The organism is Sphingomonas sp. (assembly GCF_003248515.1).
Taxonomy (GTDB): Bacteria; Pseudomonadota; Alphaproteobacteria; order Sphingomonadales; family Sphingomonadaceae; genus Sphingomonas_I.
This window is the reverse complement of the sequence record NZ_QFOB01000014.1, coordinates 1-56336: the sequence shown is the minus strand read 5'-3', so window position 1 is coordinate 56336 and position 56336 is coordinate 1. Positions and strand designations below refer to the sequence as shown.

The window sequence follows — 56336 nt, the reverse complement described above, 5'->3', positions numbered from 1 at the left end:
GGAATGAGGCGATACGGCCGCCCGCTGCAGGGCCGCCTCCAGGTCGGCAATGCCGCTCACTTTTTCGCTTCCGGCGCCGAGCGACCTCGCGTGGAGCGCGAAGTCGATGGCGGGCATCGCCTCGTGGCGGCTGTCTGCAAGCAGGTTGTTGAACGGTCGCCCACCGGTCCCCTGCTGGAGACGATTGATGCAGCCATAGCCGCGATTGTCGAGAAGAATGACGGTGATCTTGCACCCTAGCATCACCGACGTCGCGAGTTCGGAATTCAGCATCAGGTAGCTGCCATCGCCGATCATGACGAAGACGTCGCGTTCCGGCCGGGCCATCTTGACGCCGAGCCCGCCCGCAAGCTCATAGCCCATGCAGGAGAAGCCATACTCGACGTGATACCCTCCCGGTCGTCTGGTCCGCCACAGCTTGTGGAGTTCGCCCGGCAAGCCGCCCGCGGCACAGACGACGACCGCGTCTTCGCGCGCTGTCCGCAGCACCGCTCCTATGACCTGCGCATCGGACGGAAGCGCGTCGCCGGGGTCGATCGCGGCATCGACGACCGCATTCCATTCCCGAACCGCCTGATCGTTGGCGACGACCCACGGGTCGGGCGCCCGCCAGCCGGCCAGCGAATGATCGAGTGCATCTATCACCATGAGCGCGTCGCCGAGGACCGGTTCCGCTCCGTGCTTGGAAGCATCGGTCGTCGCGACGTTGACCTGGAAGAGACTGCCGCCGAACAGGGTTCGCGAGCCTGTCGTGAAGTCCTGCAGCCGGGTGCCGATCGCGACCACGACGTCGGCGTCGGCGGCGGCACGATTGGCGGAAGAGCTGCCCGTCACGCCGATCGATCCCAATGCCTGCGGATGATCCCAGCGCAGGCTACCCTTGCCCGCTTGGGTCTCGGCCACCGGTATGCGCGTCGCCAATGCAAGATCGGCGAGCGCCGCTTCGGCTCTCGAATAGAGAACTCCGCCGCCGGCGACGATCAGCGGGCGTTTGGCGCCTCGCAAGGCCGAGACCAGTGCTGAGAGCTCATGCGCGTCGGGCACGGGTCGTCGCTGACGCCACACGCGTTGGGTGAAGAAGCTCTCGGGATAGTCGAACGCCTCGGCCTGGACATCCTGGCACAAGGCCAGCGTCACCGGCCCGCACAAAGCCGGGTCCGTCAGGACCACCATCGCGCGCGGGAGCGCGTCCACGATCTGCTCGGGCCGCATGATGCGGTCGAACAGACGGGACACCGGGCGGAAGCAATCGTTCGCGCTGACCGTCGCATCCGCGAAGTCCTCGATCTGCTGCAGGACCGGATCGGGTCGCCGGCTCGCATAGACGTCGCCCGGGAGGAAGAGGACGGGTAGCCGGTTGACGTGCGCGAGGGCGGCTGCCGTCACCATGTTCGTCGCACCAGGGCCGATCGAGGTCGTGCAGGCCATGGCCCGGCCTCGGCGGGACGCCTTGGCAAACGCGATCGCTGCATGAGCCATGCCCTGCTCGTTATGGCCGCGCCAGGTCGGCATCGCGTCTCCTGCCGCGGCGAGAGCCTCGCCCATGCCCGCAACATTGCCGTGACCGAAGATGGCCCAGACACCCGCGAAATAGGGAAGCGTCTGCCCCTCGAATTCGACCATCTGTGCGCTCATCCACCGCACCAGCGCCTGGGCCATGGTCAGCCGGATCGTCGCGCTCATGCGGCCACCTTTCCGGCGCGCGCGGCCTGCCAGCCGTCCACCAGCACACGAAAGTTTGCCGCCAGGAGTTCGATCGCCTGGCTATCGTCGATCTCGCCCTTCAGCCACTGCGACGCCGGCTCCTGCCAGATCGTCCGGCCGACCGCGAATCCCTTGACGATCGGCGCCCCCGCCGTGCTCGCGAAACTCGCCAGCAGTTCATCGGTCGGCGCGGACAGGCCGAGAAGCACGACGCCACGACATTGCGGATCCCGCGCCTCGATGACGCGCTCGATCTCGCCCCAGGTCACGACGTTCGCGTCGGGCTCCAGCTTCCACCAGTCGGGATAGATGCCGAGATCGTAGACATGCGAGATGACGCGCGCGATCGTATCCTGGGCAATCGGGCCGTTCTTCGACGCGATCACCTCGAGCAACAGCTCGTGGCCGGTCTTTCGACAGGCATCGAACAGGCGGAGAAGCTGACGATCCTGGCGCGCACGCAGATCCTCCGGGTCGTCGGGATGATAGAATGCCAGGCATTTGACGATATGGTCGGCCGGCCATTCGGCAAGCGTCGCTGCCACGTCCGCCCCGCCCTCGAATTCGAGCGGACAGGACCCCGGCAATTCGATCGGCCGACCGATCCAGAGCCCCGTGCCTGCCGCAGCTTCGAGCGCGCGCATCCCGAAATGGCCATCGGCGAGAATACCAAACCGTTCGGACGATCCACCCGACACACGATCGATCGCCTGCATCGCCAGATTCTTGAAGGCCGGCACCCGGTCCAGATTGTCGGTGCCGAGGGACGATACCAGATCGCGAAACTGGCTGCGATGATCGATCGCCAGAACCGTCAATGCGTCATACTCGGGATGACGGTTGCTCGACCAATGGATCTGCTCGAGCATGGCGCTTTCGCGGAGGCGATACGGCCAATCCTGTCGGTCCAGGAAGAGCTGCAGTTCCTGCCAGCTCGGCTCCGCCGGCGCGCAACCGTGGCGCGATACGACGATCGCCCCGCATGCATTCGCGAAGGTACAGCAGCGATCGACCGGCTCGCCGCGGAGCCAACCCCGCAGAAAGCCCGCCATGAAGGCGTCGCCCGCACCGAGGACGTTGAACACCTCGATCGGGAATCCCCTACCGACGATGCCGCCCGCCCAGTCCTCGCCGATCGCACCGGAAAAGGCGACGCATCCCAGCGGGCCGCGCTTGCACACGATGAGGGCCTCGCTCCTCGCCCGAACCGCCCGCATCGCGGCCAGCGTGTCGGTCGTGCCGCCCAGGATGTGCAGCTCTTCCTCCGTGCCGACGATCAGGTCGCACAAGGCCAGAACTTGCTGCAGCTCGTTGGTGACATAGTCGTTCGCGACGAAGCGGTCCTCGCCATTGTCGCGCGCCGCGAGGCCCCACAGGACCGGCCGGTAGTCGATGTCGAACACGACCCTGCCGCCGCTCTCCTTCATGATCCGCGCAGCCTTGAGGCTGGCGGCCAGCACGCCCGGACGCGACAGATGCGTCCCGTTGATCAGGACCGCACCGGCCGACCGGACGAAGGCTGGATCCACGTCGTCCTCGCAGAGCGCCATGTCGGCGCAATTCTCGCGGTAAAAGATCAGGGGGAAGTCGACGGGGTTGCGGATTCCGAGAATGACGAGCGCCGTCAACCGCTCGGGATCGGTTGCGACACCGGCGACGTCGACGCCCTCCCGGACCAGTTCCTCGCGAATGAAGCGCCCCATGTGATCGGCGCCTACCCGCGTGAGCAACCCCGCCTTGAGACCCAGTCGCGCCGCACCGACAGCGGTGTTCGTCGGACTGCCACCGATATACTTGGCGAAACTCGCCATGTCCTCGAGCCGCCCGCCGATCTGCTGACCGTAAAGATCGACACCGGCCCGTCCGACCGTGATCAGATCGAGCGCTCGCTCCGCTTCAGCCACCCCTGCCATATCGCTCCTGGACCATTCTGCGTTGGTACGGAACGACTATTCTATTTTCTATTTCATTGCAATCGGCGTTTCACAACGCGGCGTTTCGGCTTCGCCGCCGGCTCGGTGGCATCCGCCACGGCGAAGTTGATCGCAAGCGCCTGGGCAAGGCACATCGAAGCCGTCAGTGAACGGAAACCGCGCACTTCCGATTCGCGGACCTGCAGCGCGATGGTCGCCGTCTTGGCGATCGGACTGACGAGCGTGTCGGTGATGGCCAGCAGCGGTCCGCGTCCATCCGCCGCATCGACTACCGCCAGCGTCTCCTCCGCATAAGGCTGGAAACTGATGGCGATGAGCAGATCGCCCTCTCCCATCGCCTGAGCCTGCCGGACTCCGAGTCCGCCGACTCCATCGATCAGGACAGCCCGCTTGCCGGCCTGCAGTAGCGAATAAGCCAGATAGGCGGCGACCGGAAAGGATCGACGAAAGCCGACGATGTAGACGGTCTGTGCATCGACGATCGCCCGTACAGCAGCGTCGACGTCGGTAGAGGGCACCGTCTCCAGCATATGTTCCAGTGCCAACGTGCTGCCCTCGACGAACTCGGCCAGGAGGTCGGCAGGAGCCGACTTGCTGCTGCGCGTGGCCTCGTCCAGGCGGCGCACACGCTCGGCATAACCCAGCGCCGAATTGGTGGTCAGAAGACTGTCTCGCAGCAGCTTCTGCATCTGGCTGGCACCCTCGAACCCGAAGGTCTTGGCGAAGCGGACGATGGCCGAAGGCTGCACCGCGCATCGCGAAGCGATCACCGCCAGGGTTTCCAGCGCCACCTCGTTGGGATGATCCAGAACGTAGCGCCCGATCTGCTGCAGCCTCTTGCTGAGCTGCTCGTGCCGATCGACGATTGCCGCCCGCAGCTCCTCCACCGTCTGAGGTGTCATCCCCGATCTCCTTTGCCCGCGGAATATCCGTTCCACGATGGAACACAAGTTCCCTCAGAATGCCGCTTCGCAACCACTGCTACACGCAGAACATATTTTCTATTGCGCATTTTTCAGAAAAAGCGTTTCATGTTGGGAAGTGCCGTCGTGAATGGCGATGCACGGGGAGGATGGAATGAAGCGTTTCGATGTCCGTGTAGGTCTTGTGTGCGGTGCCGCGGTCGGCGCGCTCGGCGCGGCGCCCGGCTGGTCTCAAGCCGCTCCCGCCAGCGTCGGCGCCGAGCAGCCCGCCAAGGCGTCCGGCGATACTGCCGAAGATGTCGGCGCGATCGTGGTCACGGCGCGCCGCAGCGCAGAAAAGCTGCGTGACGTTCCGTCCACCGTCAATGTCGTGACGGGTGCCGCGATCACGGCGATAGGCCCGATCCAGACCACCGGGGACATCCTCAGTCGCTCACCGGGCGTCCGCTTCAACAATCTCCAGAACCCCCTGCTTTCCGAAGTGACCATACGCGGGTCCGGAAGCGGGCGCGCGAGCGGGGCGGATCCGTCCGTCGGTCTCTTCGCAAACGGCGTATATGTGGGCGGCGGCGGCTTTTTCGGGCGTAACTTTTCGCTCGTCGACAGCTTCGACCTGGAGCGCGCCGAAGTTCTCTCGGGCCCCCAGGGTGCCCTTTACGGGCGCAACGCCGAATATGGCGTGGTCAATCTCGTCTCGGCCAAGCCGACGCAGAAGGTCGAAGGCTCGATCGCGAATGCCTACACGTTCGAAACCAACAGCAATCGCCTGACCGCCATCCTGAATTACCCGATCGCCAACGATCTCTCGATCCGCGTCGGCGCCCAGTATCTCAACCAAGACAAGGGCTTCGTCTATAATCCGGTCCGCAAGGAATATTACGACGTCACCGAAGGGTGGATGGGTCGTGCACAGGTCCGTTACAATCCCGGCAAGCTCGACCTCAACTTCGCTGCGACGTTCGAGCACCTTGATCTACCTGCCTACCAGCAGGTCGGTTATATCCTGCCCGGCACGATCGCACAGTTCCCCAACGGCTTTTTCCAGGATCGCTATTCGATCCCGATCGACGCAGCCAACAAGAGCCACGAGAATATCGGCTCCTATGTTCTCTCCGGAAGCTACGACCTCGATTGGGCAGAGCTCTCCTCCACGACCAGCTATCGCCGCCGCTACGACAGCGCGGTCCGTGGCTTCACACAGAACACGATCGACCTCGCCACGCTCCGGCAGCTGTGGGCGACGGGCGCTGCCGGGGCCTATCCCTTGAGCGGCACCGACCAGACCACCGTCACCAAGATGTGGTACCAAGACGTTCACCTGGCGGGGAAGCTGATGGACGATCGGCTGAGCTGGACCGCAGGCGGTGAGTATCTTCATTACGATACGAACTTCGACAATCAGCAGCGCCAGGATCCCTGCGCAACGGCGGCACGTCCGAACCTGACGATCAATCAGGGCGTGTGCGGTGGTACGGCAGCAGCCCCCGTCTGCTACCAGCTAACCTCGACCTCGGGTTCCTGTCCGGCGAACTATCCGAGCCCCTTTGGCTTTCGGACGATCACCGACACACGCTACAAGAGCTGGGCGATCTACGGATCCCTGTCCTTCAAGCTCACCGAGCGACTGACGGTGACGGGCGACGGGCGCTATACGCATGACGACAAGCATCAGGACGCCCAGTATCTGAACCTGTATACGAACGCGCAACGCACCTTCGCCACGGGCGGGACAATTCCGAGCACCAGCTACGACTACAAGAAGAATATCGCGACCTGGACCGCGACGGCCAATTATCGGTTTCCAGGGCAAGCCGGCTTGCTGCTCTACGGCAAGGTTGGGACCGGCTACCGTGCTGGCGACTTCAACTCGAACGTCACCCCGCCGCTCGTGAACGGACTGCTTGGCGGTCGCCCCGCGCCAGCCGGCTACGCGCCCGTCACCCCTACATATGGGGCGGAAAAGATCATCAGCTACGAAGCGGGCATCAAGGGCAACATCCTTCCGCAAGTTTTCGGCACGCTGACGGGTTACGTATCGCGCCAGAAGGATGCGTTGGCCGTCGTCGGCGACGGCTGCGCCCAGAACAATGCGTGCGTGACCAACGCCGCCAACTATGTCGTGAACGCGGGCGACGTTCATGCCGAAGGCATCGAGGCGACGCTGGACGCGCGCGCGGATTTCGCCGGCGGCAAGCTGAACGCGCAGATCAACGCCTCGCGCCAATGGGCCAAATATGTGAACGTGCCGATCACGCGGCCCGGGCTCGCTGCCGGGCAGGCGACGGGTCTGCCCCTGGAAGATACGCCGGTCTCGCAGAATCCGGAGTGGTTGCTGTCGGTCTCTGTCAACTATCGCCATCCGGTCACCGACGACATCGACGTGTTCGCCAACGTCCTGTCCACATCGCAGTGGGGTGGCATCCAGGATCCTGCGACGGCGGCGATCCCCGGCATCCGTCTCGACAATTTCACCAATGTGAACCTGCGCGCAGGCATGTCGTACAAGGCGCTCGAGCTATCGCTGATCGTCAACAACCTGACGAGCCAGACCCACACCCTGCTCATCGCGGCGCAGCGCTCCACGGTCGCCGGCCTTCCCTACATTCCGACGTCGTATCGCTATGCCTATCCCCGCACGTTCGGCCTGGAACTGCGCTACCACTTCTGACATCCCCGAACGACAGGCGACGCATTCCCGGCCGTGGCCCGTCGGCGCCCGCTCCCGGTCAAGATCGGGGCGGGCGCATAACGCATCGAAAACCGATATGCCCCGTCGAGCTGTCGATCGCTTGCGGGATCCGCGCAGCGGGGCGGTAACGCTGGCAATAATTGGCTGCGCAGAGGTGAGACCCTCCCTTGAGCACCCTGCGCCCGGTCCCTTTGCGCACGCCCGGCTCGAAGCTGTCGTGCCGGCGGCCGCCACGTGGATTGTCGACCGAACAACAGCTCCGTGCAATCTGCTGCGGTAGCGCCCACCAGTCCGCCGTCCATTCCCACACATTGCCGATCATGTCGAAAATGCCGTAGCCATTCGGTGGAAAGCTGCCGACGGGAGAGGTTCGCTCCCAACCATCGGTCAGGAGGTTTGAGAACGGGAAGAGCCCCTGCCAATAATTGGCGAGCATCCGGCCGCCCGGCGCGAGTTCATCGCCCCAGGCGTAATCTGATCCGTCGAGACCGCCGCGCGCGGCCAGTTCCCACTCCGCCTCGGTCGGAAGCTTATTTCCAGCCCAGGTTGCATAGGCCTCGGCATCCGAGCTGGTCACATGAACCACCGGATGATCTTCGCGGCCGTCGACCGAGCTCCCCATGCCCTCGGGGCGACGCCAGTTGGCATCCGGATCGATCGCCCACCAGCGCCGCGGATCGTCGCACGGAACGGGTTCGCGCGTTCGATGAAACACCGCCGATCCAACGACGCCATCATCCGAGCTTCGCTCAGCCGAGGTGACGTATCCGGTCGCCGCGACGAACGCTGCGAAATCGGCATTGGTCACAGGGTATTCATCGATCAGGAACGTGTCGATCTTCACTCTTCTGACGGGCTGTTCTTCGGGGTAGAAGCTGTCCGATCCCATCCGATACTCGGAACCCGGCACCGTTATCATCAATTCCGCCCGTGAAATTCCGCAGAGCATCGCTCCATCGATACTCTTCGGGTCAGCGTCAATCTTTGCTGGCAATATTGGACGGGCGCCCGACCGAGGATTCGTCTGCACGCACACCGCCTGCCGGGGTCTGCTGCCGGACGAGCGAACCACCGGCACCGGATATGGCTCGCCGGCATGATTGCACCCAGAGTCCGGCAAGCCCGCCGATAGTAGCGCCGTCGGCTGTCGTCCCGAAGGCCGCGAAACAGTCCGAAGACCGCGGTCAGGCTCGGACGTAGATTTCGCAACAATATTCTTGCTGAGGCCCCACGAAAATTCCCGGTTTTCTGCAAGAAATTTCGAAGCTTCGACGAATTTGTGTTTCGAGAACGATCGCGATTGAGAAAGATTAAACCTGATGATTGGATAAGGCGCCATCCGCTGGGGACTGGCACCTTGTACCGCATACATGCTGATATCCGGCTCGGCCGGCTCTACGCCGAAGGGCGGGGCTTCTGGGGGAACGACGTCTCCCGCGATTATCGCCAGGGCGTGAGCGAGGCGTTCAGGTCGCTGGCACGGTATCATTCGCGGATCGAGATATTCGCGGACTTCGGCGCCTTCGCCCCGCAGGGCCAGTCGCAGATCGATTTCCACCTGGACCATTCCGAGGAGCGATCCCTGCTCACCGTCACAAGGCATGCGCTCGTGACGTCGAGCGCGCTGGTCCGGCTCCAGTTGAAGCGCGCCCTCAACGACTTCGGCGCAACCCATTTCGACGACGTCCCCTCTGCGCTCGCCTGGCTCGGCTGGGACAGCACGGAACTGGACCGCCTGCGCGATCAGTGCCCGTGGCTTCCAGCGTCCTGCCCCGAGGCGCAGGATTGGCGGCGACTGCGCGAATAAGCGTCCGACCTGCCGACGGCGGCGTCGTACAGCATGATGCTGAACGTCCGCCCGCGGGCATGACCAGACTTAACGCCCGCCATCAGACCCGCTGGACGGCCGCCCTGCAGCGGACGGACGGCAGCAGCCGGGTCACCTGCTCCGTCGCATAAAAGACGGCGAGGAGGCGTGCACGGCCTCTCAGGATGATGCGATCGCCCATGTCATCGAAGCTCACATAATTGGGCTGGCCATCGATCTCGACGAGATAGCCCTGCGGTCGATCGATCGGTCGTGCCACCGGCTGCGATTCGTTCACCCCTCAGCTGCCCGCCACAGGCACCAGGGCGACCTCGTCCTTCCCGAACGCGGTGCGGACTGCGGGTCGCGCACTGGTCCGGGCGGTCAGAGCGGTCCACGACGGATAGGGAGACATGTTGACGCCGATGGCATCGCCCCACCTGTAGAAGACGATCAGGAACGCGTCGGCGATCGTGAAGGCATCCGGGACGGCCCAGCGCCTGCCATCGGCCAGAATATGCTCGATCGCCGCGAAGGCTTCGAGGATGTTGTCGCGCCCCTTGTCGATGACACCGTCATGGCCTGCCTCGTCCGCGATGAAGCGCTCGGGTCGCCAGATCTGTGCGAAGGCGACCGAGTGAAGCCAGCCCGAGAGCCAGTTCATCCATTCGAACGTCCGCGCCTCGCGCGCGGGATCGGCGGGCATCACGGCAGGGGCCGAGTTCGGGACGACCCGCGTCGACGGCTGGATCGCGGAATTCCTGCACAAGTGGCCCAAGGTCACCGTGGAGGCGGAATATACGAACCGGCTCGTCGACATCGTCCATGAGGGTGTCGACGTCGCCATCCGCATCGGCCCGCTCCAGGATTCCGAGCTTTCGGCGCGCAAGCTCGGGGAGCTGACCTACGGCCTCTACGCTGCCCCGGAATATCTCCGGTCTGCACCGCCGCTCGAGGAGGTCGGTGATCTCGAGCGCCACGACATCATCGTGCACGCTCCCCGGGGCCGCCCCGTATGGACGTTGGTGAGCGGCGAGCAGACCGAGAAGATATCGCGGATCCCCCGCTGCGCGGTGAACAACACGATGGCTGCGCGCAACCTGGCGCTGTCCGGCCTCGGGATCGTCCAGCTTCCGCGCTACATGGCGGAGCATCTCGTCGCCGACGGCACGCTCACCCGCGTCCTGCCGGACTGGGCCCGCATCCCGGTGCCCGTCCACGCCGTCTTCGCATCCACGCGCTACATGGACCCGAAGGTGCGGGGTTTCGTCGACGTCTGCCGCGCCGGATTCAGCGACGTCGCCGACGCGTGACCTGATCGGCCGGGCCTGACGCTCTCTCGCGGCAGAGCCCAGCCTGTCGCCTTTTCGGCATCACTGGCGCGGCGCTCGCATTGCGCCTTGATCCGATTGTCAGTTCGGGAGGCAACGGTGTGTTGCCGGCGGTCCGACTGTTTGCAGTTTAGTCAAAAGCCTATCTCCGGGTCGTGCCGCTCGCCACGAGCACCCTCCCGCTCCTGATGGCGTGCGGGTCACTCGGCGCGGGCTCGCCGTACATCTCGGAAGGAAGACATCCCCATGCCAGAAACCATCGGCATCATCGGCGCCGGCCTCGTCGGAAAGGCCGTCGCGCGTCTCGCGATCGCGGCCGGATACGATGTCGTGATCGCCAACTCACGCGGTCCGGAGACCCTGTCCGGGCTCGTCGAGACCCTGGGGCCGTCGGCGCGCGCCGCAACGGTGGAGGAAACGATCGCCGCCGCGGGTATCGTCACCGTCTCGATCCCGCTGGCAGCGTTCGAGACCTTGCCGGCCGACACGCTCGCCGGGAAGATCGTCCTCGACCAGACCAATTATTATCCGGGGCTCGGGGAATTCCGCCGACCCGATCTCGACGATGGCGAACTGACCTCGAGCGAACTGGTACAGCGCCACCTGCCGGGGTCGAAAGTGGTGAAGGGCCTCCACAATCTCAGCTGGATCCACATGGAGGCCAACGCCCGGCCGAGCGGCGATGCCGACCGGACGACATTGCCGGTGGCCGGTGACGATGCCGCAGCGAAGATCGCCGTCACCGAGTTCCTCGAGACGATCGGCTACGATGTCATCGATGCGGGCTCGCTCGCCGACAGCTGGCGGATCGACGCTGCCGAAGCGCAGCCGCGTCTCGGCGCCCGCGAAGTGCCGCCGGAGCAGGATGTTGACGACACCCCCGACCGCATCCGAGCCATAGATCGCCGACGCGCCGTCGAGCAGCACCTCCGCGCGGTCGAATGCGCCCGTCGGGATCATCGACACGTCGCCGAAGGCACCCTCCGCGCCCGACCCGCCCAGCCGCTGCCCATTGACCAGCACCAGGGTCGCACCGGCGCCGAGCCCGCGCAGGTTGACGCCGGTCGCCAGCGACGCGTTGGTCCCCGTCGTATCAGTCGCGGACAGGGCGCTCTGCTCGGTCGCGGTCCCGCCGAAATTGCCGGGCAGTGCCTGCAAGGCGCGCCCGACCGTCGCATGACCGTTGCGCGTGAGATCGTCCCGATCGATGCGGGTGACGGGGGCCGTCCCCGGGCTCGGCCCACGAATATGCGTGCCCGTGACGACGATCTCGGAGGGGTTCGCCGCGAGTTCCTGCGACCGCATCGTCCCCTCGCTCGCTTCCGTCGCGATCGGATCGGGTGCCGGCAGAGGGTCGACCGCCCCGACCCGGATGCCGGCCTCCCGCGGTGCGTTCGCGGGCACCGGCGCCGCCTCCAGCACGAAGACGCGCTCGCCGACCTTCCGCGCGACGAGTCCCGTTCCCCGGAGGAGGTGCGCGAGTGCCGCATCGGGCGTGAAGCGACCGATCAGGCGCGGTGCGGTGCGTCCGGCGACGACCTCGCTCGCATAGAGAAGCTGGACGCCCGTGGCCGCCGCCCACGCGACCAGCCCCTGCTGGAGGGGGCCCGCCTCGATCGCGAACGTACGCGGCCGCGCCGCTTCCGGTGCATCCGCGCTCCTGGCTGGCGACATCGCCGCCAGCGACGCCGCGGTCAGCCAGCCGATCGCCCACCCGCGCCCCGGCCTCGTCCTCATCGTCATTCGCCTGCCCCCCATGTGCCCGCCGGGAGGCCCCGGCGGGGATGGACACCGCGAACGTGCGGGTCCTGGGCAGGGAAGACGCGCCGGCACGGGCACGACCCTAACCGGCTTTGCGCGAATTATTCGGGTGTTTTCCGCTCCGCATCGGTCAGGCGGATGCGGCCGTCGGCCTCGCGCGTGGCGGCGACCGGGAGCAGCGCGGTCGCCGCCGCGACGAACCCGGCGACATCGCCCGTGTCGAACGAGCCGCTCAGCCGGCTGTCGGCATGGCCGGGCGCATCCAGCCGCACGGGCTTCGTCGTGTAGCGGTTCACCTCGGTAACCGCGTCGGCGAGCCTGGTCTCGTCCAACACGATCCGGCCGCGCGTCCAGGCGCTCGCCGCCGCGGTGTCGACCGGGCGGAGGAGCGGCGGCCGCGCGGTCCTGAACTGCAGTTGCTGCCCGGGCGCGAGCGGGAGCGGACGTGCCTCGCCGGGCGCACTGACCAGCACGCGTCCCTCCAGCAGGGTGACGCGCGTCCCGCCGTCGAGGCGGACCTCGAAGCGCGTGCCGGTCGCCCGCACCTCGGCCTCGCCCGCCGATACCGTGAACGGACGGTCCGTCGCATGGGCGACGGTGAACGAGGCCTGGCCCCGGTCGAGTCGGACGTGGCGCGCCTGCGCATCGTACCGGACCGTGACGCGCGTGCCCGTGTCGAGCGTCATCCGCGAACCGTCCTCCAGCGTGACGACGCTCTGCTGGCCGACCTGCGTCTCGTAAGCCTGGCCGCGATCGTGGAACGCCCAGGTCGTGGCGACCCCGCCGATCGCCAGCACCGCGCAAGTCGCCGCGATCGCGCGACGCCGCATGCCGAGCCGGCCGCGCCTGCGCCGGCCACGCTCGAGCGCGGCCTCGGTCGCGGACCGGATGCCCGGGCGATCCGCGGCCAGCGCGCTCGCACCCCAGAAGCGCTCGACGGCCTCGAAGGCCTCGTTGTTGCCGTCGATCCGGCGCCAGGCGAAGAATTCCTCGAGCGTGCCGCGCGAGACCGGGACCGTCTTCAGGCGCGCGAACCACTCCGCCGCCTCGGCGCGCACCTCCTCCGCCTGGTCCCCGTCGTCACACATGGATGCGCCGCCACTCAATCCCGCAACGTGCGGAGGCAATAGTCGAGCGCCTTTCCCATACGCCATTCCACGGTCTTTATCGACACGCCAAGATGGCTGGCGATCTCGTGGTTCGTCAGGTGCCGGAAGCGGCTGAGCACGAACACGTCGCGCCATTTCTCCGGCATGTCCGTGACCAGCCGCTCGATCGCGAGCGCCGCCTCCTGCTCGGACATCGCGTCGGGCGCCTGCTCCGGCTGCGGGACCAGGCGGAGCTCGGCGCGATAGCCGGCCCGCACCGTCTCGCGGCGGCGGCGGTCGCGGAACAGGTTGAGCGCGATCCGCGAGAGGAGCGCGCGGGGGCGCTCGACCTCTTCGGCAGGCGCACGCGCGAGGCGCAACCAGGTCTCCTGGACGATGTCGTCGGCCTCGGCCGGCTGGACCCGCAGGCGACGGCCGACGAGCCGGCGCAGCCAGTCGCCATGCTCGCGATAGATGTCGTCGAGGGAGGAGCCGGGGGTCCGGTCTCCGTCCGCGGCGATCCTGGCAGGCTTGTTGGCGTTCACGTGGCTGCCCTCCGGGCCCCGGGGGCGAGGCGGCGGTCGAACCCGGAATGTAGCAGTTTCACGAACGAATAGGAACTATCGTTCCTGGCACGATCGTTCCAGTCCGGGCGAAGCTCGCCGGGATGGATCTCAAGGATATCCTGGCCGCGAACCTGCGCCGCGTGCGGCAGCAGGCGGGGTTGAGCCAGGAGGATCTCGCCGACCGTGCGGGGTTGAGCGTCCGCTATGTCGGTTCGATCGAGCGCGCGCGGGTTTCTGCCAGCGTGACGGTGCTCGGCCGGATCGCCGCGGCGCTGAAGGTGGAGCCGACGGCGCTGATCACCCGGGGCTAGGGTGGAGGCGGCACGCCTAAGCAACCTATCAGTGCTGCTGACCGGTCGAGGTTCACTCGCAGTGTCTTTCGAGAAAGCTCCATAAGTCCGCGTCAACTCGGTGTTGAACGCCAGCGACGCTCCTACCTCAGAACTCGCCCACAAAGTCGCAATCTCGACAGCCACGTGTCGCATGCCGCCTCCATATGGAAAAACGGCATATGACATATTGGCATCTACGCCAAGTGCGATGCCGAAGACGATTTTCACGGACGCCAATCAGGCGGTTGTCGAAGTCGTCAAAGGTGCCCGGCTTTCTGCCAATCTGAGGCAGGTCGATCTGGCAGCGCGTATGGGGAAAGATCAAAGCTGGATGAGCTTGGTCGAAGGCTCGCAGCGTCGGCTTGATGTCGTCGAGTTCATCAGGATCGCGCAGGCGCTGGGTGTCGAGCCGACGGCGTTGCTGGCCGAAGTGGTCAAGAAGCTGCCCTAGGCGGCAAGCAGGCCGCTTTGCGGCTTGAAGTGCGTGCCTTCCGGACCTGTCATTAGCGCCTCGCGCCTTCGCGCGACCGCGCTCTACGGCTGCGCCGCCGAGCCCCGGGACGGGTCTCGGCCTTCGGTGACGATCGCTGGCGCAGCTGAGGACGCCGCGCGTGCGCGCGGCGGCGTTGCCTGTGCCTCTCCCGTTGCGGCGGGTGCGGGCGGCGCTCCCGGCTAGGCCCGGCGCGCCCGGAGCCAACCCCTACGGGGTGCTCCACTTCGTTCCGCCCTGCGGTGTCTCCGGCCGCTCGAGGCCGGGCCTTCTGGGCGCGTCTCGCCGCCCACCCCCGCCTCACATGGGAGAGGCGAGGTCAAGCGTTCAGCAACGAACTTTCGATGTCATCGCGAAAATGGCCCAGAGCGGTCTGCATCGCCGAGCAAATTTGCGTGTCATTAACCATTTCAACTGCATTCCAGACCGATGGAAATATGGCCAAATATCGCGCTGAACAGGCTCACGCAGGCGATCCCGGCGCTTGCCGCGTTTCTCCTCTATGCCACAATTGCGGCACTGACGATCCATCTTACAAGCGATGGCCGGACTCACGCGACGGTGTGGCCCGCCGACGCAATAATTTTGGCCCTACTCCTGGTTCGGCCGCGTGGCGAATGGCTATCGATCATCCTGGCTGGGTGGGCAGGAAATTTTGTTGCCAACGGCCTGACCCGCGGCTGGACAGGCGGCATCATCCTGTATGGTGCGGTCAACATGGCACAAGCCGTACTGGCCGCCGCGATCCTACGACGTTGGTTGCCAAACGTCGAACCCCTTGCCGATGGCAAGGCCACGGTCCGCTTCCTGTCCGTTGCAGGCTTACTTGCGCCGGCTGCCGGTGCCATCCTGGGCTCGCTGGCATCCGTGCTCAACTATCAAGAGCCCTTCTGGCCTTCGTTTGCGCGATGGTTCGGCAGCAATGCACTCGGATTTCTGATTGCGACGCCGTTCTTCCATGGCATTTTCAGCGGCGGTTATGCCGAGTGCTATCGCCAGAAGAGCGGGTGGAAGCGTGCCGAAACGCTCGGGCTGTTGATTCTCCATGGGGCCGTCACCTGCACCGTATTCTGGCAGTCTTCCCTACCGTTGCTATTCGTGCCGTTTGCCGCACTGGTCATGCTGGCATTTCGCCTCGGCCGGCTGGAAACGATAACGGGCGTCATCATCGTCGCAATCGTGACGGCATATGCAACCTACAAGGGCAGCGGCCCGATCACACTGGTCCATGGCGATGCTGTGGTGCGTTCGATCTTCTTTCAAGCCTATCTCGGGATGGTTTTGTGTACGGCGCTCCCTGTGTCAGCCGTCGTCGCTTCCCAATCTGCAACGCTAAGCGAACTGGCCGAGCATAGGTTCGCCCTGCATCAGATCCTTGCCAATACGCCGGATGGCATTCTCAGCTTCGATGCATCCAGTAATTGTCGATGGGCAGATGGCCGCCTGCTAAGTCAACTTGGCATTCATCCGCGAGATCTGATGGGACGGACCGTTGAGGATTTCGCGCGCGATGTAAGCGGCGAGGCAGCTGCGCTTATATCGGCAATGCTTGACTCAAGTGCCTCGGCGGCGACGGTGGAGTTTGAACCCAAACTTCGTCTCGGAACGGTGCTGGAGGCATCGGTCGGCGTCGTTGGACCTGCGGGTAGCCCATCGGGCGCGGTCGTGGTCTTGCGCGATATCACGGTCCGGAAGTCGCGCGAAGCGGCGATTGTGCAGCAGGCCGAAACGGACGATCTGACCGGCGTTTTCAATCGCAAAGGGTTTCGTACGCGCTTTGCTCAGATGATCGACCATGTGGACGAACATCTGACGCTCGCGCTCATCGATGTAGACAATTTCAAAACCGTCAATGATCGCTTTGGCCATGCGGTCGGCGATGCGGTGCTGGAAGAGGTGGCCAGACAGTTGGTTGCTGGAACGCGGGAGGCCGACGTCGTGGGCCGTCTCGGGGGCGACGAATTTGCAATCTTGTTCCGCTGCGAGATGACCTACGCTCTTGCTGCGTGCGAACGCATCGCGGCCACCGTGCGGCGAAGCACCTTCGCCGCGCAAGGGAGCCTTGCGAGCCCTGTTTCGCTCAGCTGCGGTTTGGCCAAACATTCTCCAGGCATGACCCGGGGGGAACTTTTCGAAACAGCAGATAAAGCCCTCTACGAGGTCAAGCAGTCGGGACGAGACGGTGTCCGTGCGGCGGCCTGACCTCGCATCTCAGTCAATGCTGGCCGATCAGATCGAAGTTCAGAAAAAATTTACCATGTCGCGTCACCAAGGTGCGCGACAGGACTGACGCGATGGACACAGCAAACCCGGATTTCTCTTCGATCAAAGCTGCCTGGGATGCTTTGAGTCGAAGCCAAGCCGTCATCGAATTCGACTTGGGTGGAACCATCCTGACCGCAAACGACGTCTTTCTCCGTGCGATGGGATATGATCTAGATGAAATCAAGGGACAGCACCATCGACTGTTCGTGACCGAGGAGTATTCGAAATCCCAGGAATACGTTCATTTCTGGGGCAGGCTCGCGAAAGGGGAGTTCGAGGGCGGTCGGTTCGAGAGGATCGGCAAGGGCGGACAGGCCGTCGTTCTTCAGGCAACCTATAATCCAGTAATGGACGCGGCCGGGCTTCCAACTCGCATCGTAAAGGTGGCTATGGACGTCACCCGACAGGTTCTTCTTGAGAGAGAGATAGCCGAACGTAACGCCAGAGAACGCAGAATCCAGGCTGAACTGGAGCAGCAGAAGAACGCGCTAGAAGAGACCGTCGAGCAGTTGTCAGAGGTCGTGAAGACAATCGACAAGATCGCCTCTCAAACGAATTTGCTCGCACTGAACGCCACCATCGAGGCCGCACGTGCCGGCGAGGCGGGCCGTGGTTTTGCGGTCGTCGCGAGCGAGGTGAAGAAATTAGCCGGCGACACACGTGGCGCCACCGTCCGTGCGGCAGAGATGGTCGCCAGGAGCAAAGGGCGATCTTCATCGTTAAGTAGCGTTGCGTAAGGGCCGGCGTTGGTGTTTGGCCGCGAATCAGTGACGCCTTGATGCAGAAGGCGACATAGCCAAAGGGTGGGTGCGCTCAGCGCATGCGGCGCCGATAGCGGTCGCAAGCATACACGCCGCATTCGGATGGCACGTCACGCCGAGGGCGAGACCGACTGTACGATCGAATGGATTTGGGAATTGGCTTTGAGATTTCCTTTCCGATTGTGATCCAGGCCTGAGCTCCGTCGATGGCCAGGCGAGCATGCTCACCAGTCCAACCTCACATACGGTCGCTGCTCGAAGCAGCCGCACCAAGTCCCCGAATCCGTCGGGCAGGCTCAGAGGGAACGGGACCATTCTTCGCGGGCGGCATTTTAAGCCAGCGGGGGTGTCGGTCCGTTCACCCGGATCCGCCGGCTCGATCGTGCCGGCGAACTGGAAGACGATAGTATCAGGCGGCCTTCAGGACCGCTCCCTCGATAACGACGCCGTGGCGTGCAAACTTCCAAAGCGCGATGAGCAGCTTTCGCGCGAGCGCGATGATGGTCACCTTCTTGCGGCGCCCGCCATCGAGCTTCACTCGCTCATGAAACCAGCGCGATAGATCCGACTCCGGCTGATGCAGCAGCCAGAACCAGGAGAGTTGGACCATGATCGATCGCAGGCGCGGATTGCCCGCTTTCGATATGCCCTGCTCGTTGCTGATCGACCCGCTCTGCCAAGGTGTCGGAGCGAGACCCGCATAGGATGCAAGTTGCCGCCGATTGGCGCACATCGTCCGGACGGGATGGTATCGCGCCGCCCATATCAAGACCGAGGCCTGTTATCGCGTGCGCCTGCTGCTCATCCAGCGGCGCAATCTCAAGCGCAAATTCCTCGATCTCGAGAACTCGATCCGCCATTCGCTCAAGTCGTTCGGCATCCGGCTGAAGACGATCGGGCGACGCGATTTCGACCAGGCGGTGCGCGATGCCGTGGCTGACGATCAGCTTTCCAGCGGGCTGATGGACTGCATGTTGCGCGCCCGCGCGGCGCTATGGGTGGAATATGTGAAGCTCCACAAGCTGGTTCTTCACATCGTTGCACGCGACGAACTCTGCCGGCGCTTTCTCGACATTCCGGGCGTGGGGCCAGTCACTGCGCTGACCTTCGTCACCGCTATCGATGATCCTACGCGCTTCAAGCGGTCTCGCTGTCCACTCTGCTCGGCGTGAGTTCCCAGCTCGCGCTCTCCGGGCAGAGCGATCTCGTTCAGGCGATCCGGATGTCGATGCAGGACAATGTCTCTCGTGCGGGCGACCAGATCACGCAACGCAATCTCGGGGTTCAGCCCACGATCACGATCCGGCCCGGCGCGCCCGTCCGGCTCGTCGTCCATCGCGACCTCGTCTTCTCGCCCCTGCAAAAATAGGAGTGCTTCATGCCCGAGATCAGGCTCGCCAGGCTCCCGGACCGGACCCCGGTAAAACTCAGCATCATGATCATGCCCGACCTGGCAGCCGATCTGGCGGCCTACGCGGCCGCCTATCGGGATGCCTACGGCCGGGAGGAGGCGGTCACGGAGCTCATTCCCGCCATCCTTGCCAGCTACCTTGAAGGGGATCGCGCCTTCATGCGGTCCCGGGGCAAATCATGACGAACGCTTAGCGCGTCCGCTCCGGATCGGGGATCGCTTCGGCGTGGTCCGGATTCAAATAGCGGGTGCTTCCAGGAGACCGGCGATAAAATCGGCGAATGGGCCGATGTCACCATCGACGCTGGCTGCCTCAAGTGCCGCCATATATTCGTCTCGCCGGGCCACGGGGATGACCGTCCATGGATAGCCACCCGACGCCATCATCGCGTTCATAAGAAAGCGGCCGATGCGACCGTTGCCGTCGATGTAGGGGTGGATGAACACGAAGATATAATGGCCGAGCACGACCCGGACCGATGCCTCCGGCTCATCACGAAGCAATTCGAAGAAGGTGCTTATGGCATCGCGTGCCGCATCGTGCCCCATCGGCACATGCCGCGAGCCGCGTATGTAGACCGGCATGTTCCGGTAGCCTGCCAGCTGGACCGCGGTCAGGATGCCTGCCTGAACGCTCGGCGCGAAAAGCTCGCGATACCACGTCTGATGGTCGCGATCGGCAACGTCGCCGGCATTGTCGCCTGACAGGATACGCCCCAGGCTTGCCTTCACGGCTTGGAACGCCTGGTAATAGCCGCGGGCAGCGAGCGCATCGCGCTGCCTCTTGTCCGCTTCGTTGGCGTCGGGATTCCAGTTGCCGTCGCGAACCCGCTCGATCAGCTCCTTGCTGACCTTATAGCCCTCGATCGACAGCGAGTTGTAGGCGTCGTTGACGTAATTCTCTTCGACGCGCGTGAGGTAGGCATCGACGTCGTTGACCCGGGGGGGTGGGGGAAACGCGTCGATGACCCGTTGCCGCATGTCCTGCCACATGAGCCGGATCCGGTTGGAAGCAGGCGATGGGTCACGCGGCAGGGCGAAAGTCAACGGTCGTTCGAACGGATCTGCCTCGCGAACGTCAAATCCTGCACTCTTCATGGCGCCGAGAATGTCGTCGGCAACGCGATCGTGGCCTATGTTGCGAAAGGCGCCGGCCAGACGTCCGGCAACCACTGAATGGTTGCCGTCCAACAGTCGGGCGAGCAGTTCACTCGTATTGGTTTGCGACGCCAGGACCGCGCGCGCATCCGTCGGATGCGCGAGATAGAATTGCGCGGACACGAGGATGAGGGCGGGTTCGCACCGGTAAGCGTGAACGCCCTCTTCAAGCGTAACCCGATCCGCAGATGGCGGCAGGGCGACATTGGTGTCGAAGATCGAGGTTCCATGGATCAGGCCGGTCGGGTTGTTCCGGCCGCCCTTGGCCCTGACGAGGAGCTGTGTCGGCACCGTGCGATTGCCGGCGTGCAGGATCAGCGATTGCTCCGGACCGATGACCCAGTCCTCGCCGAAGCGTTCGGTCAGATATTCAGCGCAGAAGCCCCAAAAGCTTGCATACCATGCTGTGCTTTCGCCGTTTGGCTCGTCCGGGCGGCTGGCAATGTACCAGCCCCGCATGACCTCACGCAGGAAGCCCGCGTCCTGCAGACGTTCGCGCATCGTACGCGAAAGATCCGAGGAGCGGATGGCAGTCCGGCCGGCAGCCTGGAGGTCGTGGAGCACCTGAAGCGAATCCGCGAGCTTGTTCGGAGGGCGTGCCATACCTGTCGCGTATCATATTTCGCTTTTGCTGTTGCACGGATTTTCGCTTTTAACGTTGCGCGTACTTTCGCTTTTAGTGCTTGTAATTCCAGCAAAATTCATAGGCGAAAATCATAAAAACTGCACGATCCTATTTTCTGGAATACCTTGATATAGTCGGGTTATCCTTAATTTCCTTAATATCCTTAATTACCTTGATAGGGACAGATTGTCGTGCTATCCGGCGCTTATATTGATGTGGAAGACTGCGTCCGGTGGGAATTTTCAGGTGGAGCACGAGGCCGGCATTGAGGGTCGAGCTGTCCGGGGGCGCGGTCGCGGACGGCTGTTTTTCGCACTCGATCGGGATCTTTGGGAGCGCTTGTGGGCGCTGGAAACCGCAAATCGGCTCAATTTCGTCCTGACCTATCTGGTGCTTCTCGCCGGCACGGGAAGCGATCACCAGCTCACGAAATGGTCGGCCAAGGCATGCGAGGAATATGTTGGCATAGGCAAGCCACGGGCCATGCGCGCGATCGAGGAACTGATCGGCCACGGCCTTGTCAGTCGTACCGAGGCCTCGACCCGGACGATGCCGCAATACCGGCTCCCACCACTCGACCGCGATGCGGACCCGATCTTCCTGCCGGTCCAGATCATCACCGGACTGGCCGGTGAAACACCGGTACTTCGCCGGATCCGTGAAGTTGGCGATGCCTTGCTGCTGCGGATGCTGGGGGACCTTTATGGTCTTGTCGAGACCGATGCGACCTACGGCGTACCGCTGGATGTCCTTCGACAGAACCCTCCCTCGCATCATCCCGCACGTAAACTGCTCGAGGCCGGCGCAAATGCCGTCTGGGCGCTCGAGTTGGGGAGCGAACAATCTGCTGCCGGCGCATGGACCCAGGTCCATCGGATCGACAAGCTGGAGGGAGCAGCCGCCTGGAGCGCGTTCTGGGAGCGGGTCGCCACGCTTGCCCGGATCGGCGCCCTGTGGTTTGAACCGTGGATCTTCGACGGCGATGCGCTGGATGCCGAACCGTTGTTTCCTGTCGATCCCGCCATCCATTATGCCGTTCGCGATACGGACATGGTCACCGACCTCACGCGCACGGCCTATGACGCATCCGTCTCGCTGGCGGGAGACCGCTCCTATCTGATCGATCGCGCCGAGGGTGATATCCTGATCGCCCTGCCGACGCATCATCGCGCACCGGAAATTCGCGGCGTGGCCCGGCTCCGCGTCGAGCCGGATACTCCCGGACATCGGCGCGCCTATGCGCAGCGGATGCAGCGGATCGAAGGCTATCAGGTCGCTTATGCGCTCCTGCGCGCCGACGTGAATACCGGGCGCTTCGACCGCCCCGTGCGTCCGGCTACGGAGGATGAGCTGTTGCGGCGATAGCCGAGGCTAACCTCCCGTCATGCAGGCACCAGATAGCACCGCGGCTGCACCAGACAGAAACTGACCCAACGGTCGCATCCCGGTTTACGATCCACCCTGCGCGGCAACGCCGCGCGCCAGGGAGGTAGAGATGATCGAGCGCGCATGGGAGCAGAGGATTGAGCCGCTCACGGTGCGCATCTCGACCGCCGTGCGGATCACGGGCTTGAGCAGATCCCGACTCTACGAGCTGATCCAGACCGGCGATCTCGAAACCGTGAAGGTCGGTCGAGCCACATTGGTCCTCTATGGGAGCCTGAAGACCCTCATCGGGGCGTGACGGTCATCATGCCTTCAGCATGAGGCGCCGGGCACGGCCCGCAATCAGGTTCGCAAACGGCTCGAAGCGGTTCGCCCTTGGCAGCGCGCGATCGAGGGCGCTCCCGGCGACCGTGATCTGACCGAGGGAGGCTTCGGAGATTTCCCTGACACGCCACCGCAAGTGGGATGCTTCAATGCCGACGTCTTCAGCGAAGCGATCCCAGTGTCGCGGCTCGATCTCCTCCAGCGTGCTCTTCTTCGCGATCTTCATGGCCAGCTTGGGCGACAGATCGGGATAGGCGACGGTCGACAGGAGGTCGTACAATGGTGCGAGCCGCACCATTCCATCGACGTGCAGCAGGCTGAAGTTCTTCGCATGGGCGTCGGCATTGCCGATCAGCAGATTGAAGATGGCAGCGTCCGCCAGCTTCAATATGTCCCCGGCCGGGCGCGTCGTCGCCTTGCGGACGAGCCCGAAGCCGTCCCTGAACGTCGGCCCACCTTCGCTGGCATATTTGCGCCGCGACGGAAAGGCCAGCGCCTGCGCGAAGTCCTCCTGATGCAGCCGTACCAGTCGCTCCTCGTGATCCCGCCGACGATCATAACGTTCGATAAGCAGGAATGCGTGGTCAGCGATGGTCCGGATCGCAACGCCCGCGACGTCCAGCCCGATCGCACGCGCCAGCGACATGCAGTAATATTCGTTCTCGGTCGTGCCTTCGAAGCGTGGGATCGGCGGCTTCAGGATATGGCTGGTGGGCTGCCCCGGACCCGGCAGCGCGATCCTGCCATCGACCACGAGCACCGGGAGCTTGGACTGGGCACCCGCCAAGGCAAGTCGAGGGCCGCCCTCGCCGGCCAGCATGGGGCGGGCCGGCAAACGCTCCAGCAGTGACAGCAACCGCGGGTCGTCGAGGACGTCGGGGCCCCGATCGAACGGATCAGGCAGCGTGTCTCCGTCCGGGAGCAGCGTAAGCGCGCCGGCAACCTCGCCACCCAGCTGTTCGAGCAGTCGGAAGTCGTTCCCGGCGGACACGCCCAAGGCACGGCCGATCGCGATGCGTTGCGATTCCTCGGGCAGCAGACCCTCGAAAAAACCCTGGCACTCACGGCGACCGTAGGGCTCGATCCGTTTCGGAAGCGAAAAGGACAATGCCGGCCTCGTATCGTCTGCCAGCCACCCGGCGACATAGGCGAACTGCATCTCGCCGTAGCGATCGAGCCGAAGATGGCCGGCGAGGTCATCACCCCACCAGATCGAAAGGACGTTGCTCATCGGCTCGGCCCCGACGGCTTCACGAGGGAAAGGTCGCAGCCGGACGTAACGAGCACATGGTGGGCGTTGGCCAGCGGCACGGCAGGCCTGCCTGCCTCGAGATCGACCATGAGGCGCACACCGAAGACGGACGCCACTGTAAGCTGCTTGCGGGGTAACCGCTGTGCCCTGAGTTCTGGCCGAACGACGCGATCGATGGCGACGGCGTCCCTATTCCCGATCGGTAACATCACCGGCAAAATCCCTCGCTCAACATCGATCATCCCCGATCGGTAAGACGCGCGGCGGGGTAGTCCCCCCTCCACCGTCTCTCCGATCGGGAATATGGCCCGGTGCTCAGCTGGTTCTGCCCGGCCTTCCCGCGGGGCGGCCTCGCTGTCGCCCGGCTTTCGACGTGCGCAGTCGCGACTTGACGGTGTCGGCTCTTGGGGCCCTCGGCGCTTTCGCGTTTTCGCGAAGGCCATCCAGATAGTCCGACCAGTGCTGCATCATGACGACGCGTTCGTCCCAATATTCGCCGCGCGCATAGGCGCGGCGCACCGACGACGCTTCCTGGTGCGCCAGCTGCCGCTCGATTGCGTCCGGATTCCACCGCCCCATCTCGTTCAGCAATGTCGCCGCCGTCGCCCGGAAGCCGTGCGCCGTCATTTCGCCCTGCCCGTAACCGAGGCGACGCAGGGCCTGATTGACGCCATTCTCGGACATGGGCCGCCTCAGGTTGCCGACGCACGGGAAAAGATAGAGATGGCGGCCCGTCATCTCGCGCAACTCCTCCAGCATCGCCAGCACTTGGCGGGACAGCGGTACGCGATGAGGCCGGCGCATCTTCATCCGGCTGGCCGGGATCGACCAGAGCGCCTTGTCTACGTCGATCTCCGACCACTCGGCCTGACGGAGCTCGCCGGGTCTGGCGAACAGGTGGGGCGACAACCGCATGGCCATCCTCGTGACGGCCCGGCCGGGATAACCGTCCATGGTCTTCAGCAGGATACCCACCTCTTCGGGGTCCGTGATCGCGGCATGATGAGTGGCCCTCGGCGTCGTCAGCGCGCCGCGCAGGTCGGCCGCCACGTCCCGATCGCAGCGCGCGGTCGCGATGCCGTAGCGAAAGATCCGGCTGAGGACGCTGCGCATGCGGCGGGCGCTCTCGTATCGGCCATCGGCCTCGACCTTGCGCAACACGGACAGGGCCTCGATCGGCGTGATGCCGTTGATCGGGTGCGAGCCGATCATCGGATAGGCCATGTCGAGCAGCCAGCGCATCTTCGCGAGGGTGACCTCGGCCAGTCCCTCCCTCTCGCATTTGGCAAGCCACTCGAGCGCGACGTCCCTGAACGTCGTTGCCGCGGCGAACTGCGCCGTGATCCGCGCGCGCTTCTTCTCGAGGACCGGATCGAGCCCGGCGGCAATCGCCCTGCGCGCCTCGCGGCATTTGTCGCGCGCTTCGGCGAGCGAGACGGTCGGCCAGGTTCCGACATGCAGGGTCCTGGGCGCGCCGCCGTATCGAAAACGGAATCGCCAGATCTTCGTGCCGGTCGTCTGGACGACCAGCGAGAGGCCCTGGCCGTCGGAGAGGGTATAGGACTTCGCCCTGGGCTTGGCCGAGGTGATATGGAGCTGCGTCAGCATCGTCGTGATCCCGGTTTTCTCCGGGCCGATCCAGCAGACGCAGAATGTGTCACATTTTGTGTAACATTTACTGGATTTTGCTGGATCAACCCGGACGGTTGCCAGCGATCGTCGATGAAATTATGCTTTGAAACCAGCCTGTTGCTGGACGCCTCTGGACGAATCCAGAGGCGGCAACTGGTGCCAGAAGAACACTCCTATTGGGCACCCAAGCGGCTGATCTTTCCCAAATATCTATGGCGGGAAAGCACCTGCACCAACAATAGCACCAACACATCATTCGGAAAAGGGTGAACGATCGTGGATGGGGCATCCTTCGAGGCAGGAGAATGCATGCGGACCGATTTTCATTTTCTCCCTCTGCGCTCACTCGCAGATAAGGCCACTTCGGGGGAAGGCGTAGCTGGTCTGGAGAAGGTTTCCACCGCTTTCGCGGTGGTGATCCAACCTCTTTACCAAAGTGGATATCTCGAGATCAGGGAGTAGAGTATTTGGCTTTCAAGTTTTTCCAATGATCATATTGGCTTTGGTTTACTGGATCGGGTTCTTCTTCGTCATTCAGCCAGAACTCCAGCCATTGCACGTTTCTCCGATAGACGGCTGATCGATGGGCGGGGTGAAGCTTCACATGGCCTTCGTCGGGATAGACGTACATATCGATCGGCCATCCACGATGACGTAGCTCGCTGTATGTGGTCAGACCTAAACGAAACTCGACTGACGACGCCTGGATAAGCAATGGGACAGGACGAGCCTTTACAGCGCTCTCCAGCATGCCATCGCGCCAGAAGCTCTGGTCGAAATAACGCGAAACGGGATAACCGCCTTGGATATAAAAGTCGGCGAGGCCTTCGCCGCCGAATGCCAACATAGTATCAGCTTGGCAGCAAGTGCTCAGGATCGCAGCCGAAAACAAAGTTGAATTCGCCAACGCGTACGTAGCAGTTGACGCTCCGTCGCTTTGCCCCGTTATAGCCACGCGCCGAGGGTCGATAATCCCTTCGTTCGTCAGCCGTTGGATGATCGTTTCGAATGACGAAACATTACTTCTTCGATCCATCCATCCTTTGTTGTTGGCCTGCATATATTCCTGCTCGTTCGTTACAGGCAACGTGTTGCCATACCGGGGCGGACGATTGAAACTCAGCACGGCAAATCCATGAGTTGCCAGTACCTGGATGGGATATTCATCCGCGGTTCCTCCTCGCAGAAAGCCGCGAGAATCATATTGTACGACCACCAAGGGCAACCTTCGATTGTCCTTCCGGTTGGGCGGGAGCACGAGATCGCCGAAGGTCGAAATGCCGAAGGAGTTGGTCCACTCTAAGCGCTTTACGGTTCCCAGCGCTAGCAAGGCGAACTCTGGGTTGGGCTCAAACACGGATCGCCGCGTACCGTCACGCAATGAAATTGCCACAATTGAGCGGGGGCTGGTCGAACCTTCGTGTGCGCACACCAGTTCGACCTGCACGAGCCTACAGCCAAAGATGGCGTCTTGCGTACTCAATAGGAGACTAGGCGCCGCCCGCCCGGGCCTCCAGGCATAAAATTCTGTAACACTATCAGCGATACCCGCTCGGCGTTCATACCAAAGCGTCTTACCATCGGGAGACCACCACAGTCCCTGAACATTAGAGCATGACGGCTGCTGACAATCGAAAGCTCGATCAGCGATGGTTGCCTTTAGCTGAGGCTTTTCATGATAGAGCTTGCCGGAAGTGTAGGAAAAAGCAGCGTTGGCACCGCCGGCGGAGGTGGCGAAGGCGATAGTGCCCTTGGGCCACGCAGAAGAAGGGTAGAGCAAATTTTCAGGCGCGGGCTGCATCGCCACGGGTTCGCCGCTGTTCGGATCAATCGCAAAATTCCTGAGCGGAATATCCGATGACACAAATGGCTGATCACTGGCATATGGTACGAAGCGACCATCATAGTGATATCCGCTTCGTCCCTCTATAGTGATCGCCGCGAGCGCATCGATCGTCCCAGGACGGCTGGAATAAAGAATTGCTCTCCCGTCATCGGACCAAGCCAACGCATCGATATCCACCGGGCTGGTCAATAGCTTTTGCGAACTACGCTTGCCTAGGTCGTACCGCCAAATCTCGGAGCGGTCGGCGAAGATTTTGATATAGGCAAGCGCATTACCCGACGGCGACCAGCGCAGAAGCTCGTCTTTGGGAACGCCTAGCGGGGGTTGCCCCACACCGAATCGATAACCTGAAAATGGGAGTATTTCCCCACCATCATCGATAACTGTCGGCTGTCCGTGGCCGTGCGTGGGTACAAGAACGATAGCGGTGCAGTAGCTGTCCGCCACCGCATCAGCCCGTCTCAGATGTAGCGCCAGCAGCGACCCATCGGGCGCGACCTGAAAGGGATCGGTGGAAATGGAAGTTAGCAGACTGCCGAAATCTTTCAGCCGGAGGAGATCATCCGTTGAGATATCCCTTTTTTTATTGGTATCCGTTTGGCCAGTAGACAGGGCGCAGCGGTGCGTCTGAGCCCGCAATGTCGAAGGTGTGAAGGCGGTAAGTATGATGATTATTAGCGCAGATTGAAATATATTTTTTCTCATAACCATACCCATGGATTTGTAAAAAGCTGATTTAATTACCAATCCTTTGATATTGTTACACTTACAAAGCGACCAATAGATGAGTAATTGGTTGAATCATAATTGACGTAATAGGACTGACCGCTAGTGGGTTTAGCGTACGGCGGCCTTTTGTTGAAGATATTTTGCGCGCTCACGATTATACTTACATTCTGAAGCGGCCCATCGTGGTTCTGTGTATTATACCGGATCGAAGCATCAAACGTCGTCTGTGAATCTATTCGTACGGATGGGGTGGACCGATTATCTTCCAGGCCACTCATATGATTGACGTAGGTCATCAGAGATAAAGCATCATTCGCCCAACCGAGGCTGGCTCGTGCTTTAAAGCGAGGGGGATTAAATATCGTCCCGGCAAGCGGTGTGACCGGCAAGCTTTCACTGATTTTCTGATTAGACCACAGCCAAGATCCATTTGAGTTTATCAAAATAGAAGAGGAATCGAGCAGGAATCTGTAGTTCATTGATATATCAATGCCATGAATATTTTGGCGAGCTGCATTTACATATCTATTGTTGAGAATGGCAACGATGTTATTCTCGGCCCCAGTTCCACCGTAATTGTATGTATTGTCAGCTCCTGCTAAAATTTCGTCAACTACGCTTTGGGACGGGTCGTACGTTATAAATGAATCGTAGGGCGAACTCCCGGACAATACGCTCGAAGACGCCGCGCCGGGTACGGGCTGAACGATCCGATCCTTGTAGTTAACATGGAAATATGTGGCTTGCAGGTTCAGTCGCGGTATACTGACAGGATGGACCGAAAGAGTCGTGGACCAAGAGGTTGCCTTTTCTGGTTTGAGGTTCGTATTGCCGCCAACGTCAACCAGTAGTATTGAGCCATTATTAAATCTCTGCTCTCCACCAAAATATGAAACGGGGTATAGGTAAGCCAATCTATCGGCAAACTTATAATACAGCATTGGAGCCTTGAAGGATTTACCCCAAGTAGCCTTTATCTCGACCGACGGTGAGATCCCGTAAATCATCCCGATCTTGGGCACGGCTACAGACGCAATTTGTGGATAGCGTTCATACCGCAACGCTGCGTTTACGATCAGCTTTTCCAATAATGGAGAGCCTTGACCAGGCTTTACAAACGGTACAGATATTTCAGAAAATGCGTAGAAACTGCTAATGGAGCCATCGTTATCTGTAGCTGAAGTAGTATAGCGCACTGTTTCGTAGTGGTTGTAACGGTACCCACCTCCGGCAACGAGATCGAGGGTATTGCCGTTGATAGTGGCTAATGGTCCCGATGCGTAGGCTTCAACACCGCCCAAAACATTGCAATAACAACCGCGAGTCCTTGCACTAGCTGCACCATTATAGAAGGTAGTTTGGTCATATTCGGTCTTGCTGCGAGCGTACGTGCCTGAAACACGTAAATCCCATTTGGAGCCCAGAGACAGCCGGACGGAAGGCGATACTGAAAAGTCGCGGGTCGTTGGGGTATTTGTGTACACATACCCGGAAGAAGTGGCTTGTGAGGAAAACGCAGTTCTCACATTGTAGGTGGCGTCAAGGTACGCCTCGATACTCGAAGAAATGTTCTGCCTTCCAGAAACTACCAGACTATTCTGATTTATTTTGGGGTACAGCGTGTTTCCGGCTGGCATATATTTCGTAAATTCGCGCTGATTGGAAAAGATCGCAGAATTTTCGTCATGGCTGAATGCGGCCATGATTCCCCCCGTGGACCATGTTCGACCAGCGACAGCGCTATATTGTTGCTTGAAGTCGCCGCCATCGGTTGCGCCGCCGACATTGGTCAGCAGGGACAGGCCATTGTAGTTCTGCTTCAGAATGACATTCACTACGCCGGCCACAGCATCTGAACCGTAAACAGCCGACGCCCCATCGGGGACAACCTCGATGCGGTCGATGGCGGCGAGAGGAATTGCACTGACATCCACTGCCTGGACAAAGGACCCGAACGAGAGGCGGTGACCATTCAGTAGGGTGAGAGTAGCATCGGCTCCCAATCCTCTCAGGTTAGGGGACGAGCCGGAATTGAGATTCTGATTGGTAATGCCAATGGCACCCGCAGTCACACCGGGATTTTGCCCGCCGCTGAAGTTTTGTGGGAGTGCGCGCATTGCTTCGCCGGCGTTGGTTTGCCCTGCCATCCGAATCTGATCGGTTCGCAACACTGTCGTCGGGGATGCAGTCTCACCGCCTTCAACTCGCGTTCCAGTTACGACAATCTCAGCACCCTCGCTATTGGCCGCGGCGCCTCCGGCGATGGCTTCCCCCATCGGGGCCGCTTGGATAGTGATGATGCCATTTGAACCCACGCGAGAGGCTACTAGGCCCGTCCCTTCCAGCAATCTCCGCAGCGCCTCCTCGACGGAGAAATTACCGCGAACCTGATTGGTGCGCTTTGATTGGACGGTGCTGCCGCTGGCGATGATCTGAACGCCAGCCTGCTTGGCAAAAATCGGAATGCTACGCGACGCCGATTGCGCGGGCACATTGAACGTCCTCGTCTGAGCCATCGCCGGGCTGGCACTCACCATCATCACGGCCGCTGCTGCGCCCGCCATCAATTGCTGTTGAACCGAAAGTCCGGAAAGTCCCCGCATTATATTTCTCCCCGCAACCGCAAACATTGCGGCCGTTGAAGAAAGGACGGTCGAGTGGAACCCTTCCGATGCGGGTTGTCAAAAAAAGTTCACGGATCACTGGGACAGGTGAATGGTGTCACCTTCAACCCGCAAGCGCGCGCGCATCGTCGCGCCGATCGCTTGGCCAAAGGCTTCCGGCTGATCGACGCGGAAATAACCCACGAGTGATTCCCGTCCTAGGGCTGGGGTATCGATCACGATTTTGCGCGCATTGTAGCGGTTCAGTTCGGCCACGGCATAATCAAGGCTCTCGCCGTTGAGAGCCAATTCTCCCGTTCGCCAGGACAGGGTTCTATCAATCGCGCCGTCGGCGGACGCAACTTTGATCGGCCGGGCATCGTCGGTTATAAAACTTTTTGATCCGGCTGCGATCCGGGTGCGCTGTCCCTCATGTCCCTCGACCCAGGCTTCGACCACGCCCTCGGTGACGAGCACATCGATGCCTTTGTCGTGACGGCGAACGGAAAATGCGGTGCCGACCGCCTGTATCCGGACCTTGCCCGCCTCGACTACGAACGGGCGGCTCTTATCGTGTGCCACCTGAAACCAAGCCTCGCCGTCGTTCAATCGCACGTCGCGGCGCTTGTCCGCCATGGTCACTGCCACGTCGCTGGCAGTATTGACCGAGGCCACTGACCCGTCAGGTAGCGGCACGCGCCGGATTTCGCCCAATGCGGTCCTAATCTCGATCGGCGCGGGGCGCGTCAGGATGAAGCCGGTGGCGCCGATCGCCGTCAGCCCCGCAAGGGTGCTTCCGCCGATCAGGAAACGGCGGCGCGTCCAGACCGACGGATCGTCGTCATTCGATGTTTCGGTAGGTGCATCAGCCAGTGCGCGACCGCGATCCAGATAGGCAAGCGCCGCCTCGGCACGCAGCAACGCACCTTGCCGCCGCTCATCGGCGCGCAGCCAGTCATCGAGCGCCTGCTCCTCCGCAGAGGTCAGCGCCCCTTCGCCAAGCCGGATCGCCCAGCGCGCGGCGTCGTCGTCATTCATGGCGCTGCTCGTCACGTTCACTCTCTTTCCTGCTCCCTCGCGGTGATGGCATCGCTTCGACGCTCTCTCCCGCGATCGCTTTCAGTATCAGCTTGAGGCCCCGTATCGCCTGCGCCTCCACCGTATGTTCCGGAATACCGAGCCGTTCGGCGATCTCCCGCTGCGGCACGCCTTCGATCCGGCGCATCTCGAAGATCACCCGGCACCGGTCGGGCAGTTCCGCGATCAGCCGCCGGACCCGCTCCAGTTCCTGACGCGCGCTGGCCCGCCGTTCCGGACCGGGATCGTCGTCGGCCAGCGCCAGCGCGTCTGCTTCTGTCAGGCTGTCGATCCGCACGATGCGGTTATGCCGGATGCGATCGAGCAGCACGGATCGCGCGGTCGAGAAGAAATAGGCCCGGCCGCTGCGGATGTGCGAGACATCGTCGAGCCGGGCGATCTTCACATAGGCATCCTGAACGATATCCCCGACCTCGTCTTCCGGCACGGCCATTCGCCTGAGCCGGGCGCGCAGATCCGCCTCGTGAGGAACCACATGGCTTCCCACCCAGGCGACAATCTCGCGCCGGTTTCGCGTCACATCAGTGGATCCATTCAGTTGATCCTGTCTGCCATCATCTCAGAAGACGGTCGCAGACTCCATTTCCGATGGGGCGTCTCAAATTTTTATATGGTTCGGTGCACGCCGGTTGAAAGGCAGCGTCAAGTACATCGCGATCGAACGAGAGAGGGTGACGGAAATCGCCGTGCTCAATCAGTTATCTGGCCATTGCCGAAAGCAAATACTCTCGATGCGCCCTAAAACCTTCCGATCTCATGGAAATAGTGTTCAACGGAAAGATGCTCGTCAGCCGTCTATGGACTCGAAGGCGCGAGAGGAGCACTTCGAGATGCTAAACATCCAATGTGCGGTTATTGTAGGAAATAGTCCACAACAGTTTTCTACTTCGATATTTCCGCCGAAAGATTTTCGGGCTTATGATCCGCCCGGTAACGAAGGTGAGAACTGGTAGATGGGTGCGGTAGCCCATGCTGCTGCCGCAGGTCATCACCGATTTCCGGAAACTCGCTGAGGCGGCGGATGGCATGGCCGTGCTAACGGCGCTGGTTGAAAGCGCGGCCAGCGATATGGGCTTCCCCTTTATCGCCATGCTCCATTCGCGGAGCCTGCTCCGCGGTTCGCCGCTGTTGATAAGACATGATAATTATCCGGCTGGCTGGGATCGCCGGCTGATCGGACGCGGCCAGAATGTCATCGACCCGATCCTGTCGATCGCCCGCCGCCGGGTTTCCGGCTTCCTCTGGTCGGATGTGCTGAAACGAAGCGACCTTTCGCGGCAGCAGCAGACGATCGTCGATGCCGCCTACCGTGTCGGTATGCGAGAGGGCTTCACCATCCCGACCAACGTGCCCGGTGAGCCGGAAGCCTCGATCAGCTTCGCTAGCCGCTCAGCGCGCCCCGTCGGGCTGGAGCGCCAACTGATCATGGAGTCGATCGGCCGCATCACCTTCGAGGCCGCGCGCCGCATCATGGGGTTAGGGGTGGGCCAGTCCTTGCAAAGGCCGCTCCCGCCGCGCGTGCAGGAATGCCTGTACTGGATCGCACAGGGCAAGACCGATCAGGACATTGCCGACATTCTCGGCATCGGCCTCGAAACCGTGCGCACCTACGTCAAATCGGCATTCCGCCTTTTCAATGTCATCACCCGCGCCCAGCTGGTCTATCGGGCGGTGGCGCTCGGATACATAGATTTCGTGCCGTCCATTCCCCCGTCCGGGTGAACAGACTGCGACGGCCCGTGCTGCTTCTTGTGCGGCTCCTTTTGTTCGGGAGCCATATCCATGATCCGCATCTTCAGAGGCTATTGCCTCGATCATCCCGTCGACGCCGCCATGTTCGAGGATCGGCGGCGCCTGTTCCATGATCTCATGCGCTGGGATGTGCCTATCGTCGCCGACCGCTTCGAGATCGACCAGTTCGATACCGACGAGGCTACCTATGTCGTCGATGTCGGGGAAGACGGCCTCCATCGCGGGTCGATACGGCTGCTGCCGTCGACCGGTGCCCACATCCTCGCCGACCTGTTCCCGGCATTATCCGACCGGGCGGTCCCCTGCGGCCCAGAGATCTGGGAGATCACCCGCCTGTGCCTGCCGACGCGGTTGGGCGCAGCCTGCCGCCTCGAGGTCCGCAATCGCCTCATCAGCGCAATGGTCGATCATGCGCTCCTGTCGGGCATCCGTACGCTGACCGGCGTGGTGCGTCCGGGTTTCCGGACGAGCGTGCTGGCGATGGGCTGGGAGGCCGCGCCGCTCGGCCCGGTGCGCGAGATCGGCGGAATGGCGCTCGGCGCCTTCCGCATCGAGATCGACGAGGACACGCCCGCGCGGCTTATCCGCACCGGCATCTACACGCCCGCTCCGGTTTCGGCCGTCGCGGCCGCGGCATGAGGAGCGGGACGATGCACCCGCACCTCGACTTCCACGCCGCCGAACTGCGCGGCCAGGGCTATACAATTATCCGCAATGTCGTGGCGCGGTCGCTGGCCGAGGCACTGAGCGCTGATCTGGACGCGCGCTTCGCGCAGACGCCCTTCTGCGACGGCGATTTCTACGGCCGGCGGACCAAGCGGTTCGGCAGCCTACTGACCCGATCCGCTCACGCCGCGGCTTTCGTCCAGCATCCGCTCGCACTGGGGCTCGCGGAAGCCATGCTCGGTCCGTACTGCGACCGGATCGCGCTCAACCTGACCCAAGCGGTCGAGATCCATGGCGACGCGCTGGCGCAATATCCCCATCGCGACGAGGATATGTGGCAGGGTCCGAAGGGCGAGGTCGAATATCTCATTAACATCATTTGGCCGCTGACGCCGTTTACCGCCGACAATGGCACGACCCGCCTCTGGCCGGGCAGCAATCATCACACCGGCACGTCGGTTCGCGAGGAAGAAGCCATCGTCGCCGACATGGCGCCGGGCGATATGCTGGTCTTTCTCGGCAGCACGCTGCACGGCGGCGGCGAGAACCGGACGCCCTTACCGCGTCGCGGCCTGATCGTGAGCTATTGTCTCGGCTGGCTGAAGCCCTTCGAGAACCAGTGGCTGGTCTATCCGCCCGAGATTGCGCGGGCCTTCTCGCCCGAGCTCGCCGCGCTGATCGGCTATGCCCAGCATCGGCCCAATCTCGGCAATGTCGAGGGGCAATGTCCATCAACTCTCCTATGGGGCGATGCGGCCGAATATCGCGCGGCGACTGATGCCTTGCGGGCCGACCAGGCAGAGGCGCTGCGACACCATGTCGCCGAACAGGAGGCCGCAAAGGCGGGATTGTTGGGCGGCTAGTGATCGCAAGGCATCGGAGCGCCTGCGGTGGTTGCCGGCGACGATTGGTGGGACGGGCAAGCCTATGCCCGTCTGCTTACCGGCGACCGCCGCTGTTTCGCCTGGGAATGGCTGCGGCGCACGCCAGCCTATATCGATGCTTATGGCACCGACAGCATGGCGGCGTCGGCTTTCGGGCTGTTGCGCTATGAGGATCCGTCGCTTGATGCACTGTCCGCCCGGCCGTTCTGGTGCGCGGGCATGGATCGCGCCGTGCTGCACGCGGAAGCTCTGACGGCACAAAGCCCCGACATGTTCGACCTCGCCTGTCTCTCTCGCTTCGCGACGCTCCTCGCCGATCGCGGCGAGCATGTCCTGTTATCGGATGGTCTCCATTCGGTCCGACTAGACATGATCTCTGGCAGTCTGGCGACCGGACCCGTCGCGTTGCGCTGGCGGATCGATGGGATCGCTGACACGGGGCGGCAGATACTGGCGCTCCGCCAGTTCCTGGCTCTGGCGCGCAGCGGCCGCTTCTCCCGCTCGCTTTATCCGGCAGAGCGACGCGCGGGCCGGTGGGTCAGGATGCTGCGCGTGCATGACGCACTTGCGTCCGGCGCTATACATCGCGAAATCGCAGGCGTGCTGTTCGGTGCCGATGCTGCCGGACCACGCTGGCGCGTGACCGCCAATTCCTGCCGGCTACAGGTCCAGCGCCTTGCCTCCGGCGCACGGCGTTCAATCACGGCAGGACCGGCCGCATGGCTTGGCCATGACGGTTGAATGGAGACGCGCTTCTGCTCAGTCCGCCGTATCGGGCTTGCGGACTTTGGTCGCGGTCAACGGGTGCAGCATTTCCCATGGCGCGATGCCCAGTGCCTCGGCCAGATTCTCGAGCTTGTCGATCGACAGGCCGTATTTTCCGTTCTCGAGATCGCTGATGTAGCTGCGGTCGATCCCGGCGACGGCCGCCAGCTCTTCCTGCGAAACCTTGCGCACGAACCGCAGTGCTTTCAGATTCTCCGAGACAATTTTCCGCACGCCGATCATCGCGTCGCATTGTCGTTCTTTCCTTCGTTCGCGCTGTCGGAAATAGTCCTCAAATATCGTGGCCAACTTTGATGCGGACTTATGAGATTTGCCGCGAACCACGGTTCGGCCGAGCGACATTGCGACGTCAAGGGGCCGCATCCCCACAATAAAGCTAGCGCGATGGGTAACGTATCTGTTACCCCGCGCTCACGCATCTGCGGAAATGTTAAAACGTGGCGCTTTTTCGATCGTAGCCAGAACGGGATATGGAACAGCGTCGATGCTGACACGCAGCGTTGGAGATATGATGAAGGCGCGTGTGGAGCGAGACCCTGGCTTCGCAACGGCGTTGTTTCATGAAGCCGCCGAAAATTTGCTGAATGGCGAACCGCAGACCGCCCGACTGATGCTGCGCGAACTGGTCAATGCAGCGGTAGGTTTCGAGACGCTCGCCGCCGATATCCATAAGCCCAGCAAGAGCCTGCACCGCATGCTGTCCACGAATGGCAATCCGAGCATGGACAATCTTGCTGCGATCCTTGGTGCAATCCGCCGGCGGCTTGCCGCTGGCGAACCGCAAACCCATGCGCGGGACCAGTCGGCCGGGAGACCATGCAACTGAGCTTCCCAAAATCGATGGGCTGGACCCGCGCAATTAGAACATATATGGAACAAATGTCGATCAGGGGGCTGTTAGGCGGGACATGAGCGTACACATCAATCCGGGGCAAACAGCTGAGACAGAACAGCTATCGGTCCAAGACGCCCGCGCACGGTGCGCAGCCATTCGCCATATGGCACGCGCCTGGTCTGAGACGCTCGACGAGGACGGCCGGGACGAAGCCGTGATGGCATTCGTGCTCGAAGCCATGCAGGTTTTCGAAGAGGCGCCGGACGCCGATACCGGTCATCATGGCGATCTCCCGCAACCTGAGGCGCAACTAGCCTGGTCGGCGGGACTTGCGGCGGCGGCGCTGCCGCTGCTCGAAGCACTGCACTGGTTGACGAGCCTGTACAGTGGCCTGCTGCCCGGTGAGACCAGAAGCCGTCTTGGGGCATTCTACACGCCACCGGCGCTGGCTGCGCGCCTTCTCGATCAGGCCGAAGAAGCCGGACTGGACTGGGCGACGGCGCGCATCCTCGATCCGGCCGCAGGCGGTTCGGCGTTTCTGGTGGATGCGGCGCTGCGTATGCGCGCCGCTCTTCCGGACTGCGCCCCCGAATTCGCTCTTGCCCAGCTCGCCACGCGGCTGAAAGGCATCGAACTTGATCCCCAAGCCGCGCGGATCGGGCAGCGCGCCGTGGAGATCGTGCTCGCGGACCTAGCCAAAGCCGCGCATAGGCCCGTACCGTCCATTGTCGTGCAGGGCGACAGCCTCACGGCGAAACCTCGCGCCGACTATGACCTTGTCGTCGGCAATCCACCTTATGGCCGGATCACGCTGTCGCCCGAACTGCGGCGGCGCTTTGCGCGTAGCCTGTACGGTCATGCCAATCTCTATGGCATCTTCACCGACATCGCCTTGCGGTGGACCAAGGCGGGCGGCCTTATCGCCTTTCTGACGCCGACCAGCGTCTTGTCCGGCCAGTATTTCAGTGCGCTGCGCGGCCTCATCGCGCGACACGCCCCGCCTGCGGCGATCGATTTCGTTCATGCCCGTCGAGGGGTGTTCGAGGATGTGCAGCAGGAGACAATGCTGGCGGTCTACCGCAAGGGTAGGAGATCGCGCCGCGCGCAGATCCATTATATCCATGTCGACAGCGCCACCGAAACCCGCATCGTCCGCAATGGCATGGTCACCTTGCCCCAGAAGCCGGAGGGGCCGTGGCTGGCGCCGCGGCAGGCAGAGCATAGTGCGTTGATCGCTCGGGCAGAGGCTTTGTCCGACCGTTTGGGCGATCTTGGGTATCGCGTCTCGACCGGACCGCTTGTCTGGAACCGGTACAAACCCCAATTGAAGGACAGGCCCTCCAAGGCCGCGCGTCCGCTGATCTGGTCGGAAGCGGTCTGCACCGACGGTCTTTTCCGGTTCCGCGCGGAAAAGAAAAATCACAGCCCATATTTTGCGCTCAAGCCGGGCGATGACTGGATGCTGGTCACGCAGGCGGCGGTGCTGGTTCAGCGCACGACCGCGAAGGAACAGCGGCGGCGTATTATCGCAGCCGAGCTTCCGGGGGCATTCGTCGCCGAGCATGGTGGGGTCGTGGTGGAGAACCACCTCAACATGATCCTACCGGTGGGCAAACCCAAGGTGCCTCCGGCCGTTCTCGCCGCGCTGCTCAACAGCGCCATTGTCGACCAATTGTTTCGCTGCATCAGCGGGAGCGTCGCCGTTTCCGCTTTCGAACTCGAAGCACTCCCGCTTCCCGCACCGGCTGCGCTCGCGCCGCTTGCGAAGCTGGTCGGCACGGGCGCTGATCGCGAGGCGCTCGATCAGGCATGCGCCGCCCTCTATGGGATGACCGCATGAGCCGGTCGCTCCCGCCCTATGTGCCCGTTGCGACAGTAGCGGCCCGACTGCCGCTGATTTTCCCGGAAGGCACGCCGAACCGCGGTTACTGCATTCGTGAGTTGGCCGCGCGCACGATCTTCACCGCGCTTTATATCGGCGCCTTAGAGGGATCGGGCCAATATTTTGGTCCGGTCCATGTCTATCGCATGACGCAAGAGCGATCGGAGGTGGCGCTCAACGAGATGCGCCTCGATTATGCGAGCGCCGTGCTCAGCCGTAAGGGCGGAATCGTCGATGGCCGTCGCTGGTATGCCGACAATACGCGCGAGCCGATCCGCGATGAAACCCTGCGTGATGGGCTGGTCGCGATCGGGGCGGTCACGCGGCGTGAGGATCTGCCGACCACCTCGGGCCTGCCGCGCTATGCGCTGGTCGCGGATTTTGCAGGCCTGTTCGATCCGGCGCTGGAAGGCCCGGCGCTCGACGAGGCGATCGCGGCGTTTCAGGCCGGCTATCTCAGCAAGAGTGCGCTGGCGCGCGTATCGATCCTGCTCGCAGGCGCGGCTGCGGGCGCGAACGGGCCGCTGGTCACCTTTCCCAGCGGCGAAACGCGTCAACTCGCGCCGGGACCGAGTTCGATTATCGCGAAAGCTGTCGTCGAGGTGTTTGCCAAGGCGTTTCTCACGCAGCCAGCCGTGCTCTGGCTCAGCGAAAGCGGCAACAAGGTTGTGTTGCGCGATGACCGCATCGCCGCCGCCATCGGCCTCAAGATCGAAGCCGACAAGAATCTTCCCGACCTGATCCTTGCCGATCTGGGCGATGGCCATGCCAAATTGCTGTTCGTCGAAGTTGTAGCAACGGACGGGGCGGTCACCGAGCGCCGGCGTGGCGCGCTGCTCGAACTGACACGCGCTGCCGGTTTTCCCGATGAGCAAGTGGCGTTTCTGACCGCCTATGACGATCGCGAGGGCCAGGGATTCAAGAAGACGGTCGCGCAACTCGCTTGGGGAACCTGCGCATGGTTCATGTCGGAACCCGATCAGCTCGTAGGGATGATGGATGAACGGGGCGAAGCTGGGCGGTCGCAATGGCTTTTGACATCGCTGCCCGGGAAGCCGTGATGGTGGTTCAAGGCAAACCCGTTCGATCCGTGTTGATCAGCGATGTCGACAATACCTTGTTCGATTGGGTGCAGATCTGGCACGCGGCCTTCTCGTCCATGCTCGAGGAATTGCTGCGCCTCAGTGGTTTGGATGAAGCCACATTGCTGCCCGAGATCCGTGCCGTGCATCAACGTGCCGGAACGTCGGAATATGCGTTTCTCATCGGAGAGGTAGAAGCCTTGCGCCCGGCTGCCGGTGACACGCCGGTTCTGGATTTCTACGCACCCGCGATCGAAGCCTATAGGACGGCACGCCAACAAGCCCTCGAATTCTATCCAGGCGTCGAGCAGACGCTCAAAGCGTTACGGCAGCGAGGAACCCTCATCGTCTGCTATACGGAATCACTGGCCTATTATTCCCAATATCGCTTTCGAAAACTGGGCCTCGATCATTTGGTCGATTATCTCTACTCGCCGGGAGACCATGATTTGCCGGATGGAATGTCGCGGGAGGATATTCGCTTCCACGAGGCGGCACATTATGAGCTTGAACGAACCCAGCATCGCTTCACGCCACCCGGCGAATTGAAGCCAAATCCGGATATCCTGTCATCGATCCTGCGCGACCTGGGGGTGCGGCACGATCAGGCCATTTATGTCGGCGACAGCGCGCACAAGGATATCTGGATGGCACAGCGGGCGGGTGTGCTCGACGCGCAAGCCCTTTATGGCGCTGCGCAACATCGTGAGGCTTATGCCTTGCTCCGTCAGGTGTCGCATTGGTCAGATGATGATGTCGAGCGCGAACGATTGCTGATCGGCAAGGATCATGTGTTGCCAACCTACCGGCTGAACGGATTTGCCGACTTGCTGGATATCGTCGAATTTACAGCCTTCGAAGGGGTTCCGGTATGAGCGCCAGCGACGATATCCAGATCGAGATCTGGAAAACGATTATCGATGTGCAGAAGCACTTCAACGAACTGGAAATGCGCGTTCGTAATGTCGCTGTCACTGTGCTCGCTGCTTTTCTGGCAGCCGCGGGCTTCACGATGAAAGAGAATATGCATGTTGCGCTTGGTTGCGCGCAGATTTCTCTGACATCATTGGTCCTGGCTGGCGGAACCCTCTGCTGGCTCGCATTCTATGGCATGGATCGGTTCTGGTATCATCGTTTGCTCATCGGAGCCGTCCGGCAGGGCATGATCGCTGAAGATGCCTTGGCGGAACGCTATCCGGCAATTCGCCTGACCAAAGCTATCGGCGACGCCAGCCCCATAAAAATCGGTAGGATCCGCGTTCATTCGAGCCGAAAAATCGACATCTTCTATCTTCTGATTGCGATCCTGTTGGCGCTTGCCGCCGTGGTTTCGCTCTTGCAGCCTTCTCGTCCTGTCGCGGGGGTTCCCGGCGCGGCTCTCACCGAGCAGCAGGATCGGGCAGCGCCTCCCCGGAAACCGGAGGGGCGCAAAACTGATGTGGCACTCCCGATTCCGATGCGTGTGGAATCGTCACCGCCGGCCGAACCGCTAGCAGAGGCGACTAATCGGCGCTGAAGTAGCTTTTTCCGCTGATGCCTGCCCGATCGAAAAATGCCTGGTTTCGGCCCCGGGCGTCATCCAGCAGCGCGTCCCAGCCGATCAGTTCGATCGAGCCACGGAATCCGTCGCGCGGTTGATAGACACGCCCGCGTCCATCCGCTGTGCGTTGCCAAGTGTAGGTCCACTCATCCAGTTTGCCGACAATATCGGCGACGATAAAACAATAGAATACCGTGCGATCATCGAGCTTGATCGGCCGGCCTTTAACATCGGTCATCGTTCCGGACTGGAGCCGTCGGACATAGCGCTCGACTTGCTGGTGCGGGTTCTCGTCACTGGAATAGCTGGTTCGACCCGGTCGCTTGAATTCGATGAGCAGGACCTTTGACGGTTCCTCGACCTGCCGAAGCCCGTGGACATAATCGAAGATCAGGACGTCGGGACGCTCGTCGCTGTCAGTTGCGGCGGACAGGGTACTGAACTCGGCATCCGAACTGAAATATTGCGCGAACGTCAGCCGCTCATCGACGATCCACAGATCATGCGAACTGGCGGGATCCACCTTTTTCGTTCCGTCCGTAAGGGTGTTCACTCGAAGCGGACAGATGAACGAGTGCAGCACATCCTCTCGCTGATAAGCACTGTCGCGCGCATCATCCCGGACCTTCTGCAAAAGGATTTCGATGAAATCGAGGACGACCTTTCGCCGGATGATATATTCCGCAAGACTGCGTTGTTCAGCCTCCTCGATCGCCTTCCCGGCTTCGGTCACCGCATCCGTGAAGGAGGACGCGCTTGCCGTGCCGTCCTTCAGCCGTGTCAGCACCGCACGGATCTTCTCGGCCTGACGTTGGTCCCGACGAAAGCGCTCTCGGGAAAGATGTCCATAGATAGCGTCGTCGTTCAGTTCGCCCGAGGGGATTTTAGCCTGGAGTTCGTCGGTGTCGCCGAATGCGACCGATGGATAGGATTGCGTAATCTCGTCGATGATCTCCCGCTGTTGCCCGCTCAGTTCCGCCAGAGGCTCGGCCAGGAATCGCTCAATTTGCGAAAAGCACACATCATTGATGATGCGATCGAGAATAACATCTTCGAACATGAACGCCGTGCGTTCCTGATTGACGTTCGCGTCCAGATATTCGCCCGTCAGGATCGCATGAAACACACGATCTCCATCCGCACCGAAATATTTGAGGCCGAGTTTCCCGTCGATACTGCGCGAATGAACGGTGCGGTCATGCGCGATGAAATGCACGAAGTGCGAGCCTTTGAGATCGGCGCTGGCGACCTTGTCGCATTCCATCAACGTCAGGAAGAGCGTTCCATAGTCTTCCGTCTGCAGCGTAATCGCGGTCTCCTTGCGGTGGACGATGCGATCGATGTCTTCGGGATAGTGACGCGCTTCGTCGCCGACATGGACCATGATGGCCGGGCACCGGCCGCCAATGAAAGTCGGGAGGAAGTGGGACGTCAGGTGCTGGAACACGAAGCTGTCGCGACCGGGGAACCGGCCAAGATAACCATTGTCGCGCAAGCCATCGAACCGCACGTGGAAGGAAGAACCGCCGGCGTCCGGATCAGATCGTTCCGAATAGTCGGTGATTTGATCGTCGTTGGAGAGCTGGAAATGGAATTCCCTGCGGATCGCCTCATCCTTGCGAACGAACACGGTCGATACGCGGATGGACTGGAAGCAATCGAGCCAGAGCAAGCGCCCGACGCCCTTGCCACCTATCGTAATCTTGTTGTCGGTATCCGTGGTGGTGAAGGCCTCCCAGTTTCGATCGTCGAGGCCGACACCATTATCTTCCACCGTCGCCCAGACATTCTCTTTGCGCCGACTGGTGTTCACGGTGACGACCACCCGGCCTTGGGTGGCGACCGTGTCACCAAACTTGGCCTGGACCGAATGAATGGCGTTGCTGATGGCTTCAAACAACGGTTGCATGGCGGCAGCGACCGACGTCGGCTTCGGCAGCCGGTCGATTCTTTTGACGAGATTGGGGCGTAGAGACGGCATGGTTGAATAAGTCGCTGTGCTGGTTGCCCCAAGTCAAGGCGAATGCACGTCGCACCGGAAAATCGAAAGACGCCTCATGCGGACATCCGCATGACCGCGCTCTACGCCGCGCCGGACCGGCGCTCTGCTGAGCCCCTGACGGGTCTCCGCCTTCGGTAACGATCGCATGGCGCAAGGCCGCGCGGATGCCCGGCCAATGGTCGCCGCGCCTCTCTGCGCGGCGGCGTTGTCTGTGGCCTCTCCCGGTGGCGCGGGAGTGGGCGGCGCTCCCTGCTAGACCCGTCGCGGCCTGCGGCAACCCCTGCGCTGCGCTTGGGGTGCTCCATTGCATTGCGCCCTTCGGTGCCGCCGTCCGCTTGCACGGGCCTTTCCGGTCGCATCTCGCCGCCCACCCCCGCTTCCGGGGGAGGCCATGCTGGTTTTGGGGCGGTTCAGGAGGTGAGCCATGCGCCAGAAGACCAACCATCGTGCGCGGCGAGAGGCCGGGGATCAATCCGCCGCGTCCCGCGCCAGTCTCTATGACGAGGTGACCGCGAAGATCATTGCCGAACTGGAAGGCGGGCGCATCCCGTGGGTGCAGCCATGGGGCAAGGTCGGAGCCTCGACTCCCGGCCTGCCGCGCAACGCGGTGACCGGACGCCATTACTCCGGCGTCAATGTACTGCTTCTGTGGGGCGCACTGTTCGAATACGGCTATCCCTCGCAGGGCTGGCTTACCTTTCGCCAAGCCCTCGATGCCGGGGGCTGTGTCCGCAAGGGCGAGCGCGGCGTCACCGTGGTCTATGCCGACCGCTTCACGCCCGAAGGCGAGAAAGCCCGCGCCAAGGAGGCGGGCGAGGATGCGCGCAGCGTTCCCTTTCTCAAACGCTTCACCGTGTTCAACCTCGCGCAATGTGAAGGTTTGCACCCCGGCCTCGCGCCCGATCCCGAACCGCTGCCCGACCGCGAGATCGTTCCGGTTGCCGAACAGGTGATCGCCGCATCGGGCGTCGATTTCCGTATCGGCGGCGACAAGGCCTATTATGTCCCGTCCGCCGATTATGTGCAGGTGCCGCCGCAACCGGCCTTTTACGACCAGATCAATTTCTACCGGACGGCTCTGCACGAACTCTGTCACGCCAGCGGCCACCCGTCGCGCCTGAACCGTAATCTGGTGAACGCCTTCGGATCGAAGGATTATGCACGGGAGGAACTGATCGCCGAAATGGGATCGGCCTTCCTGTGCGCCGAGCTCGGCATCGTGCCGACCGTGCGCCATGCCGACTATATCGCCTCATGGTTGGAGGTTCTGCGCGAGGATAATCGCGCCATCTTCCGCGCCGCCTGCGCCGCGACGAAGGCCGCCGACTGGCTGCTGTCCCGACACCGCGAGAAGCGGGATGCGGACGAAAGGATCGCGGCATGATCCTACTCTCCCCGGAGCTTCGCACCGCCTTGCGCGCGAACGATCGCCGCCACCGTGCTGCCGGGGATGGTGGACAGGCCGAATCTTGGAACGAGACGCATGGCTCGTTCGACCCGCTGCCCGTGGTCAAATTCTTCAATCCCGTGGGCGCGGCGACGTGGCTGGCGACCGAGCTTGACGAGGATGGCGACACTCTGTTCGGCCTTGCCGATCTTGGGTTCGGCACGCCTGAACTCGGCTGTTTCAGCCTGTCCGAACTGGCGGGCATTCGGCTTCCCTATCGCCTCGGCATCGAGCGCGACACCGGCTTTGCGACCACCCACCGGATTTCGGTCTGGGCGGAGTGGGCACGCCGTGCCGGGTCGATCCTCTGGGCCGAGACCCTGCTGCGCCGCGCCGCAGCCAATGAGCTTCCATCGATGGGTGGATGACGAGGGCGGGCGTTTCCCCGCCAGATGAAAGCCGGTCCGCCCAACCGTCAAGAAGAACGGACCGGCGCTCACAAGGAGCGTGTGTGATGGAACTCCAATTCATCGAGCTTGGCAAGCTGTCGGTCAGCAAGGCCAATATGCGTTATGCGAAGAAGGCCCCGGATGTGGCCGATATCCTGCCGACCGTCCGCAAGCGCGGCGTCATCGTGCCCGTGCTGGTCCGGCCCAATTGCGCACCTGATGCCTATGAGATCGTCGCGGGCGCGCGGCGCTTCCATGCGGCGAGCATCGTCGCCGACGAACGCCGCGCCGAGGGGCAAGAGGTGGATCCGATGCCCTGCGCCATATTGTCCGATGGCGACGATGCCGACGCCATCGAGGCATCATTGATCGAGAATGTCGCACGGCTCGATCCCGACGAGGTGACCCAGTGGGAAACCTTCACGCGGCTGGTCAAAGGAGGCCGTGATGTCGGCGATATCGCCGCGACCTTCGGCTTGCCAGATATGATGGTGCGCCGCGTGCTGGCGCTCGGCAACCTCATGCCGCGCATTCGCGATCTCTATCGCCATGAAAAGATCGACGCCGCCACCGTCCGCCATCTGACCATGGCGAGCAAGGCGCAGCAGCGGGCGTGGCTGGCACTCTACGAGGAAGCGGACGCCTATGTCCCGACCGGGCACCAGTTGAAGGCATGGTTGTTCGGCGGGCAGTCGATCCCGGTCAGACATGCCCTGTTCGACACCGAGGGCATGAAGGGCATCGTCGCCGACCTATTCGGCGAAGATCGCTATTTCAGCGATATCGATGCCTTCTGGACCGCGCAGAACGCCGCGATCGAGGCGAAGCGCGACGCCTATATTGAGGCGGGATGGTCCGATGCCCTGATCGTGCCGCCCGGCGAACATTTCTCGACATGGGAATATGAGACGGCTCCCAAGCGCAAGGGCGGGCGCGTCTATATCGATGTGCGGTCCAGTGGCGAGGTGACCTTCCACGAAGGCTATGTGACGCGCAAGGAAGCGCGCCGCATCGAGAAGGGCGAGGCCATAGGCACGGGCCATAAGCCGCCCCGGCCCGAGGTGAGCGGCACTTGCCAGACCTATCTCGACCTGCATCGCCATGCCGCCGTGCGCGCGGCCTTGACCGGCCATCCCAAGGTCGCGCTGCGACTGATGGTCGCCCATGCCATCGTCGGTTCGCATCTGTGGAGTGTGAAGCCAGAACCGCAGACCAGCCGCAACGATGCCACCCGCGAGAGCGTCGAGACATGTCGGGGCGAGGTCGATTTCGACGCGAAGCGCCGCGTCGTTCTTGGCGTTCTCGGCTTCTCATCTGAGGAGCCGACCGTCACCGGCGGCAATGGCGATGCGTTTGGATTGGTGGGCGTGTTCCTGCGCCTGCTCGACCTTCCCGACCGGGCGGTGATGGACGTGATCGGCATCGTCATGGGCGAGACGCTTGCCAGCGGCAGCGCCGCCGTCGAAGCGGTCGGCCAGGAGATCGGTGTCGATATGGCGCGCTGGTGGCAGGCCGACGACGCCTTTTTCGAACTGGTCCGCGACCGCGAGGTGCTGACCTGCATCGTCGCCGAGGTGGCGGGGCCGACAGTCGCCAGCGCTAATGCCGGAGAGAAGGCCAAGACCCTCAAACGCATCGTGCGTGACCATCTCGACGGCAAGGATAGGCGCAGGAAAGTCGAAGACTGGGTGCCGCGCTGGATGACGTTCCCGCCCGCTGCCTATACGACACGCGGCGGCGTCGGCACGGTGGAGACGGCGGCGACGGTCGCGGCGGCGCGGGTTCCTGACGATCCCGATCCCGCCGATCCGGGCAAGGTGCTGGCCCTGCCCGCGCCATCGCCCGAAGCGCAGGCCGAGCCGCAGCGCGCGGCTGCGTGAGCCCCAAGGGGATGGCGATCCGTCGCCATCCCCTTGCCTTTGATGGAGGACGTCATGGCTCATGACCGTCCGAGCTATATGTTCGAACAACAATATCCCAGCGTCGCGCGACAGGGGACGATCTGGCCGCATTATGGCACCTATCGGTCTTTCGCCCATGCGCGGGCGAAAGCGGCGCGGCTCGATCGACCATGCCGGATCACCCTGTACCGCATCGTCTGGCGATCGGTCCCGATCCGCTAGGCTGGAAAAAATCTCGCCGCGCGCCTCCGCCGTTCCGGCGTCGGCGCGCGGCATTTCTTTGGCTGGCGGATGTCGGTTTGTGGTCTACCCTCAGATATCCAGAGGAAGGGGGGATGTCTGAATGTGGGTGAAGTTCAAGGAAAAGACCTACGAGAGCTATTTCCAGACCGAACTGGGCCGTCTCACCAACATCAGCTTTGCGCCCGACCAGACCGATGAGGGACTGCTCGGATTCGATGGCGCCTTCTTCATTCCCTTCATCGGGATGACGGGGCTGTTTCCCTATGTCCGCGTCGCACGCTGGCGTCGATTCATAGGTATATCGGCATCCGAGATCGACAGTTTCGGCGATGAACTGAACGACCGGCTGCCGCCGTTCAATCTCAACCTGTTCGTCCAGTATAAGCGCCCGGAGCGGATGGCGCGCTCGAACGCGGCCGAATGGCCGAGTTGGGGTGCCGCTTATTATCGCTATACGACCGATCACCGGCAGCAGCATCTGCTCGAAAAAATCGCGAACGCGGCGCACGGCAGGGCGGCCGTCGTCTATGCGTCGCCGGCGTTCTGGAGCAATACCGACCTCTTCGCCCACGGGCGCGACGGCACGATCGTCGCGCATAGCAACATCGCCGATGTCGCAAATTTAACCGGGCATCACCGCTTTTCCTACCGTGAGGCGGGCCATCACGGCATCGGTCACAGCGAGCCGCAGCCGCTCGAAAGCTCGCCGTTCGACGCGATTATCCGTCGCGGTATCGAGCAGGATGCCTTGCCGTTCACCCGCCAGATGAAAGCGCTCGACGCATCGATCCGGGAAGCACTGGACGGCGAGCGCGGCAGCTATCGCCTCTGGCAGGCCGCCCGCCAGGCCATCCTTGGCGGCGGGATCGCCGACGCCTATCCCCGCGCGCGCGGCACCTGGCTCGACGCCATCTATTCGGTGATCGCCTTCGGCCAGGCATTCGATGTCAGGATCACGGCGCTGGGTGTGGATACCGTGGCGGAGCCGGTAGAGACGACATGATCGCGCATGGCTCCGGTGCATCGCCGCGACCGATCGACGGCTGTGAGGCATCGACCTGGAATGGCCGCCGCCGCGTGAAACCATCGCGGACAAACTGATTTCCCCGCACCGCTTCGCGGCGCTCCTCGCGGCCGGCTCCGCCTGCAAATCAGCCCGCCGCTCCGGCCCTGCGCTGATCGCTGCGGCCCTTCGGGTTCACGCGGCGGCTCCCGCCATTCCTCCGGTCTGCCTATCGCCTACGAACGGTTCGTGGGCGCGATACAAGGAGGTTATCATGGCACAGATCGGTTCATTCACGCGCGGCGACAACGGCATCTACACCGGCGAAATCCGCACCCTGACGCTCCGGGTCAAGGCGAGCATCCGCCCCGTCGAACGCGAACATGACAAGGCGCCCGATCATCGGGTCAGCGCGGCCGGGGTCGAGTTCGGCGCCGCCTGGACCAAGGCGGCGCGGGAGACCGGAGCCGAATATCTCAGCATCAAGCTCGACGATCCGTCTTTTCCTGCCCCCATCTACGCGACGCTGACGCAGGGCGACGATGGCGAGCATAAGCTGATCTGGTCCCGCTAGGAGACGGCTGCCCCCGCGCCGATGGCGCGGGGGCAACGGCCATGAGGCTCGATTTCGCATGGAGCGATCTTCGAGCCTCTGCAACGAAGCGCCGTATCGGCATCACCCCGCGTCACAGGCGGCACCCACGCCGCCATGGGATCAGCATATGGATGATGACGACACGGCACGGGCCGCGCGCGCGAGGCGCGGCAGCCCCTATCTCAATACCGACCAAGCCGCCTATTTCCTCAAATTGTCGCGGCGCACGCTGCAACGGATGCGGGGCAAAGGCATCGGCCCGATCCCACGCCGCCACGCGCGCATGGTGCTCTACCATATCGACGATCTCGAGGCCTGGTCACGGGACCGGGCCGATGCCCTGGCACGGGAGGTGCAGCCATGATCCGGCGCGAGGATTTTGTGCTCCGCACATGGGGTGATGCCTTGCGTCAGTCGCGAGCGCGGCGCCGCCGGCTCGTCCGGCGCGCGGCAATGATCGCCGGGCTTGCTGGCCTGGTCGCCTCGTCCATCGTGGCGCCGCCGTTGCCGCGTCTGGTGTGGAACGTCACCGCCAGCGCGCCTACCGGCCTCTATAGTGTAACGCCCGGAACGTTACCGGCGCCCGGCGATCTGGTGATCGCGCGCGTGCCCGAAACGATGCGCACGTTGGCGGCGGAGCGGCATTACATCCCTGCCAATGTGCCACTGGTGAAGCGCGTGACGGGCGTGCCGGGCGATACGATCTGTGCCTCTGGGACCGCGATCTTCATCAATGATCGTTCTGTCGCCGACCGGCTCGCGGTCGATGGTCACGGACGGACGATGCCGCGGTGGAGCGGCTGTCTTCATCTGCGTGATGGCGACTATTTCCTGCTGATGCCGGGAACGTCGGCTTCCTTCGACGGTCGCTATTTCGGCATCACGCGCCGCACCGACATCATCGGTCGGGCACATCTGATCTGGGCGACTTCTGATGGTTCGCGCCATGAATAAAGGGCGTGGACCATGGCGCCGCCGATCGATAGGCCGGATCGTCGCACTTGCGATCGTCGCTGCGCCGATCCCGGCCCACGCCGAAATCGTCAGCGATCGCGTGGCACGATGGCAGCCGATCGTCGCGGAAGCGGCGGCTCGTTTCGCCATCCCCGAGGCCTGGATCATCCGCGTGATCCGGGCCGAAAGCGGCGGTCGCGTCGAGCTCGACGGCCGCCCGATCCGCAGCCGTGCCGGCGCGATCGGTCTCATGCAGCTCATGCCCGCGACCTGGGCCGCGATGCGCGACGCCTTTCGTCTCGGCCCCGATCCCGACGATCCGCGCGCTAATATCATGGCAGGCACGGCCTATCTGCGGCTGATGTATGATCGCTTCGGTTATCCTGGGATGTTCGCTGCTTATAATGCCGGACCGGGTCGCTATGCCGCCTACCTGTCCGGCAAGGCGCGATTGCCCAGCGAAACCATCGCCTATCTTGCGGGTGTCACCGGAAGCTTGCCGTCGATCCCGGTAGCGCCGGCGACTGCGCCGCGCCAGTTGCTCTTCGTCCTGCGGCGTGATCTCAGTGTGCCACCCCGATCGGGCGATGCAGGGACCGTACAAGACGCCTTGTTCGCGGTCCGAAAAGCGGTGCCCTGATGGCGAGCGTGGGAAGGGCTCGTCTCGGTTCGTCCCAGCATGACGGGCGGCAGCGCGGCTATCAAGGCCCGCGGGTGCCCCCCAATTTGCTGCGCAAATCGGTTCCCCCCGCGTCCGCTGCGCGGCGCGGGGCGATGCCTCGCGGCCCTGACAGCCACACCGCCGCCCGTCGTCGGATCGCTGTCCTCGATGCTGAGGACGTCAAGCGAAGGAGTGAGATCATGGGCATGATGGAGAGCATCGGCACCGGTTCGGACCGCGTGATGGCAGTGCTGACCGCAGGCCTCGAACTGGAGTTCGGTCGGAATGCGGACGAAGCTCTGGCGCAGCAGTTTCTGGCAGCGGAGGCCTGTGATTTCCACTGGGATGCACGGGAAGAGGAGCGCTGGCTGGGTGCTTATGAGAGCATCGATGACGAGGAGGACGAACTGGATCGGATCGCGATCTGCGGCACGTTGAACGGCGCCTGGTTCGTCGCGCAGATGATCGTCGATAGCAATGGCAGGCCGCACGGAATGCTCGGGCGGCGGGCGTTTCGCAGCCGGAAATCTGCGCGAAAGGCACTGGCGGATGCGCGCTGAACAGCGGCATTCGCTTGCGGAGAGGCGGCGTCGATCGGGCGTCGGCTCTCCTTTTTTCGGGCGTTTTCAGTGCGGATATGGGGGAAGGGAGGGTTTGCAAGATAAAGGCAATGCCTCCGGGGCATCGCTAAGCCTCTGTCTGCACATCCTTTTCTTGCGAGGCTCCGCCTCGCTGACCGGAGGCCGCCTTTCGGCCTGCCCATTTGGCGCATCTTGCGTCCGTCATCGGAGCCGCTCTGCATGAGCGACGATGACGACTTCACGCCCAAGGTCGGCAAGCCCGGCGCGCGCGGCCGTGGCAAAGGCCGGAAATATCTTGGCCGCGTCGTAGCAGGCGCCGCCCGCGCCGGCGTCCGCAAGGGCGCCCGCTCCAGGCGGTTCGACGGCAGCCGGATCGGACGTGGGGCGAGCATCGGCCGCGTCCTCTCGGGAGGTGACCGCCATGCCGGGTTTCGCGGTCGCCGCGCCGTCGTGAAGATGAGCTATGTGCGTATCGCGGGAAACGGCTTCTCCGCCGTGCGCGTTCATCTGCGCTATCTCGAACGCGGCGGTGTCGCGCGGGACGGCAGTGAAGGCCGGCTCTATTCGGCGGGAGAAGATCAGGTCGATCGGAACGCTTTTCTGGATCGGTCATCGGGTGACGAGCGCCAGTTCCGGTTCATCGTATCTGCCGAGGATGGCGATCAATATCCCGATCTGAAACCCTTTGTCCGCCGGCTGATGGCCCAGATGGAGCAGGATCTCAGCACCCGCCTCGACTGGGTGGCGGTCGATCATCATGACACCGGCCATCCCCATAGCCATATCGTCGTGCGCGGCCTCGACGAGCACGGCGACAATCTGCTCATCGCCCGCGAATATGTGAGCCATGGCTTGCGTGCCCGCGCGCAGGAGATCCTGTCCGTCGATCTGGGACCGCGCACGACGCTCGAAATCGAAGAACGGCTGCGCCACGATATCGGTGCCGAACGATTGACGGCGATCGACCGGCGCATGGTCCGCGAGATGGCTGTCGACCGCTCGCTCGGACAATCGATGCGCGATCCCTTCCAGCAGGCGCTGCGGACGGGTCGGTTGCGCAAGCTCGAACAATTGGGGCTCGCGGAGCCGGTCGGCGGTGGGCGCTGGCAGCTCGCCGACGATCTCGAACAGCGGCTGCGCGCGCTCGGTGAGCGCGGTGACATCATCCGCACCCTGCAACGCGAGATGAGCACGCGGAACCGGGAGGGCGTGGAGCAGCGCATCTTTGACCCCGCCGCGCCGGAAACCGCACCCATCATCGGGCGCGTGATCGGGCGCGGTCTCGCGGACGAATTGCGCGATCGCCACTATCTTCTGGTCGACGGCATCGACGGGCGCAGCCATTATGTCGATATCGGTCGCGGCGACATGGTCGAGCCGATCTCCCAGGATGCCATCGTTCGGATCGCCCCCGAACGCAACGGTATCCGGGATGTCGACCGCACGGTCGCCGAGATCGCCGCAGCCAATGGCGGCCATTATTCGGTCGATCTGCATCTGCGCCATGATCCCCATGCAAGCGAGGCGTTCGCGCAGAGCCATGTGCGGCGTCTCGAAGCGATCAGGCGTCGGACGGGCGGCGTCGACCGCCAGCCCGACGGGCGCTGGACGATCGCGCCCGATCATCTGGATCGGGCTGCGGCTTATGAGGCGCGCGTTGCGCGCGATCGGCCGGTGGCCGTGGAGATTGTCTCGGTATCGCCACCCGGCCTGCTGGCGACCGCCGCTGCGGCGACCTGGCTCGACCATCGCCTGGCCCGAGAGGATGCGCCGCCCGCTCGGGATGCCGGGTTCGGACGCGATGTTCGGCAAGCGGAAACCCTCCGGCGACAATGGCTCGTAGAACAGGGGCTGGCCGATCCTGAGGGCGACGGCGTGCGGCTGCGCGCCAATGCGCTGGCGACGCTCCAGCGCCGAGAATTGCTGCGCGTGGCGGGCCAGCTCTCGGAGGAACTGGGACTGGCCTTCACGGAAACGAAAAGCGGAGACCGGATCGAGGGAACGCTGCGACGGCGGGTCGATCTGCTGAGCGGGCGCCATGCGCTGGTCGAACGATCCCGCGAGTTCACGCTGGTTCCGTGGCGGCCGGCACTGGAGCAGCAGATCGGCAAATCCGTATCGGGCCTATCGCGCGGCGATGGCGTCAACTGGACGTTCGGGCGTGGCCGTGGCGGCCCCGGCATCTCCTGATGCCATTCCCACGGGCGTCGGCGCCGTCCTTCTGATAGGATCGCGGAAGAATTTTTTCGCATCTTCTACGGAAGGATCGCGGCCACGCATCGTGGTGCTGAATGGAGGCAAAAGGGGCGACCATCGGGTGGACGCTAATCGGCAGCGGATCATGGCATGGGTGGGACGCGAAATCCTGCCGCATGAGGTGCATGTCCGCGCCTGGCTTCGTCGTACCCTCGACCCCGACGATCTCGAAGATATCATTCAGGAGGCCTATTGCCGCATCTCTGCGCTCGACGATGTGGGGCATATCCGCAGCGGTCGCGCCTATCTGTTCACCACCGCGCGCATGCTGGTGCTGGAGCGCATCCGCCGCAGCCGGGTGGTGAGCCTCGAGACCGTTACGGAAATCGAGAACCTGAACATCATAGGAGACGACCCGTCGCCCGAACGCGTGACGGCGGGTCGCCGGGAACTGGCGCTGGTGCGCCGGTTGATCGAGGGATTGCCTGAGCGGTGCCGGACGATTTTCGAACTTCGCAAGATCGAGGGTTTGCCGCAGCGCGCGGTGGCCGAAGCGATGGGCTTGCCTGAACACACAGTCGAGAACGACGTGGTGAAGGGATTGAAACTGATCCTCAAGGCACTGGCCGAGGGGGAGGACGCAGCCGAGGCTGCACTGATGACGATTGGACAAGATGAGCGAGTACGAGACACCTCAGGCGATTCATGACCGGGCGATCGAGTGGGTCGCGCGCGTCGACCGCTCGGGGGGCGATCCTGAGACGCAGGCCGAACTTGATGCCTGGCTCGCCGGCGATGAGCGTCGGCGCGGCGCCTATTATCGTGCGCAGGTCGCATGGACGATGCTGGATCGTGCCAGCGCCTTTCGGGGCGGGCAGTCGGAGGAGGCGGAGGTCGAAGTCGACCGAAACGCCTGGCTGTCACGGCGGCGCATGCTGTGGGGCGGCGGTGCGGTAGCCGCATCGGCAGCGCTGGCCGCGATCGGGATCGGGTTCTGGCCGCAGCCGACCGAGCGGATCGAAACCGCCGTCGGCGAGATCCGGCGCGTGCCGCTCAGGGATGGATCGCTTGCCGCAGTGAATACCCAGACGCAGCTTGCCGTGACGTTGCGGCCCGAAGTCCGGCAGATCTCTCTCCGGCAGGGCGAGGCATGGTTTCAGGTCGCGCATGATCGCGCGCGACCATTCATCGTCGAGGCGGGCGACATCCGTGTGAAGGCGGTCGGCACGGCCTTTTCGGTACGTCGCGCGGGCGATGGTGCCGATGTGCAGGTGACCGAAGGTGTCGTCGAGGTCTGGAGTGTCGGCGATGAGGGCAATGTTCGCCGCGTATCGGCCGGTGCGCGCACCTTCGTCAGCGATACCGCCGGGCCGGCGCCTGCCGTGGAAGCCAGCGTCGCCATCGACCGATCGCTGTCCTGGCGGAACGGCCAGCTCATCTTCGATGGCGATACACTCGGTGAAGCGGCAGCGGAGTTCAACCGGTACAACGCCGTCAAAGTCGAGATCGCAGATTCGGCACTGGCGCAGGAGAAGATGATTGGCCGATTTCGGACTAACGAACCCGATGCGTTCGCGCGTGCGGCAGCGGGAATTCTAAGTGCGCGTGTCACGTTCGAGGGTGACCGGATCATTCTTTCGCGAAACTGACGCAAAAATTTCTCGCAACTGCAACGGAAAGCGGTTTGCCCTTCATCGTCACCTCTTGAGAGCCCAAAATAGGGCGCAGATGGGGGTATGAATGCGATATCGGGAAATACGGACGATCCTCGCGTCCACGGCTGCTGTTTATGCCATCGTCATGGCCGCGCCCGCGCTGGCGCAAACCAAATCGTTCAACGTGCCGGAGCAGGCGGCCAGTACCGGCATTCCGGAACTGGCACGGCAGGCCGATATCCAGATCCTCGTCAGTGAAGGCGCGGCACGCGGAAAAACGACGCGGGCGGTCAGGGGCAATATGTCCGTGGAAGCCGCCTTGCAGCGGCTTCTGCGTGGAACCGGATTGCGCGTGTCGTCGAGCGATGGGCGGACGATCACGCTTGTCGCTGATCCGGCAGCACCGGCAGCGACGTCGGGGGAAGCGGTCGCCGGAGGCGCCGCGGCCAATAGCGAGAGCGCCGAGATTGTCGTGACGGGTACACGAGTTGAAGGCGGTGAAACCGCCTCGCCGACAACAGTGTTACGATCCGATCAAATTCGGTTGGCCGGTCAAACCGATCTTGGAGAAGCAATTCGCTCCGTTTCGCAAAACTTTGGTGGCGGCCAGAACCCTGGCGTAGGCTGGGGTGCTAGCGGCGTCACCAATCAAAATCTGGATTCGAGTTCTACCGCCAATCTTCGCGGGTTGGGCGGCGATGCTACACTGACATTGCTCAACGGTCACCGCCTGTCCTACGGTTCCTTCGTTCAAGCCGTCGATTTAGGGGCGATACCTTTAGCCGCCGTAGATCGAATGGAAATCGTCGCCGACGGGGCATCCGCTGTTTACGGGTCTGATGCGGTCGGTGGCGTGGTCAATATCATCCTGAAACAGGACTATGACGGCGCCTCTCTGGCAGCGACTCTTGGCGGTGCCACCGATGGGGGCGATTTCCTTCAGCAGTATAGCGCAGTGGTTGGGAAACGCTGGGTCTCCGGTAGTTTGACTGCCGCATATGAACGGAAAACCAACAGCGGAATTTACGCCCGTGATCGCTCCTACGCGTCCGAAATGCCCAGCGAGAGCTCGCTCTATCCGCAGACTCATCAGGACAGCGTGGTCGTCGGCTTACGTCAAGCCCTTGGAGCCAGCGTCGAGATGCATATCGATGGAACCTACAGCCGGCGCACATCCTTCATAAACCAGCTAACCGATTATGGTCTGAAATATGAGCAACGGCCGGATGTCACATCCTACTCCATCACTCCGTCGCTTCGCGTCAGTCTCGCTCCCGATTGGGACTTCAATCTATCCGGAACCTACGGACAGAGTAACTCCAAATATGATGAGCGTGAATTCGAAGATGATGAACTGACTTATAGTGCGGTAGGAAATTACTTTAATAGGCTTGTCACAGCGGAAGGATATCTCTCAGGCAGCCTGAACGGCTTGACCGTCCGGCCGATCAAGCTCGTGTTTGGCGGCGGTGACGTGCTCCCCAAAGCTCTACCAGTCATAACTGGAGTCCGGGGTTGGTATGGTGCCCCTCGGGGCGGTGTTGCACAACCCGCCTGGCAGCATCGG

At 62.7% G+C, this 56336-nt stretch carries 52 protein-coding genes and 5 pseudogenes (1 of these 57 running past the window's edge); 37 read left to right on the top strand and 20 right to left on the bottom strand.

What is annotated here, in order from left to right:
- The 3 genes in view from iolD to DI605_RS18350 are tightly spaced (at most 53 nt apart) and all read right to left on the bottom strand, a layout consistent with a single transcriptional unit that may run on beyond the window.
- Positions 1-1683, bottom strand: partial view of a 3D-(3,5/4)-trihydroxycyclohexane-1,2-dione acylhydrolase (decyclizing) gene (iolD, locus tag DI605_RS18360; RefSeq protein WP_293976723.1) — the 5' portion only. Its footprint begins 150 nt before the window's first position; 1683 of the gene's 1833 nt are visible here — the first part of the coding sequence; the start codon lies at positions 1681-1683; its stop codon lies beyond the left edge, outside the window.
- Positions 1680-3617, bottom strand: a complete 1938-nt coding sequence (gene iolC / locus DI605_RS18355; RefSeq protein ID WP_293976721.1) for a 5-dehydro-2-deoxygluconokinase — start codon at positions 3615-3617, stop codon at positions 1680-1682. The genes iolD and iolC overlap by 4 nt, the downstream gene beginning before the upstream one ends.
- Before the next feature lie 53 nt (positions 3618-3670).
- Positions 3671-4540 carry a MurR/RpiR family transcriptional regulator gene (locus tag DI605_RS18350; protein ID WP_293976719.1) on the bottom strand — a complete coding sequence of 290 codons (870 nt, stop codon included), beginning with the start codon at positions 4538-4540 and terminating at the stop codon, positions 3671-3673.
- 175 nt (positions 4541-4715) lie between these two features.
- On the opposite strand from DI605_RS18350, the gene DI605_RS18345 reads away from it, so the two are divergent.
- Entirely contained in the window at positions 4716-7229 is a 2514-nt protein-coding gene (locus DI605_RS18345; RefSeq protein ID WP_293976717.1) for a TonB-dependent receptor, read from the top strand.
- A 58-nt stretch (positions 7230-7287) separates the two neighbouring features.
- On the opposite strand, the gene DI605_RS18340 is transcribed toward DI605_RS18345, so the two are convergent.
- On the bottom strand, positions 7288-8169 hold the full coding sequence (locus tag DI605_RS18340) for a formylglycine-generating enzyme family protein (protein WP_293976715.1): 882 nt from the start codon (positions 8167-8169) through the stop codon (positions 7288-7290).
- Between the two features lie 438 nt (positions 8170-8607).
- Between DI605_RS18340 and DI605_RS18335 the strand changes: the two genes are divergently transcribed.
- Complete coding sequence (locus tag DI605_RS18335) at positions 8608-9057, top strand: hypothetical protein (RefSeq protein WP_293976713.1); 450 nt, start codon at positions 8608-8610, stop codon at positions 9055-9057.
- Between the two features lie 82 nt (positions 9058-9139).
- Here DI605_RS18335 and DI605_RS18330 read toward each other — a convergent pair whose 3' ends face one another.
- The gene (locus DI605_RS18330; RefSeq protein ID WP_293976712.1) at positions 9140-9355 is read right to left on the bottom strand and encodes a hypothetical protein; all 216 of its coding nucleotides are present in this window, start codon (positions 9353-9355) and stop codon (positions 9140-9142) included.
- 3 nt (positions 9356-9358) lie between these two features.
- A complete protein-coding gene (locus DI605_RS18325) occupies positions 9359-9763 on the bottom strand; it encodes a glutathione S-transferase C-terminal domain-containing protein (protein WP_293976710.1) in 405 nt (134 codons plus the stop codon).
- Between DI605_RS18325 and DI605_RS18320 the strand changes: the two genes are divergently transcribed.
- Together DI605_RS18320 and DI605_RS21510 are read left to right on the top strand one after the other, a co-directional pair.
- Complete coding sequence (locus DI605_RS18320; protein ID WP_367120071.1) at positions 9720-10370, top strand: substrate binding domain-containing protein; 651 nt, start codon at positions 9720-9722, stop codon at positions 10368-10370. The genes DI605_RS18325 and DI605_RS18320 overlap by 44 nt on opposite strands.
- 264 nt (positions 10371-10634) lie before the next feature.
- Positions 10635-10853, top strand: a pseudogene (locus tag DI605_RS21510) (NAD(P)-binding domain-containing protein); the annotation flags it as partial.
- A 420-nt stretch (positions 10854-11273) separates the two neighbouring features.
- Here DI605_RS21510 and DI605_RS21505 read toward each other — a convergent pair.
- From DI605_RS21505 to DI605_RS18305, 3 genes and pseudogenes are all read right to left on the bottom strand, one after another.
- Positions 11274-12062, bottom strand: a pseudogene (locus DI605_RS21505) (TonB-dependent receptor plug domain-containing protein); the annotation flags it as partial.
- Between the two features lie 188 nt (positions 12063-12250).
- The gene (locus DI605_RS18310) at positions 12251-13237 is read right to left on the bottom strand and encodes a FecR family protein (protein WP_293976706.1); all 987 of its coding nucleotides are present in this window, start codon (positions 13235-13237) and stop codon (positions 12251-12253) included.
- Between the two features lie 14 nt (positions 13238-13251).
- A complete protein-coding gene (locus DI605_RS18305; protein WP_293976704.1) occupies positions 13252-13782 on the bottom strand; it encodes a sigma-70 family RNA polymerase sigma factor in 531 nt (176 codons plus the stop codon).
- 122 nt (positions 13783-13904) lie between these two features.
- Here DI605_RS18305 and DI605_RS18300 point away from each other — a divergent pair, with 122 nt between their 5' ends.
- From DI605_RS18300 to DI605_RS18285, 4 genes are all read left to right on the top strand, one after another.
- Complete coding sequence (locus DI605_RS18300; RefSeq protein ID WP_293976702.1) at positions 13905-14114, top strand: helix-turn-helix transcriptional regulator; 210 nt, start codon at positions 13905-13907, stop codon at positions 14112-14114.
- Between the two features lie 229 nt (positions 14115-14343).
- Positions 14344-14586 (top strand): helix-turn-helix transcriptional regulator, encoded by a 243-nt coding sequence (locus DI605_RS18295; protein ID WP_293976700.1) that lies wholly within the window; start codon positions 14344-14346, stop codon positions 14584-14586.
- Between the two features lie 468 nt (positions 14587-15054).
- Complete coding sequence (locus DI605_RS18290) at positions 15055-16827, top strand: diguanylate cyclase (RefSeq protein ID WP_293976698.1); 1773 nt, start codon at positions 15055-15057, stop codon at positions 16825-16827.
- A 92-nt stretch (positions 16828-16919) separates the two neighbouring features.
- Positions 16920-17627, top strand: a complete 708-nt coding sequence (locus tag DI605_RS18285; RefSeq protein ID WP_293976696.1) for a methyl-accepting chemotaxis protein — start codon at positions 16920-16922, stop codon at positions 17625-17627.
- Between the two features lie 433 nt (positions 17628-18060).
- Here the strand turns inward: DI605_RS18285 and DI605_RS18280 are convergent.
- Positions 18061-18375 (bottom strand): annotated as a pseudogene (locus tag DI605_RS18280) (transposase); the annotation flags it as partial.
- On the opposite strand from DI605_RS18280, the pseudogene DI605_RS18275 reads away from it, so the two are divergent.
- The 3 genes and pseudogenes from DI605_RS18275 to DI605_RS18265 form a co-directional block, all read left to right on the top strand.
- Positions 18374-18852 (top strand): annotated as a pseudogene (locus DI605_RS18275) (transposase); the annotation flags it as partial. The pseudogenes DI605_RS18280 and DI605_RS18275 overlap by 2 nt on opposite strands.
- Positions 18853-19020 (top strand): annotated as a pseudogene (locus DI605_RS18270) (TrbI/VirB10 family protein); the annotation flags it as partial.
- A 9-nt stretch (positions 19021-19029) separates the two neighbouring features.
- Positions 19030-19245: a DUF2274 domain-containing protein gene (locus DI605_RS18265; RefSeq protein ID WP_293976694.1), complete on the top strand. Its 216-nt coding sequence runs from the start codon at positions 19030-19032 to the stop codon at positions 19243-19245.
- A gap of 54 nt (positions 19246-19299) precedes the next feature.
- Here the strand turns inward: DI605_RS18265 and DI605_RS18260 are convergent, their stop codons facing one another.
- Positions 19300-20721, bottom strand: a complete 1422-nt coding sequence (locus DI605_RS18260) for a Fic family protein (protein ID WP_293976693.1) — start codon at positions 20719-20721, stop codon at positions 19300-19302.
- Positions 20722-20953: 232 nt separating this feature from the next.
- Complete coding sequence (locus DI605_RS18255) at positions 20954-21358, bottom strand: hypothetical protein (protein WP_293976691.1); 405 nt, start codon at positions 21356-21358, stop codon at positions 20954-20956.
- On the opposite strand from DI605_RS18255, the gene DI605_RS18250 reads away from it, so the two are divergent.
- Both DI605_RS18250 and DI605_RS18245 read left to right on the top strand, forming a co-directional pair.
- Positions 21329-22210, top strand: coding sequence for a hypothetical protein (locus DI605_RS18250; protein ID WP_293976689.1), 882 nt, complete (start codon positions 21329-21331; stop codon positions 22208-22210). The genes DI605_RS18255 and DI605_RS18250 overlap by 30 nt on opposite strands.
- Positions 22211-22340: 130 nt before the next feature.
- Complete coding sequence (locus DI605_RS18245) at positions 22341-22529, top strand: DNA-binding protein (RefSeq protein ID WP_293976687.1); 189 nt, start codon at positions 22341-22343, stop codon at positions 22527-22529.
- A gap of 6 nt (positions 22530-22535) precedes the next feature.
- Here the strand turns inward: DI605_RS18245 and DI605_RS18240 are convergent, their stop codons facing one another.
- Positions 22536-23786 (bottom strand): type II toxin-antitoxin system HipA family toxin, encoded by a 1251-nt coding sequence (locus tag DI605_RS18240; RefSeq protein WP_293976685.1) that lies wholly within the window; start codon positions 23784-23786, stop codon positions 22536-22538.
- A gap of 336 nt (positions 23787-24122) precedes the next feature.
- Positions 24123-25415, bottom strand: a complete 1293-nt coding sequence (locus tag DI605_RS18235; RefSeq protein ID WP_293976683.1) for an integrase arm-type DNA-binding domain-containing protein — start codon at positions 25413-25415, stop codon at positions 24123-24125.
- Here DI605_RS18235 and DI605_RS18230 point away from each other — a divergent pair.
- Complete coding sequence (locus DI605_RS18230) at positions 25398-25709, top strand: hypothetical protein (protein WP_293976681.1); 312 nt, start codon at positions 25398-25400, stop codon at positions 25707-25709. The genes DI605_RS18235 and DI605_RS18230 overlap by 18 nt on opposite strands.
- A 181-nt stretch (positions 25710-25890) precedes the next feature.
- Here DI605_RS18230 and DI605_RS18225 read toward each other — a convergent pair whose 3' ends face one another.
- The 4 genes from DI605_RS18225 to DI605_RS18210 all read right to left on the bottom strand — a co-directional run bounded on the left by DI605_RS18225 (position 25891) and on the right by DI605_RS18210 (position 32190).
- Entirely contained in the window at positions 25891-27990 is a 2100-nt protein-coding gene (locus DI605_RS18225; RefSeq protein ID WP_293976679.1) for an Atxe2 family lasso peptide isopeptidase, read from the bottom strand.
- A 35-nt stretch (positions 27991-28025) separates the two neighbouring features.
- Positions 28026-30617, bottom strand: coding sequence for a TonB-dependent receptor (locus tag DI605_RS18220; RefSeq protein WP_293976677.1), 2592 nt, complete (start codon positions 30615-30617; stop codon positions 28026-28028).
- Positions 30618-30713: 96 nt separating this feature from the next.
- On the bottom strand, positions 30714-31655 hold the full coding sequence (locus DI605_RS18215; protein ID WP_293976675.1) for a FecR domain-containing protein: 942 nt from the start codon (positions 31653-31655) through the stop codon (positions 30714-30716).
- Positions 31648-32190, bottom strand: a complete 543-nt coding sequence (locus DI605_RS18210) for a sigma-70 family RNA polymerase sigma factor (protein WP_293976796.1) — start codon at positions 32188-32190, stop codon at positions 31648-31650. Before DI605_RS18210 ends, DI605_RS18215 begins: the two co-directional genes overlap by 8 nt.
- A 494-nt stretch (positions 32191-32684) precedes the next feature.
- Between DI605_RS18210 and DI605_RS18205 the strand changes: the two genes are divergently transcribed.
- From DI605_RS18205 to DI605_RS18190, 4 genes are all read left to right on the top strand, one after another.
- On the top strand, positions 32685-33437 hold the full coding sequence (locus DI605_RS18205) for a LuxR family transcriptional regulator (protein WP_293976673.1): 753 nt from the start codon (positions 32685-32687) through the stop codon (positions 33435-33437).
- Positions 33438-33548: 111 nt separating this feature from the next.
- Complete coding sequence (locus DI605_RS18200; RefSeq protein WP_293976671.1) at positions 33549-34106, top strand: acyl-homoserine-lactone synthase; 558 nt, start codon at positions 33549-33551, stop codon at positions 34104-34106.
- Positions 34107-34117: 11 nt separating this feature from the next.
- Positions 34118-34996 carry a phytanoyl-CoA dioxygenase family protein gene (locus DI605_RS18195; protein ID WP_293976670.1) on the top strand — a complete coding sequence of 293 codons (879 nt, stop codon included), beginning with the start codon at positions 34118-34120 and terminating at the stop codon, positions 34994-34996.
- Between the two features lie 27 nt (positions 34997-35023).
- The gene (locus DI605_RS18190; protein WP_293976669.1) at positions 35024-35758 is read left to right on the top strand and encodes a DUF2285 domain-containing protein; all 735 of its coding nucleotides are present in this window, start codon (positions 35024-35026) and stop codon (positions 35756-35758) included.
- An 18-nt stretch (positions 35759-35776) separates the two neighbouring features.
- Here DI605_RS18190 and DI605_RS18185 read toward each other — a convergent pair whose 3' ends face one another.
- Complete coding sequence (locus tag DI605_RS18185; protein ID WP_293976668.1) at positions 35777-36025, bottom strand: helix-turn-helix transcriptional regulator; 249 nt, start codon at positions 36023-36025, stop codon at positions 35777-35779.
- A 262-nt stretch (positions 36026-36287) separates the two neighbouring features.
- Here DI605_RS18185 and DI605_RS18180 point away from each other — a divergent pair, with 262 nt between their 5' ends.
- From DI605_RS18180 to DI605_RS18160, 5 genes are all read left to right on the top strand, one after another.
- Complete coding sequence (locus DI605_RS18180; RefSeq protein ID WP_293976667.1) at positions 36288-36629, top strand: transcriptional regulator; 342 nt, start codon at positions 36288-36290, stop codon at positions 36627-36629.
- Between the two features lie 82 nt (positions 36630-36711).
- Complete coding sequence (locus DI605_RS18175; protein WP_293976666.1) at positions 36712-38478, top strand: N-6 DNA methylase; 1767 nt, start codon at positions 36712-36714, stop codon at positions 38476-38478.
- On the top strand, positions 38475-39581 hold the full coding sequence (locus DI605_RS18170; protein ID WP_293976665.1) for a BsuBI/PstI family type II restriction endonuclease: 1107 nt from the start codon (positions 38475-38477) through the stop codon (positions 39579-39581). The genes DI605_RS18175 and DI605_RS18170 overlap by 4 nt, the downstream gene beginning before the upstream one ends.
- Positions 39548-40477, top strand: coding sequence for an HAD family hydrolase (locus DI605_RS18165; RefSeq protein ID WP_293976664.1), 930 nt, complete (start codon positions 39548-39550; stop codon positions 40475-40477). Before DI605_RS18170 ends, DI605_RS18165 begins: the two co-directional genes overlap by 34 nt.
- Entirely contained in the window at positions 40474-41118 is a 645-nt protein-coding gene (locus DI605_RS18160) for a hypothetical protein (protein ID WP_293976663.1), read from the top strand. Before DI605_RS18165 ends, DI605_RS18160 begins: the two co-directional genes overlap by 4 nt.
- On the opposite strand, the gene DI605_RS18155 is transcribed toward DI605_RS18160, so the two are convergent.
- Positions 41105-43123, bottom strand: coding sequence for an ATP-binding protein (locus DI605_RS18155; RefSeq protein ID WP_293976662.1), 2019 nt, complete (start codon positions 43121-43123; stop codon positions 41105-41107). The genes DI605_RS18160 and DI605_RS18155 overlap by 14 nt on opposite strands.
- Before the next feature lie 445 nt (positions 43124-43568).
- Here DI605_RS18155 and DI605_RS18150 point away from each other — a divergent pair, with 445 nt between their 5' ends.
- From DI605_RS18150 to DI605_RS18085, 14 genes are all read left to right on the top strand, one after another.
- A complete protein-coding gene (locus DI605_RS18150; protein WP_293976661.1) occupies positions 43569-44528 on the top strand; it encodes a zincin-like metallopeptidase domain-containing protein in 960 nt (319 codons plus the stop codon).
- Positions 44525-44959, top strand: coding sequence for a DUF2958 domain-containing protein (locus tag DI605_RS18145; protein WP_293976660.1), 435 nt, complete (start codon positions 44525-44527; stop codon positions 44957-44959). Before DI605_RS18150 ends, DI605_RS18145 begins: the two co-directional genes overlap by 4 nt.
- Before the next feature lie 86 nt (positions 44960-45045).
- The gene (locus DI605_RS18140) at positions 45046-46860 is read left to right on the top strand and encodes a ParB N-terminal domain-containing protein (RefSeq protein ID WP_293976659.1); all 1815 of its coding nucleotides are present in this window, start codon (positions 45046-45048) and stop codon (positions 46858-46860) included.
- Positions 46861-46914: 54 nt separating this feature from the next.
- On the top strand, positions 46915-47103 hold the full coding sequence (locus tag DI605_RS18135; RefSeq protein WP_293976658.1) for a hypothetical protein: 189 nt from the start codon (positions 46915-46917) through the stop codon (positions 47101-47103).
- A gap of 121 nt (positions 47104-47224) precedes the next feature.
- Positions 47225-48127 carry a hypothetical protein gene (locus DI605_RS18130; RefSeq protein ID WP_293976657.1) on the top strand — a complete coding sequence of 301 codons (903 nt, stop codon included), beginning with the start codon at positions 47225-47227 and terminating at the stop codon, positions 48125-48127.
- 274 nt (positions 48128-48401) lie between these two features.
- Positions 48402-48701 carry a DUF736 domain-containing protein gene (locus tag DI605_RS18125; protein ID WP_293976656.1) on the top strand — a complete coding sequence of 100 codons (300 nt, stop codon included), beginning with the start codon at positions 48402-48404 and terminating at the stop codon, positions 48699-48701.
- Between the two features lie 148 nt (positions 48702-48849).
- Positions 48850-49086, top strand: a complete 237-nt coding sequence (locus tag DI605_RS18120) for a helix-turn-helix domain-containing protein (protein WP_293976655.1) — start codon at positions 48850-48852, stop codon at positions 49084-49086.
- Positions 49083-49676, top strand: coding sequence for a S26 family signal peptidase (locus tag DI605_RS18115; protein ID WP_293976654.1), 594 nt, complete (start codon positions 49083-49085; stop codon positions 49674-49676). The genes DI605_RS18120 and DI605_RS18115 overlap by 4 nt, the downstream gene beginning before the upstream one ends.
- Complete coding sequence (locus DI605_RS18110) at positions 49669-50316, top strand: lytic transglycosylase domain-containing protein (RefSeq protein WP_293976653.1); 648 nt, start codon at positions 49669-49671, stop codon at positions 50314-50316. The genes DI605_RS18115 and DI605_RS18110 overlap by 8 nt, the downstream gene beginning before the upstream one ends.
- The gene (locus tag DI605_RS18105) at positions 50316-50897 is read left to right on the top strand and encodes a hypothetical protein (RefSeq protein WP_293976652.1); all 582 of its coding nucleotides are present in this window, start codon (positions 50316-50318) and stop codon (positions 50895-50897) included. Before DI605_RS18110 ends, DI605_RS18105 begins: the two co-directional genes overlap by 1 nt.
- A 240-nt stretch (positions 50898-51137) precedes the next feature.
- On the top strand, positions 51138-53108 hold the full coding sequence (rlxS, locus tag DI605_RS18100) for a relaxase/mobilization nuclease RlxS (protein ID WP_293976651.1): 1971 nt from the start codon (positions 51138-51140) through the stop codon (positions 53106-53108).
- Positions 53080-53823: a sigma-70 family RNA polymerase sigma factor gene (locus DI605_RS18095; RefSeq protein ID WP_293976650.1), complete on the top strand. Its 744-nt coding sequence runs from the start codon at positions 53080-53082 to the stop codon at positions 53821-53823. The genes rlxS and DI605_RS18095 overlap by 29 nt, the downstream gene beginning before the upstream one ends.
- A complete protein-coding gene (locus DI605_RS18090) occupies positions 53789-54763 on the top strand; it encodes a FecR domain-containing protein (protein ID WP_293976649.1) in 975 nt (324 codons plus the stop codon). The genes DI605_RS18095 and DI605_RS18090 overlap by 35 nt, the downstream gene beginning before the upstream one ends.
- Positions 54764-54854: 91 nt before the next feature.
- Positions 54855-56336: TonB-dependent receptor (locus DI605_RS18085; RefSeq protein ID WP_293976648.1), on the top strand; the 1482-nt coding region annotated here is incomplete at its 3' end.

Excerpts from the sequence above, each read along its gene's own strand:
- DI605_RS18345 (WP_293976717.1), top strand. The coding sequence starts at position 4,716 with ATGAAGCGTTTCGATGTCCGTGTAGGTCTTGTGTGCGGTGCCGCGGTC.
- DI605_RS18340 (WP_293976715.1), bottom strand. The coding sequence starts at position 8,169 with ATGATAACGGTGCCGGGTTCCGAGTATCGGATGGGATCGGACAGCTTC.
- DI605_RS18140 (WP_293976659.1), top strand. The coding sequence starts at position 45,046 with ATGGAACTCCAATTCATCGAGCTTGGCAAGCTGTCGGTCAGCAAGGCC.
- DI605_RS18135 (WP_293976658.1), top strand. The coding sequence starts at position 46,915 with ATGGCTCATGACCGTCCGAGCTATATGTTCGAACAACAATATCCCAGC.
- DI605_RS18160 (WP_293976663.1), top strand. The coding sequence starts at position 40,474 with ATGAGCGCCAGCGACGATATCCAGATCGAGATCTGGAAAACGATTATC.
- DI605_RS18310 (WP_293976706.1), bottom strand. The coding sequence starts at position 13,237 with ATGTGTGACGACGGGGACCAGGCGGAGGAGGTGCGCGCCGAGGCGGCG.
- DI605_RS18125 (WP_293976656.1), top strand. The coding sequence starts at position 48,402 with ATGGCACAGATCGGTTCATTCACGCGCGGCGACAACGGCATCTACACC.
- DI605_RS18250 (WP_293976689.1), top strand. The coding sequence starts at position 21,329 with ATGCGCGCGATCGAGGAACTGATCGGCCACGGCCTTGTCAGTCGTACC.
- DI605_RS18175 (WP_293976666.1), top strand. The coding sequence starts at position 36,712 with ATGAGCGTACACATCAATCCGGGGCAAACAGCTGAGACAGAACAGCTA.
- DI605_RS18130 (WP_293976657.1), top strand. The coding sequence starts at position 47,225 with ATGTGGGTGAAGTTCAAGGAAAAGACCTACGAGAGCTATTTCCAGACC.
- DI605_RS18170 (WP_293976665.1), top strand. The coding sequence starts at position 38,475 with ATGAGCCGGTCGCTCCCGCCCTATGTGCCCGTTGCGACAGTAGCGGCC.
- DI605_RS18325 (WP_293976710.1), bottom strand. The coding sequence starts at position 9,763 with ATGCCCGCCGATCCCGCGCGCGAGGCGCGGACGTTCGAATGGATGAAC.
- DI605_RS18195 (WP_293976670.1), top strand. The coding sequence starts at position 34,118 with ATGCACCCGCACCTCGACTTCCACGCCGCCGAACTGCGCGGCCAGGGC.
- DI605_RS18245 (WP_293976687.1), top strand. The coding sequence starts at position 22,341 with ATGATCGAGCGCGCATGGGAGCAGAGGATTGAGCCGCTCACGGTGCGC.
- DI605_RS18350 (WP_293976719.1), bottom strand. The coding sequence starts at position 4,540 with ATGACACCTCAGACGGTGGAGGAGCTGCGGGCGGCAATCGTCGATCGG.
- DI605_RS18110 (WP_293976653.1), top strand. The coding sequence starts at position 49,669 with ATGAATAAAGGGCGTGGACCATGGCGCCGCCGATCGATAGGCCGGATC.
- rlxS (WP_293976651.1), top strand. The coding sequence starts at position 51,138 with ATGAGCGACGATGACGACTTCACGCCCAAGGTCGGCAAGCCCGGCGCG.
- DI605_RS18105 (WP_293976652.1), top strand. The coding sequence starts at position 50,316 with ATGGCGAGCGTGGGAAGGGCTCGTCTCGGTTCGTCCCAGCATGACGGG.
- DI605_RS18155 (WP_293976662.1), bottom strand. The coding sequence starts at position 43,123 with ATGCCGTCTCTACGCCCCAATCTCGTCAAAAGAATCGACCGGCTGCCG.
- DI605_RS18220 (WP_293976677.1), bottom strand. The coding sequence starts at position 30,617 with ATGCGGGGACTTTCCGGACTTTCGGTTCAACAGCAATTGATGGCGGGC.
- DI605_RS18185 (WP_293976668.1), bottom strand. The coding sequence starts at position 36,025 with ATGATCGGCGTGCGGAAAATTGTCTCGGAGAATCTGAAAGCACTGCGG.
- DI605_RS18230 (WP_293976681.1), top strand. The coding sequence starts at position 25,398 with ATGGAGCTGCGTCAGCATCGTCGTGATCCCGGTTTTCTCCGGGCCGAT.
- DI605_RS18115 (WP_293976654.1), top strand. The coding sequence starts at position 49,083 with ATGATCCGGCGCGAGGATTTTGTGCTCCGCACATGGGGTGATGCCTTG.
- DI605_RS18150 (WP_293976661.1), top strand. The coding sequence starts at position 43,569 with ATGCGCCAGAAGACCAACCATCGTGCGCGGCGAGAGGCCGGGGATCAA.
- DI605_RS18205 (WP_293976673.1), top strand. The coding sequence starts at position 32,685 with ATGCTGCTGCCGCAGGTCATCACCGATTTCCGGAAACTCGCTGAGGCG.
- iolC (WP_293976721.1), bottom strand. The coding sequence starts at position 3,617 with ATGGCAGGGGTGGCTGAAGCGGAGCGAGCGCTCGATCTGATCACGGTC.
- DI605_RS18090 (WP_293976649.1), top strand. The coding sequence starts at position 53,789 with ATGAGCGAGTACGAGACACCTCAGGCGATTCATGACCGGGCGATCGAG.
- DI605_RS18225 (WP_293976679.1), bottom strand. The coding sequence starts at position 27,990 with ATGAGAAAAAATATATTTCAATCTGCGCTAATAATCATCATACTTACC.
- DI605_RS18120 (WP_293976655.1), top strand. The coding sequence starts at position 48,850 with ATGGATGATGACGACACGGCACGGGCCGCGCGCGCGAGGCGCGGCAGC.
- DI605_RS18285 (WP_293976696.1), top strand. The coding sequence starts at position 16,920 with ATGGACACAGCAAACCCGGATTTCTCTTCGATCAAAGCTGCCTGGGAT.
- DI605_RS18145 (WP_293976660.1), top strand. The coding sequence starts at position 44,525 with ATGATCCTACTCTCCCCGGAGCTTCGCACCGCCTTGCGCGCGAACGAT.
- DI605_RS18265 (WP_293976694.1), top strand. The coding sequence starts at position 19,030 with ATGCCCGAGATCAGGCTCGCCAGGCTCCCGGACCGGACCCCGGTAAAA.
- DI605_RS18235 (WP_293976683.1), bottom strand. The coding sequence starts at position 25,415 with ATGCTGACGCAGCTCCATATCACCTCGGCCAAGCCCAGGGCGAAGTCC.
- DI605_RS18200 (WP_293976671.1), top strand. The coding sequence starts at position 33,549 with ATGTTCGAGGATCGGCGGCGCCTGTTCCATGATCTCATGCGCTGGGAT.
- DI605_RS18215 (WP_293976675.1), bottom strand. The coding sequence starts at position 31,655 with ATGAATGACGACGACGCCGCGCGCTGGGCGATCCGGCTTGGCGAAGGG.
- DI605_RS18180 (WP_293976667.1), top strand. The coding sequence starts at position 36,288 with ATGCTGACACGCAGCGTTGGAGATATGATGAAGGCGCGTGTGGAGCGA.
- DI605_RS18165 (WP_293976664.1), top strand. The coding sequence starts at position 39,548 with ATGGCTTTTGACATCGCTGCCCGGGAAGCCGTGATGGTGGTTCAAGGC.
- DI605_RS18260 (WP_293976693.1), bottom strand. The coding sequence starts at position 20,721 with ATGCGCGAACGTCTGCAGGACGCGGGCTTCCTGCGTGAGGTCATGCGG.
- DI605_RS18240 (WP_293976685.1), bottom strand. The coding sequence starts at position 23,786 with ATGAGCAACGTCCTTTCGATCTGGTGGGGTGATGACCTCGCCGGCCAT.
- DI605_RS18300 (WP_293976702.1), top strand. The coding sequence starts at position 13,905 with ATGGATCTCAAGGATATCCTGGCCGCGAACCTGCGCCGCGTGCGGCAG.
- DI605_RS18290 (WP_293976698.1), top strand. The coding sequence starts at position 15,055 with ATGGAAATATGGCCAAATATCGCGCTGAACAGGCTCACGCAGGCGATC.
- DI605_RS18295 (WP_293976700.1), top strand. The coding sequence starts at position 14,344 with ATGCCGAAGACGATTTTCACGGACGCCAATCAGGCGGTTGTCGAAGTC.